We start from the raw sequence: 57671 nt of genomic DNA, 5'->3' as shown, positions 1-57671 counted from the left end.
CGTGGAGGGTGCCGACAGCACCTTCGGTGCGGCGGCCGCCCGCGCCGCACTCCTGGCATCACAAGTACACGTCCAGCCCGGCACCGTGCAGCGCACCTGGTGGCGGGTGCGGCAGGTCGCCCGCGGGCTGCTCGTCGATCTGCCCGCCCCCATCGGCAAAGCCGTCATGCGTCTGGTCGGCCGCATCCAGGGGATGTCCGCGGCGGACGCGGACATCGCCGCCCAGCCCTTCGGCCGGCAGCGCGCCTGGTGGCAGCTCGTGCTGGAATTGCGGCGCAGCGACGACTGGGTCGCACACCTCACCCGCATCGCAGAGATCGCGCCCCTGCAAGTACCGGTCACCGTGGTGGTGGCTACCGGCCGCACCCGGTGGGCGCGGATGCGCAACCGGCGGTGGATCCGCAACCACAAAGCCTTCGCCGAGGCCCTGCCCACCACCGCCCCCGACGGCAGTCTCCTGCCCCACCGCCACGTGGAACTCAACCACGCGGACCACATGGTCATGTTGAGCGCGCCCCGGGAGTTGCGGGACTTGCTGCGCACGGCGGCGACCCGCCCGAACAATACGGGCACGGGCCGGGCCGGCCGCCGCGGGCACCGCGGCCACCGGGGGCGCTAAGCAGGCTCGCGCGGGAGAACTGGGGGTGTCCTGCCCCGCGCCGTGGACGTGGGTGTTAATCCTCCACGAGGCGCAGGGCCCGCAGCGGCCCACCTAACTGGTAGGTGACATAAGCGTCGACGAGCTGGTGCATCGCCCCACCGAGTGCTGTGCCCTCCTCCCCCACGAGGAGCTCACCGGCGGCATCCTCCTGGCCGTGTGCCAACAACCACATCAGCCGCAGCACCGCCGTGGCGACATTTTTCGTCCCGGGCGGGCGGCAGCTGCCGCATACCGCCCCGCCGGCCGCCGGCACGAAGGCGTGGTGGGGGCCTGCCGCGCCACAATTGCCGCAGTCGAAGAGGCTGGGGGCCACCCCCTCGTGATTCATGATCTGCAGCAGGAACGTATCCAACACCACCTGGGGGTTGGCGGTGTCCTGCATGCGCCGCAGCGTGTGGCAGGACTGGTCAAACAGGTAGGGGTCCTGCTCATCGCTGACGCTGAAACGCCGGGCCGCCTGCAGTGCGGCGGCGGCCGCCGTGTAGCGGGCGTAGTCGTCGATGATGCCGTGGGCGAGGAACTCGACTGTGTCCGCACCGGTCAGACTGTGCAGGTTTTTTCCCTGGTAGAGCTGCACGTCGATGATGACGAAGGGCTGCAGGCGGGAACCAAACCTACTCGTGGAGCGCCGCACCCCCTTGGCGACGGTGCGCACCACCCCGTGGGTGCGGGTGAGCAGCACGACGATGCGGTCGGCTTCGCCGAAGTCGTGGGTGCCCACCACGAGGGCACGATCACGGAAACTGGGCCGGGCCATGAGGGCACCTCCTTCAAAGAAATCGGCGGGGCAGGCAGACGGGGTGCGTGCGAGGTACACGCGGGCAGGGTGCCTGTAGGGGGCGTGCTGCGCGCGGCAGGCGTCGCGCGTGCCGAACGCACCGCGGGCCGGGCGGCCCAGCAGCATCAGTGACCCCACCCATGGCTGCGCCGTGCCCACGGCTGGTGCGGGCACGGCGGGGTGCACGAGGTGCGGGGAGAGCTCCTGAGGCGGCCCGGTGCTGGGTCCGGGCCCGCGGGTGGGGCTAGAACCCGAGGCGGCCCAAGGCCTTCGGGTCGGACTGCCAGTTCTTCAACACCTTGATCCGCAGGTCCAGGTACACGTTCGTGCCCAGCAGCTCAATGATCTGCTTGCGGGATTCCTGCACAATGCGGGACAGGCGGCGGCCGCCCTTGCCGATGATGATGGCCTTCTGGCCGGGGCGCTCCACGTAGAGGACCGCGTGCACATCGGTCACGCCTTCGCGCTCCGGGTTGGGCAGCACCTCGTCGATCTCCACGGCGACGGAGTGCGGCAGCTCATCCTTCAGGCCCGACAGTGCGGACTCGCGGATGAGTTCCGCCATGCGGGTGTTGATGTCCTCGTCGGTAATGTGATCGTCCGGGTAGAACTTCGGGCCCTCCGGCAGGTGGGAGATGATGACGTCGACGAGGGTGTCGGTCTGCTCCCCCATGGTGGCGCTCACGGGCACGACGTCGCAGTCGCCGCCGAGGAACTCGTGGACGGCCACCAACTGTTCGGCCACCTGGTCGCGGGAGACTTTGTCGACCTTGGTGATGATGCCGACGATGGGGGTCTTGGGGCTGACCTTGCGGACCGCGTCGAGGATCCACCGGTCGCCGGGGCCGATCTTCTCGTCCGCCGGGATCGTCATCCCGATGACGTCGACGTCCGAGTAGGTGTCCTTGACAATGTCGTTGAGGCGCTCGCCGAGCAGGGTGCGCGGCCGGTGCAGGCCCGGGGTGTCGACGAGGATGATCTGTGCGTTGGGGCGGTGCACGATGCCGCGGATGGGGCGGCGGGTGGTTTCCGGCTGGTCGGCGGTGATCGCGATTTTCTGACCCACGAGGGCGTTGATCAGCGTCGACTTGCCCGTGTTCGGGCGGCCCACCAGGGATAAGAAGCCGGAGCGGAAGCCCTCGGGTGCGTTCATCATAGGCGTTGGACGTTCACTTTCTGTGGTTGATACCTGTGTCCCCTTCGCGGAAGCGCGAGCGCGCCGCGGAAGGTCTTTTTCTCCTGCTCACCAGTGTAGAACGCCAGCCCACCTGCTGGGTAACGAGGTAGGGTGCCACCTGGGTTTTTGGTGCGGCTGTTCGCGCACGGCGGACACCCGCGCCCACTGCGCGGGCGCGCAGCCCATGGGCACAGGTCCCCCGTCGGCCTGTGTGGTCCTCTCCCCTGTGCCCCTCTCCCTTCTGCCCTGTGCCCGGGGAGGTTAGTCCTCCACGTCTGTGGGCTGCGGTTCCGGCACGTCGACGATGACGCTGGTGACCCGCAGGCGGCCCCGGCGGTCGCGGCCGCCCTCGCTGGTGAAGTGCACGCCCTGGAAATCCACCGTGGAGCCCGGCAGCGGCACGCGCCCCAACTCCAGGGCCAACAGGCCGCCGACGGTGTCGACGTCGTCGGTGACTTCCTCCTCCAACTCCCAGTCCATCTCCAGCTGGTCGCGGAACAGCTCCTGCAGGTCCTCCAGGGACAGCCGGGCCACGACCCGGAAGGTGCGGGGCCCCAGCTCTTCGATGGGGGCGGTCTCCGCCTGGTCGTACTCGTCGGCGATCTCGCCGACGATTTCCTCCAGGATGTCCTCGATGGAGATCAGACCCGCAATGCCGCCGTACTCGTCGACGAGCATCGCGATGTGGTTGCGGTAGAGCTGCATTTCCTGCAGCAGCTCATCCAGCGGCTTGGAGTCCGGCACGAAGGTGGCCGGCCGCATGATGTCGTCCACGGTGCGGCTGCGCCCACCATCGGTGTCGTAGTAGGACTTCTGCACGAGGTCTTTGAGGTACACCACGCCGAGAATGTCGTCGACGTTGTCGCCGACGACGGGGATGCGGGAGTGCCCGCTGCGCACGCACAAGGCGGTGGCTTGGCCGGCGGTCTTGCCGGATTCGATCCAGATCATCTCCGGGCGGGGCACCATGACGCTGCGGGCCGTGGTGGAGGCCAGGTCGAAGACGTTTTGGATCATGCGGCGCTCTTCGACCTCCACGATGCCGTGCTCCTGGGCAATGTCGACCATTTCCCGCAGCTCCACTTCGGTGGCAAAGGGGCCTTCCTTGAAGCCGGGCCCGGGGGCGAGAATGTTGCCGATGCGGATGAGCACGGTCGACACCGGCCCCAGCACATAGCTGAGCCCGGAGAGCACCAGCGCGGTTTTCAGCGACACCGTGTACGGGTTCTGCTTGCCGACGGTGCGGGAAAACACGCCGACGACGACGTAGGTGACGAAGGTGAGCACAGCGATCGCGACCGCCATCGCCCAGGTCGTACTCCCCGCCAGGGAGAAGCACAGGGCGGCAACAAACACGGCGGCCGCCGAGTCAAGGAAGGTGCGCAGCAGCACCAGCAGGTTGATGTGCTCCGCGCGCTTGCCGAGCACCCGCAGCAGGGCGGGCGCGCCCGGCATTTCATCCTTGACGAACTCCTCCACCCGCGCCCGGGAGATGCTGCGCACCGCGGTTTCCACGGTGCCCAACCCGCCAGAGGCAACGAGGCTAGCAATCGCCCCGCAGCCCAGCCACACGTCCGACCACGGCACATCCGACCACGGTGCCACGTCCACTAGTGCGCGCCCCCGTCGGCCGGCTCAGCGATCGCCGGAATCGTAAACCCATCCGCCCCGGTGGTCTCCACCGTGGACACCTCCACGCCCTCATCAGTACGCGCCGCGGCCAGCACCTCGTCGTCGAGGCGGGCCCGGTCGGCAGCCGTGGGGAACGCCCCCGGGTTCGAGGGCTTCGGCTCAAAAGTGATACCGCGTTCGGCCAGGGAGTCGTACCAGTCCGCCAGGATCTCATTCTGGGTGGCGAACATTTCCTGCTCTTCAGCCGGGGTGAGGTGGTCGTAGCCCAACAGGTGCAGGCAGCCGTGCACGGTGAGCAACGCCAACTCGTGTGCCAGCGAGTGGCCGGCCGTCGCGGCTTGTTTCTCCGCGAACTCGGGGCACAGCACAATATCGCCCAGCATGCTCGGGCCCACGGGGTCCGCATCAGGACGACCCCCGCCGGGGGTGAGTTCATCCATGGGGAAACTCATGACATCCGTCGGCCCCGCCAGATCAAACCACCGCAGGTGCAGGTCGCTGGTGGTCTCCAGGTCGGCGAGCTGGATCGTCGCCTCCGCCTCGGGGCTGACGTCCATGCGGCTCAGCGCGAAGCTGAGCACATCAATGAGGGCTTCCTCGTTGACGTCGCCGTAGCCGGACTCGTTGAAGACTTCAATACTCACAGTGTCATCGTCCCATTGAGAGAGAAAAAAGAACTAACTCGACAGCAAAAACTCGCCCGCCCACCACGGCACCGAGCACAGCACCGCGCGGTGGCCTCGGTGTGGCGTAAAGCGGTGGGAGTGCGCGGCCTCGCGCTGAGCGGCTCAGCGCCACGCGCCGCAGGGTGGCGCCGGGGGTGCCGCAGCATGCGGCGGGAATGTTACTCCCCGGACTGCGCGGCCGCCTCCCGGGCTGCGCGGCGGGCGGCAGCCAGGGACTCCTGGCGGTCATCCCACTCGTCGTAGGCGTCAACAATCGCGCCGACGAGCTGGTGGCGGACCACGTCCTCGCTGGTGAGTTCCTGGAAGGAAATCCCCCGCACCCCGGCGAGGATTTCCCGCACGATCCGCAGGCCGGACTTCTGCCCGCCGGGCAAATCCACCTGGGTGATGTCGCCGGTGACGACCATCTTCGAACCAAAGCCTAAACGGGTGAGGAACATCTTCATCTGCGCCGGGGTGGTGTTCTGCGCCTCGTCGAGAATGACGAACGCATCGTTGAGGGTGCGGCCACGCATGTACGCCAAGGGGGCGACCTCCACGATGCCGGCCTCCATGAGCTTCGGAATCATCTCCGGCTCCACCATGTCCCGCAGCGCATCATGCAGGGGGCGCAGGTAGGGGTCGATCTTCTCGTTCAAGGTGCCGGGCAGGAACCCCAGCTTCTCCCCCGCCTCCACGGCGGGGCGGGTCAAAATGATACGGGACACGTCCTTGGCGTGCAGGGCCTGCACCGCCTTCGCCATCGCCAGATACGTCTTGCCGGAGCCCGCAGGACCCAACCCGAAGGTAATGGTGTTTTCGTCGATGGCGTCCACGTACTGCTTCTGCCCCAGCGTCTTCGGCCGCACCACCTTGCCCTTGCGGGAAATGATCTCCTGGCTGAGCATCCCCGCCACCGACTCGCGCTGCTTCTGCGCGACCATGTTCACGGTGTGCTTGACGGTGTCGCGGGTGATGACGTGGTCGCGCCGCGCCATCGACTCCAGCTCCTTCAAGGCACGCTGCACCTGGGCGACGGCGAAATCCTGGCCAATGAGCGTGACATCACTGCCCCGGGCAAACAGCTCCACCCCGGTGAGGTTGTGCAGCACCTTCACCGAATCATCATTGATCCCCAGCACCTGCTGGGCGTACTCGGGTGCCAGCTGCACGGTGTGCGTGACGCGCGCCCCGCCTGCGGCGGCAGTGCCCACAGTGTCGGTGGTCAGCGGCAGGGCAGAGTCCGCAGCTGCGGTATCCCCCATGGGATCCAGTGGTGTGGCGGTCGGGCGGGAACCAGAGGCAGGAATTGTGGGTCTCCTTCAACGAGGCAGGTGGGCGCGCGGCCCACACGCGGACCGCAGACGCCCCGCGTGTCTGTAAAAAAACAGGAAAAGGTACTGCCACTCTAGCAGCGACAACCCCGCCACCCGTGGGCGTGTTCGCCCACAGCGCACACGCGGGCCCGCTCGGTGCCACGGCTGCGGCCCGCGGCCTACCAGCGCGGCGTGGACGCCCCGATCGCCGCCAGGGCCGCAAAGCCCGCATTCGCGGCGCGCAGCACCTCCGGGCCAAGCAGCACCGCCTGCCCCCCGAGCTCACGGAACGCAGCGATCTCCTCATCGCTGATCCCACCCTCTGGACCGATGACGATGCCGATGCGTTCCTTCCCCGTGAAATCCAGCTGCCGGAAGGGGCTCGCCGCGTCCTCGTCCAATACCAGCAGCATGTCCAGGGGGCCGAAGAACGACGCTGCGCGGGCCACCGCCTCCGCGGGGCTGCCCGCGAGCTCCGCCACGGGCGGGATGCTGGCCCGGCGGGCCTGCTTCGCGGCCGCCTGGGCGGCCTGCAACCACTTCTGCCGGCCTTTCGCCGCTTTCGGGCCCACCCACTTGGCGATGCAGTGCTCCGCCGCCCACGGCACAATCGCATCCACCCCGCCCTGGGTTGCCAGGTCGATGGCGAGTTCGGAGCGCTCTGACTTCGGCAACGCCTGAATGAGCACCACCTGCGGGGTGGGCGGGGTGACCTCCTCGACGGCATCGATCGCCGCCTGTAGCGTGTCCTTGCCGCGGGTGGCCGTCACGGTCGCCGTGTAGCGCACACCGACGTCCGTGAGCAGCAGCAGCTGCTCGCCGACGGTGAGGCGTTTGACGGTGACGGCGTGGCGGCCTTCCGGGCCGCTGACGGTCACCACGTCGCCGACGGCGTAGTCGTCACGGGCGGAGTCAAGGATGAAGGCGGGCAAGCTCACGGCAGGGCAGGTTCTTTCTTCACGGGTGCGGCACCGCACCACTTCACGGTGACGGACACAACGACGGCAAACAGAACAAGAGGCGGCACCACACTCACACCCGTCGGGGCGTGGTGGCTACCGCTCACAGCATATGCGCCCCACGCACGCTGTGAGGGGTGTTTCCTCTCCGCCGGGGGCACCCCGAGGGCCGCCGTGGGGTCACTCTGGGGGTCAACCCCGTTGCCGCACCCCCGGGCTGCGGCGCGGTGTGCCCGGTGGCGCACACGCGCGCACCCCTGTGCCCGCGCCGAGGGGGACTCAGCGGGGCGCAGGGGTGCGTGCGCGGTGGGGCACGCCCAGGCGCGTGCCTATGGGTGGCAGGTTAGCGGCGGGCGCGGCGGCGCTTGCGGCCGAAGAAGCCGCGCTGCTCCTCGTGGGAGGCGACCTGCGGGTGCTCCTTGCGGTGATCGCGGACCTTCTCCAGCAGCTTGCGGGACTGGCGGTCGAGCTCCGTGGGGACCTCCACCTGGAAGTGGGCGACGAGGTCGCCGTGGCCCTGCCGCTTGAGCAGCGGCATACCGGCACCAGCCACCACATCCACGTCGTCGCTTTGCACACCGGCGGGGATGGTGATGGTGCGGGTCTGCCCGTCGAGGCCCTCAATGTCGATGGTGGAGCCCAGCGCGGCCTCCACCATCGGCACCCGCACCGTCACGTGCAGGTTGTCGCCGTCGCGCTCGAAGATCTTGTGCGGGGTGACGTGCACTTCCACGTACAGGTCGCCGGCGGGGCCGCCGCCGGGGCCGACTTCACCCTGGCCGGCCATGCGGATCCGCATGCCGTTTTCGATGCCGGCGGGGAAACGGACCTGCAGGTCGCGGCGGGCCTTCTTGCGGCCGTCGCCGTGGCAGCTGGGGCAGGGGTCGGTGATGATCTCGCCAACACCGTGGCAGCTGGGGCAGGTGCGGGTGGTCATCATGTTGCCCAGGAAGGAGCGCTGCACTTCCTGTACCTCACCCATGCCCTGACAGGTGGAACAGGTCACCGGCTTTGAGCCATCCTTCGACCCGGAGCCCTGGCAGGTGTCGCACAGCACCGCCGTGTCCACGGTGATGGTGTGCTCCGCGCCGGTGTACGCCTCCTCCAGGGTGATCTGCGCCCGCAGGAGCGCATCCGCGCCCGGCTGGACGCGGCTGCGGGGCCCGCGGGGCTGGCCGCCGCCGAAGAACGCCTCGAAGATGTCGCCGAGGCCGCCGCCGAACCCGCCGCCGCCCGGCATGCCGCCGGCCTGCTCCATCGGGTCGCCACCCATATCGACGATGCGGCGCTTCTCCGGGTCGGTGAGCACCTCATACGCCAGGGAGACTTCCCGGAACTTCTCCGCCGCTTCCTCGGTGTCGTTGACATCCGGGTGGTACTGGCGCGCGAGACGCCGGTACGCCTTCTTAATGTCGCTATCGCTGGCGCCGGAGTCGACGCCCAAGATGCCGAAGTAATCGCGTGCCACGGGGTTGGTTCATCCTCCTGACCTGCAGCAACCGGCAGCAAACCTGCAACCTGCGCGCCCAAAGAAAAAAGGGGGCGCGCCGAAGGTCACGGCCTACTGACGTGCGGCAGGGTGTGTGTCGTACACAAACATTGGGTTGGTGGGCTGGGTTCACACGCACGCAGGAGAAAAAGAAGAACAAGAAACAGCCTGCGTGCGGGTGGGGTGCGCGGGTGGCACCCGGTGCCTGAGAAGGAAAGACTTCTCGGGCAAAAGTCCGCAGGGAAGTGTAGTGGAGCAAGTCCTCCACCGCACCTTGCGGCCCACACGATCCCTCGAACGACCCCACCCCACACCAATCGGGACCCACAGGACCCGCAGGGTCCACAGGCATCACGACGGCGACCACGGCACCCGCGGGCGCGATGGAGATGGGGTGGGACGCCCCAAGAGCTCGTGTACCCCGCACAACGCCGCCCCGGGGGCAGGTGTTCCCCTGTTCGCCGCCAGCGAAACTCAGCCACCCCACGCGGCCTTACACGCGCGGAGTCACACCCGCCGGCGCTTAGCCGCCGGTGAGGACGCGGCTGACGTAGGTCGCCACGGCGTGCACCTTGCTCATCGTGCCGACATAATCCATGGCGGTCGGGCCCACCACCGCCATGCCACCGATGGCGGTCTCCTCCTCCGGGGCGCCATAAGAGGTGGCGATGACGGAGGCTTTTTTGAAGTGCTGGTCGGCGTTTTCCTGCCCGATGCTCACGTGCACCTCGCCGGGGGCGGTCGCCGCGCTCAGCAGCTTGAGCATGATGACCTGCTCCTCCAGGGCCTCGAGCACGGACTCGTCGATCTGCAGGGTGTTGGCCGCGCCGGCGACGATGAGCTTGTCGGCGGGGCGCTCCACCAGGGTGGTGCGCAGCACCGCCAGGCTGCGGGCCACACTATCGCGGTGGGCGGCATCCCACCCGGCGGTCGCCGCCACCACGGCATCGAGATTGTGGGCGGCGTTCGGCAGGGTGCGGCCCACGAGCGCCCGGTTGAGTTCGTCGCGGACCCGGGCGGCCGCGTCCGCCTCAATGGGGTGGACGAGTTCGACGTTGCGCTGCTCCACCCGGCCGGTATCCGTGATCACCACGAGCAGCAGCCGCGTCGGCGTGAGGTGGACGACTTCCACGTGGCGGACGTGGGAGGCCGCCAGGGTGGGCAGCTGCACCACCGCCGCCGTCCCCGTCAGCCCGCTGAGCAGCTGCACACTGCGCCGCAGCACGTCCTCCACGTCGACGCCGTCCTGCAGGAAGGTCAAAATGGCGCGTTTTTCCGCCCCGCTCAGCGGCTTGATGGCGTGCACTTGGTCGACGAAGGCCCGGTAGGCCTTCGTCGTGGGAATCCGCCCCGAGGAGGCGTGCTGCTGCTTAATGTAGCCCTCGGCCTCGAGGGCGGCCATGTCGTTGCGGATCGTCGCCGGGGAGACCCCCAGCTGGTGGCGTTGCACCAGCGCCTTGGAGCCGACCGGCTGGTTGGTGGCGATGTAGTCGGCCACGATGGCGCTCAGCACTGCGTGTCTGCGGCGTGAAGTCGCCGTTTCGGCCACGTCCGCCACCCCCTTTTGTGTCAGGTTCGTCAACTCGTACCTCACGCACACCCTACTGCGCCCACTTTTCAGGGCCCGGGTCGTGCGTGGTGTCGTGGAAGGTGCTTGCAGTGTAATACGAACCTCCCAGCGGCCACACCCCCGCACAGACACGCAAGCTTCCACCGGGTGCCACCGGTGCGGTGGCGCGCTTATTCGGCGGCGAGGATGTCGGTGACGATGCCGTCGGCGAGCAGGCGGCCCGCGTCGGTGAGCACCAGGTGCACCACGCCGCGCGTGTCGGTGCTGCGGCGCAGCAGCCCCCGCTGCAGGTGGCTGGCCACCACGCCGGCAGCGTCGTCAGCGATGAGGTGCTCGGGCAGGCCTTCCGCCAGCCGCAGGCGCAGCATGACGTCCTCCATGTGGCGGGCGTCCGCGTCGAGGGTTTCCTCGCCCGCGATGGGCAGCTCTCCTGCGCCCAGCATGTCGTTGTAGCGTCCCGGGTGCTTGACGTTGAAGAAGCGACGCCCATCCAGGTGGCTGTGGGCGCCGGGGCCGATGCCCCACCAGTTGCCGCCCCGCCAGTAGCCCAGGTTGTGCGCGCAGGCACCACCGGGGCGGGCCCAGTTGCTCACCTCGTACCAGTCCATGCCGGCGGCCCGCAGCGTGTCATCAATCATCCGGTAGCGCCGCGCCAGCACGTCCTCATCCGGGGCGGGCAGCTGCCCCTTGGCCACCTTGCGGGCCATGGCGGTGCCGTCCTCCACGATGAGTGAATAGGCGCTCACATGGTCGACGGGAGTATCCAAAATAGCCTCGAGGGTGGCCTGCAGGTCGCGGTCCTCCTCCCCCGGGGTGCCGTAGATGACGTCCAAGTTGAGGTGTTCAAAGCCCGCGGCGGCGGCCTCCCGGGCGGCGGCCACCGCCCGGCCCGGGGTGTGGCGGCGCTCCAGGACTTTGAGCACGTGCGGGGCCGCGGACTGCATGCCCAAGCTCACCCGCGTGTAGCCGGCCTGCAGCAGACCCGCGAAGAAGGCGGGGCTGGTGGACTCCGGGTTGGATTCGGTGGTGACCTCCGCGCCGGGGCGCAGGGTGAAATGCCCCCGCACCAGGTCCATCACGTGGCTTAGGCCCTCGTGCCCCAGCATCGAGGGCGTGCCGCCGCCGACAAAAATCGTATTCACCTCCGGCAGCTCCCCCAGGGCCGTGGCGGTGGCTTCCGCTGCGAGGGCGACCTCCACGGCGACGGCCTCCAGGTAACTATCCGGCCCCAGCCGGGACCCCAACTCGCCCGGAGTGTAGGTGTTGAAGTCGCAGTACCCGCAGCGGGAGGCACAAAACGGCACGTGCAGGTACAGGCCGAACGGTGCGGCGGCAGTACCGTCACCATCCGGCCCCGGCTGCGGGGCGGGCGTGCGCGGGGAGAGAGTCATTCGGCCATCGTGTCATATCAGCGGCCACGACACCCACCCGCAGGCACGCGGCTGGTTCCCGCGCCGATTAGCGGCCGCGCGGGGCAGGGGTGCTGGTGGCGCGCTCCGCGAGCTTCTTGCGCACCCGGGCCACCACCGCATCGGTTTGGGCCCGCTCGAACAGGAACCGCGGCGGGTTGTGGCCGCGCTGCGCGCGGGCGAAGCTGCGATCCCGGGCGTGGACCGCATGAATCCACGCGTGCGCCGCATCGGTGACGATGCGGTGAGCTTTGCTCAGGCACAGCGGCAGGTTCGCCGCATCCAGGTCGCGGGCCACCGCGCTCGCGGTGGCGACCACCCAATCGCAGGTGTCCTCCAGGCAGGCATGCACCCGCTCGGTGCGGGCCTCGAGGGTGTCCTGCAGCACCTCCACGGCGACGGTGCGGCCCAAGGGAAAATCGTTGACGAGGCTCACCGCGGTCACCGGTTCCGGGGGCGCGGGGATCTCCTCGACGTCGCCGGTATGCACCGACAGGTTGCCGGAGTGCAGGCCCGTCGTCAGGGCCTGCCGCAGGCCCGCCAACTCGCCCAGCACGCTGCGGGCGTCGCTGCGCCCCTCGTGGAGGATCTCCTCAAACTCGTCCAAGCAGTCCTCGACGAGTTCGACATCCCAGTCGGCGACCGCCTGGGCGATGTGCTCCACATATTCGGCGACCTCGTCGCCGATGTCGTAGACGGCCTGAGTGAGTTCCCGGTGGCGGGCTTTCGCCCCGCTGAGCTTCAACCCCCGGCGGGGTTGCGCCAGCGCCCCGCCCTGGCGGGGGCCGTGCGGTGGGGTACCGGCGAGCGGCGTGCCCGCAGCACGGGCCATGGCATCAGCACCACTAGGCACTCGCTTGTACTCCTTCCCCACATCCACGTCATCAACAACAACGATTGGCCCCACGTGGGGTCCAACCACACCAGCCGGGCAGCACATCTGCAGCAGCAATCGCGGACGCGCCCTGGCACGCCACAAACGCGCAGTGTCGCACGGGCTGATGGTGTCACTTTTTCGCCCGCAGGCCTGGGGTTTTCCCGCCTGCGCGCGGCACGGAGCACAGCTTAATTTACCCACCCACCCCCATCCGGTTGCCCCGCCCAAGGCGGCGAGAATTTCTCCGCCCGCCCGCCCCGACCGCCTCGCAGGCCCGGCCGGACTACCGCCACCCGCGCGCACACCCGCCGCCACCGGGGTGCGGGACCGGTGGGCGACAGGTGCGTGGCAGTGCGGGGCGACGCACCTCAAGGGGTGTGCCCTGTTAGCGCTTGTAGAGGAAGCGGATCTCGTCGGCGAAGCGGGCGACCACGACGTTGCGCTTGATCTTCATCGTCGGGGTGAGCTCGTTTTCCTCTTCCTTGAGGTCGCGGTCGAGGATGTAGAACTTCTTGATCGCTTCCGCGTGGCTGACGGTGGAGTTCGCATCGTTGATGGCGTCCTGGATTTCGGCCCGCAGCATCGGGTCGGTGGCCAGGTCGGAGATGGTCTTGTTCTCCGGGATGCCGCGGCCGGTCTTCCAGCGTTCGAAGGCGTCCTCATCGAGGGCGATGAGCACCCCGACGAAGGGCTTGCCGTCGCCGACGACGAGCGCCTGGGAGATCAGCGGGTGGCTGCGCAGGCGATCCTCCAGGGGGCCGGGGGAGACGTTCTTGCCGCCGGCGGTGACGATGAGGTCCTTCTTGCGGCCGGTGATGACGAGGTGCCCGCTGGGGAGGATCTCACCCAGGTCGCCGGTATTGAACCAGCCCTCGGCGTCGAAGGATTCGCTGTTGGCGTCGTCGTTGTTCCAGTAGCCCTCGAAGACGATCTCGCCCTTGAGCAGGATCTCACCGTCGTCGTTGATGCGGGCCGACACGCCGCCGACGGGGCGGCCGACAGTGCCGATGATGTTGTCGTCGAAGTTCACCGCCGCCGCGGCGGTGGTCTCCGTGAGGCCGTAGCCCTCGTAGACGGTGACCCCGATGCCGCGGAAGAAGTGCAGCAGATCCTGGCTCATCGCCGAACCACCACTGATGCAGTACTTCACCGCCCCGCCCATGGCGGCACGGATCTTGGAGTAGATGAGCTTGTCGAAGGTGGAGTGCTTGAGCCGCAGGGAACGGCTCGGGCCCGCCGGGGTATCCAGCGCCCGGGAGTACTCGCGGGCGACCTTCTCCGCAGTGTCGAACATCGCGCCCGCGACAGCGGACTTCTCGTGCGCGTTCGCCGCCGCGCCGTTGCGGACCTTTTCAAACACGCGCGGCACGCCGAGGATGAGGTCCGGCTTCGCACGCTGGAACTCCACCACCAGGGAGGAGAAATCCGACCAGTGGGACTGGGTGGCGCCACCGATGCACACCGCGAGGCTCACGGCGTGGGAGAACACGTGCGCCAGCGGCAGGAAGGTCAGCACCCGGGTGCCGGGGATCGCGATCGCACCAATCGGGTGCGTGAGCAGGGCGCGGACTTCCGCCACCCAGTTGTGGTGGGTGAGCCGGCAGCCCTTCGGCCGGCCCGTCGTGCCGGAGGTGTAAATGAGGGTGGCGAGATCCGCCGCCCGGGTGGCCTCAATACGGGCCTGCACCTCAGCGTCGTCGATCTCGCGGCCCTCGAACTTCAGCGTCGGAATCGCCGAGGCATTGAGCTCCAGGATGCGGCGCAGCTGCGAGGGGGAACCCGACAGCGCCGGCTTGTCGTCCGGGCCCCACTGCAGGTGCTTCATCAGGTCCGTGTGGTCGCGGGTCTCCGTCACGGCAAACACCGCACCAGAGTCCTCAATGATCCACTGCACCTGCGACAGGGAGGAGGACCCATAAATCGGCACCACCACAGCGCCGGCGGCCCAAATAGCGAAGTCCATGAGCGACCACTCGTAGCGCGTCTCCGAGAGCAACGCCACCCGGTCGCCCTGCTTGACCCCGTTGGCGATGAGCCCCTTGGCGACGTCGAAGACTTCGCGGACGAACTCCTTCGCCGTGACGTTGACCCACTCGAAGTTCTGCGGGCGGGTGAACATCACCCCATAGGGGCGGGCCTGCGCGAGCGCCAGCATGGCGGTCAGGCAGGTCTCCTTCTCCCCCACCTCGTAGGCGGCGGGAGTGGAGTACTCCGGAATCGTCTCGCCCGCAGCAAACTCTGCGGGCGTAGCAGTCGACGGGGACTTATCGGAACTCACGGTAGAAGCGTTCCCTTTCCCAGCGCACCACGCCCGGCAGCCGCCCGCACCGACACCCCACATGCAGGCAACATGTGGGAACACTCGGCGCGGCGGCAGCCAAAGCGCACACGGCGCGCTGACGCACGAAAAAAATCAAGTGGTGAAAAACGAGGAGTAGTCACACACGAGGCAGCAGCCGGCAGGCCCGCCGCGGACTCATGCCACTGGCCAACCCTGGGCTACTACGCTCACGCATCCACCTGACCGCGCACCCCTGGCCCGACTCGAGTACGAGGTGGGTCGCAGAGGGGCAACACGGCCGGATGCGGTAGGTGAACTACTCAAACTACTCGGCGAGGCGGCTCTTCTGGGCCTGCGACAGGCTCAGCGGTGCGTACAGCCCGGGCCACGCGCGGGCGAGACCCGCACAGAACCAGCGCAGCACATCAGGTGCCACCTCGTGGAGCACTGGCTAAAAACTCTACGGGCCGACCCCCATCGGCTGCCAGAAGAAAAGATGAGGGGAACGTCACGTTGTGCACGAAGGACTGCCCGACCCCGGTGGACAGCCCCGCACGTCCCATACCCCCCGGGTTCGCAGGCCCCCAGGTCCACAGGTCCACACGGGCGCAGGGAGGCCCCACAGGCCAGCGCTGACGCACGTAGACTGGGGCGCACATCGCACACACCGGAGCGGGCGTGCTCTCCGGAACGTACAGGAGCGCAACCCCGCGGCCCCACAGGCACTATGCGAAAGGCAGCATCATGGCTAAAAGCAGCGACCCCTGGTTCGACACGGCCCTCTCCAAGTGGCACCGCAGCTCCACTGATGTGGTGCTCGCAGGAGTCTGCGCGGGCGTGGCGGAGACGTACGGCGTGTCCGCGAAGGCGGTGCGGGTGACGTACTGCGCAGCGCTCATCTTCGGGCTGCCGATCATCGCCATCTACCTCTTCCAGTGGCTGACCTACCCGGTGCGGCCGGGTGGCGCCGGGGGCACCCAGCCGGGCTCGCAGTACACCCAGGGGTGACACTCGCCACACTGTTGGGTGACGCGTTTTCGAGCACACACCATTGGTGGCAAACTATGAACCCGTGAGCGAACGAAGCCAGCTGCATGCCCTTGCCGACGCCTATGGTGTGGCCACCTCCTACACCTCCGCGTCCAACGAACTGACCTACGTCAGCGACGACACGATCCGCGCCACCCTCGCCGCCCTCGGCGTCCAGGTCGGCGACTCGGAGGAGGCGGCAGCCCAGGCGCTCGCAGCGAAACACGACGCGGACTTCACCCGCCCCCTGCCGCCGTGCGTGGTCGCCACCCACGGCTTCCCTTATGTGGTGCACGTGCACGTCCACGACGGCGAACCCGCCGAGCTGCACATCGCACTCGAGGACGGCGGTGAGGTCACCCCGCCCCAGGTCGAGAACTGGACCCCTTCCCGCATGATCGCAGGCGAGACGTGGGGCGAGGCCTCCTTTGAAATCCCCGGCGACCTGCCGATGGGCTGGCACCGGCTGTCGCTGCGCTCCACGGGCATTGATGAGGTCTGCGACCTCATCATCACCCCGCGGGCGCTGGCCGCCCCCAGCGCCAAACTTTCCGGGGTCATGGCGCAGCTGTACTCGGTGCGCTCCAAGGAATCCTGGGGCATGGGCGACTTCCACGACTTGGCCCACCTGGGCAGCATGCTCGGCTCCCTGGGCCAGGACTTTGTGCTCATCAACCCGCTGCACGCCGCCCAGCCGGCCCCGCCGGTGGAGGACTCCCCCTACCTGCCGACGACGCGCCGCTTCATCAACCCGATCTACCTCCACATCGAATCCATCCCCGAGCTGCAGCAGCTCGACGCCGATGGGCGGGCACGCGTGGAAGAGTTGGCGGCCTCCTTCCGGAAGCTCAACGCCAGCGCGGAGGAAATCTCCCGCGACCCGATCTATGCCGCCAAGCTGGAGGTGCTGCGCACCCTCCACGCCCTGCCCCGCACCGACGCCCGGGAAGCCGCCTACCAGGCCTACCTCGTCGCCGAAGGCGAGGGGCTCGCCGAGTTCGCCGCCTGGTGCGCGCAGCGCACCCTGGAGACCTACGACGATCCTGAATCCGCCCCCGACATGGAGGAGCTCGTCGACTTCTACTGCTGGCTGCAGTTCCTCTGCGACGAGCAGCTGCGCACCGCGCAGGCCGCCGCGACCGAGGCCGGCATGCAGCTCGGCATCATGGCCGACCTCGCGGTCGGTGTGCACCCGGGCGGCGCGGACGCCTTCACCCTCGCCGAATACCTGGCCCCCGACGCCAGCGTTGGCGCCCCGCCGGACGGCTACAACCAATACGGCCAAGACTGGTCCCAGCCGCCGTGGCACCCCACCAAACTCGCCGAGGCCGGTTACCGGCCCTGGCGGGACCTGCTGCGCACCGTGCTGCGGCACGCCGGCGGCATCCGTGTCGACCACGTCCTCGGCCTGTTCCGCCTGTGGTGGATCCCCCGGGGTGGCAAGCCCACCGACGGCACCTACGTTTACTACGACCACACCGCCATGGTCGGCATCCTCTGCCTGGAAGCCGCCCGCGCCGGCGCCGTCGTCATCGGCGAAGACCTCGGCACCTTCGACCCCTGGATCCAGGACTACCTCGCCGACCGAGGACTGATGGGCACCTCCATCATCTGGTTCGAAGGCGACCCCGAGATCCACGGTCCCCGCCGCCAGCACATGTACCGCACCCTGGCGCTCACCTCCGTGACGACGCACGACCTGCCGCCCACCGCCGGCTACCTCGACGGGGAACACATCCGCCTCCGCGACCGTCTCGGGCTGTTCACCACCCGGGTGGAAGACGAAGACGAAGTCGATCTCGTGTGGCAAAACGAAGTCCTCGACCGCATCCGCGACACCGGCTACTTCCCCAACCACGACCCCTTCTACGGCACCGCCCGCGCAGAGCGCGGCACCGTCGAAGAACTTCTCGTGGGCCTCCACCGCTTCATGGCGGGCACAACGAGCTACCTCACGTGCACCGCACTCGTCGACTTGGTCGGCGACACCCGCGCCCAAAACCAGCCCGGCACCACCAAGGATCTCTACCCCAACTGGTGCATGCCCCTGGCCGACGGCGACCAGAACCCCATCCTCATCGAAGACATCCCCACCCTGCCGCTGGCGCAGGCGGTGCTGAAGGCGAGTGAGCGCTAGCCTCCGCGCACGCCCCTTGCCACCCATGTGAGGCGTGGTCTCACCTACACCCCGCAGAGCCGTGTTGCCTGCGGGGTGTACGCATACCCGCCGGACTGCTCGATGAGTTCGTCGATGTGGGCGTCGAAGTTTTCCAACTCCTACAGCCGGCTGCGTCGTACCTTCCAGACGCCGTCGATGGCGTGTGGTCCGACGCTGCACACCTCGGCGGTCGCGCCGTGTGGGAGGTCCGCCGCGACGACCTCGTCGGCTACCTGCGCACCCCGCACAGAGGCGTTACCCCCAGAAGATCGGGTTGTCACCCGAATCCAGGTACTCCACCAACCGGCCAATGTCGCTGCTGAAGTTCACCGTGGTGCAGGGGTGCAGGTTGCTGTCCTGATCGAACCAGAACAACGCCCACTTGCCGCCCAGCCAGTCGAAATGGAACTGGGCGACCCCCTGACGGATCCACGGCCCCGTGTCCGATTCGGTGGGGTGCCACGGCGGCCGGCACTCAAAGACCGTGATGGTGTCGTCGTCGTGGTCGACCTCGATACGGAGCTGGTCCTGAATGCGCTTCGGGACCAAGTTGCGCGCCCACTTCTCGACGGTGGTGAGGTCCTTCTTCGGGTAACGCAGTTCGCCAGGGATATGCATACCGTTCACACTAGCGGCACTCTGCGCCCGTGGCACCGTGAGGGCGAGGATCCGGTGTCACGAACGGGCAGCCCACAAGCCGCCCCGTGAGTCGCTCAGTTCTCTAGGGGGTGCCTCAGGTGGTGCGCTGCGCGAGGGGTATCTCGCCTGCGTCGGGCGCGGCGAGGGCGTCACCGGTGGGCGCGTCACCGGGTGCTGGGCTTCCGCCCGGCGCGCTGACGGCGACTGCGGCCGCGCCGCCGGTGCCGATGCGGGCGTAGACCTCCGGCTGGGTGCGGCGCAGGACTTCCCCGCGGAGGAACCCAGCCACGCCGCTGAGGAAGATGACTGCCGGCATACCAACGACGAGGGCGTTGATGCCGTCGGCGCCGACCATGACGTCGAAGTGGAGGAGGATTTCGGCGAAGACGAAGCCCAGGCCCACGACCGCGATGATGGGGGCCAGCACCCGGGTGAAGGCGCTGTAGCTGCCCGGGTGTCGGGGTGATGCGGCGTGTGAGCCGCCCGGGCCGGCGGTATCCGCGTCCGTGATGGCTGCGTTGGTGTCGGCCGCATCGGTGGTGCCGACGGCGGTGTCTGTGGTGCCTGTTGTATCTGTACTGCCCGCGAGGAAGGCGGCGCGTGCGCGACGGAAGTACATCCCCACCGCGACAGAGGTCACCAGCAGCAGGAAGACGATGCCGAAGGCCCCGCCGTTGGTCATCCAGGAGAACATGGTGAGCACCGGGAACTCCGGGCCCTGGTGCGTGACCTCACCGACGGTGGCGAAGCCGAGGATGAACAGCACCGCCACCAGCGATTGGCTCAGCGAGCCCGTCATCGGCGCGTGGGTCGTCGGGTGGGTGCGGGAGAACCACTCGGGTAGCACCCCTTCCCGGCCCAGCACCAGCGTGTAGCGCGCCACCGCATTGTGGAAAGCAAACAGGGCGGCGAACAGGCTCGTGACGAACACGAACTGGCCCACGAGTGCCAGCGTCGGGTGCCCCACCTGCGCGAGGTAGTGGAACACCAACTCCGGCCCCAACGTCGTGGCCTCCTCCACGATGCGGCTATCCCCCACTCCCTGCTGCAGGGCCCACACGCTGAACGCGTAGAACCCGGCGATGAGTGCGAGGGCCCAGTAGGTAGCCCGCGGCACCGTGCGGGTGGGGTCGGTGGCTTCCTCCGCGTAGATGGTCGCCGACTCGATTCCCATGAACGCCGCCATCCCGAACGCCAGTGCCGCGCCCACCCCGGGGTGGGCGACAAAGGCGCTCAAGTCAACACCGGCAGCCGAGTAGCCTTCCGCAGGGTTGAGCAGCGCGACCGCGTCGAGGAGCGCCACGATCGCGAACTCGGCGACGACAAGCACACCAATGATCTTCACGCTCGCATCGATATTCATCGCCCCCAGTACCGCAGTGAGCAGCCATCCGCCCAGGGCACACCACCACCAGGACACCTGCCACCCGGCAATCGCCGCCAGGGCCATCGACAGGGAGAACCCGAAGATTCCGTACAGTCCGATCTGCATCATGTTGTAGCTGACCAGCGCCAGCCAGGCGGTCGCCAGTCCCTGCCGCTGGCCCAAGCCGCGGGCCGCATAGGCGTACAAGGCGCCCGCGTTGCTCACATGCCGGCCCATCGCCACGTAGCCGGCGGCGAAAAACAGCAGCACGATGCCCAGCACCAGGTAGCCCAGCGGCACCCCCAGCATCTGGGTGACGGCGAAGCTCGTCGGCGCGCCACCGGCCACCACCGTCAGCGGTGCGGAGGCCGCGATGATGAGAAACACGATGCTGCCCACCCCGAGGTGCCCGGAGAGGTGATGCCGCGGGTCGACCACACCGTCGCCCGCGGCGGGCGGGGTTCCGCGAGCGCCTGTGCGCTGCGCCGGGACGGGTGAGGATGCGCGGGCGGCATGCCGGGACCTCTGGCGCGACGACTGTGACACGTGCGACGGGGTTGGCGAGGGGTGGGTACTCATGGGGACTCCCAAAGGTGTCATGTGGACAGGGACGTGGGGCGGGGTGGGCGTGCAGGTGGTCGTGCGGGCGGGGCGCCACGCACCGAATGCTGGCCACGCTATTGCGGGGTGCACACCCCCAGCCACACCCCGGGTGGGATGGTGCACACGCACACAAATCGTGTGCGCTGCCGCACAACACTGCTGTGTCTGCGCAGGCTTAGCTAGACGCCAGGCGGCCGGCGTTCCTCCCGTCGGCCGTCACAACCCCCACGAGCAGGCCCCGCCGCCGCAGGATCGGCGATTCTTCTCGTCCCCCTTTCGACCCCGTCGCACCACAACACGTTGATTCAAGGAGTGATCTGCCCATGACTTCCCACCCCACCCCCACTGCTGGCACCCCGCGCGGCACGGTCGGCGTCATCGGCGCCGGGTTCGCCGGCCTCATCGCCGCCCGCGAACTGGAACGCCACGGCTTTGCCGTCACCGTCCTCGAGGCCCGGGATCGGGTGGGCGGCCGCACCTGGACGGAGGAGGCCATGGGCTACCCCCTGGAGATCGGCGGCACCTGGGTGCACTGGATGCAGCCTTTCGTCTGGGCGGAGATTGTGCGCTACGGGGCGGAGATCACCGCCTCCCCCGTCTGTGAGGAGGCGTACTGGATCGCGGGGGATACCGTCCACACCGGCTGCGAGGCCGACGTCGACCGGCTCCTCGCCGACGTGCAGGCGCACATCTTCGCAGGCTCTCGTGACCTGTTCCCCCTGCCGCACCAGCCCTGGGCGCGCGCCGAGGAGGTCGCCGCCGCGGACGTGGGCGTGGTCCTCGACTCAGTGCGCGGCGAGGATCCCTCCTTCACGGAGGAAGAAATCGCGCTCGCGGACGCCTACTGGTCGGCCGGCTACAACGGGCCCACGCCGACAGCGTCGCCGCTCATGGCGAAGCACTGGGCGGCCCTGTCCGACCACCGGCTGGCACTCCTCGACGACCAGACGCTGCGCTACAAACTCGTCGGCGGCACCAAAGGCATCTACGAGGCCATTGCGGCCGACATTCGTGGGGACATTCGCCTGGCCACCGCCGTCGCCGCCGTCGACGACCGGGGCGCGGACGGGGTGACGGTTACCCTCGCCAGCGGGGAGGAACTCCCCTTCGACTTCGTCGTCACCACCGTGCCCGTCGGCGCACTCGGGCAGGTGGAGTTCCCTGCCGGGCTGCCCGCCCACGTCGCCCGCGTGGTGGAGGAAGGCTGGAACTGCCTCGGAATGAAGATCTGGGTGAAGGTCCGCGGGCACCGCAACATTCTCTGCTACGCGCCGACGGGATATCCCCTGGCGCTGCTGCGCACCGAATACTTCCTCGACGACGGCACCATGATCATGGTGGGCTTCGGGCCCCGCCACGACGCCCTCGACATGAATGACACCGCCGCCGTGCAGCGCGCCGTCGACGTGTGGGATGCGGGCCTGGAGGTCGTCGACTCCTACGGGCACGACTGGAACGCCGACCCACTGACCGGGCAGACGTGGACGACCCCGCGCACCGGCCAGTTCCTCGACGCCCACCCCCAGCAGCTGCTGCACGGGCGGGTGGCGTTCGCCGGCTCCGACTGGGCGGCCGGCTGGAACTCCTTCATCGACGGGGCCATCGAAACCGGCTTCCGCGCCGCCCGCGAAATCGCCGCCGCACACACCACGTAGCGGGGAAGCCCGCCGGGGAGGAAAAAATTCTTGCCTAAAACGCTGCGCGCACAGTGCACCCTATGGCAGAGTTGCTCACAACACACGGGCACCACCACGCCCCGCGGCCACCCGCCACCGACCCCTGCACAGGCCACCGGCGGGTACCGCCGCACCCACGCCGGCGGCTCGGGACCACCAGGGGGAGGGACTGCACACCCCACCTCCTGGTGCGCCCCACGACGGCGCCGCACAGTCATTGTGGGGACCGCACACCCCCACACCGACGCCGCAGTAGTGGTGGAGCCGCGTCACGCACCAGGTATCGGCTGGGAACCCATCCTCGGGGAGGGTCCAGCCCCACCTCAACCACGGCATCAGCGGATCGTACGACCGCAGCGAGGCTGACCACGAGGGACGCCGCGTGGTGCGGACACACCGGCACCCACGCGCACCCAGCAGCGAAGGGCGTCGACACGGGCCACAGCCGCGCTCCTGGAGGCGGGTGGTTCCCACATCGACTCCCACCCTGCTGCCGCGCACCGCCGGCGGGCCCGCGCGCACTCGCGTGACAACCGTGTGGCACCCACCTTGCTCACCACGAAGACAGGGAACTCGGAGGGACCCACTCGTGACCACGCCCCGGCGCCACCACCGCGCCCACCCCACACTGCGCCCCGCACTCGGTGCCGCGCTCCTGAGCAGCACCCTGCTGAGCGGCTGTGCGGCCTCACCTGCGGACCACGCCGCCACAGCGGACGACGTCCCTGCAGCCACGGCCGCCGCACCCCGCACGACGGCCACGCCGCGCCCCGACATCCCCTTCCACGAACAGGTCGACTACGAGCGCCTGCCGCAGGGCTTTGTCTGGAACGACACGACGATGGACCTCTTCAATCCCTGTACCGACGATCTTGTCGCCCACTATGAGGAACTCGGACTCGAGATCTTCACGTATGCCCCCGTTGACGTGGACTTCATCAGCGACGTGTCCTGGAGTTGTATCGCCGTCGATTTTGATCGGGACATCGGAGAAAACACCCAAGTCCTCGGCGAACCCATCAGCCGCGAACGCATCCTGGAGCGCCTGCCCGAGAACTTTCTCGGGGACGCCACGGATTCCTGGGTGCCGGGGGCCTACTACCTCGACTACGACTGGACCCGCACCCAGCACGACAATTGCCAGATCGCAGTCGATACCCCACGGGGACGCGTCGGCGTCACTCACTACGGGATACCCGACGCGAGCCGCAGGAGCGAACACTGCCAGCTGGCGAAGACCACCTTCGAGATGCTCTTCCAGGACGAGGTCTTCCTGCGGGCGTTGTATGGGGACAACATCCCGTTAAAGCACCGTTGAGAACAGCATGAGCAACCACCATTTCCCCACGCGACGCCTGCGTAGCTCGGTGGTGTTCGCTACGGTCTGCACTGCGGTTCTCGCAGGCTGTGCGAATTCCCCGGCCCAGACACACCACCCGGAGACCACCAGTTCTCAGCCGGCAACGACCATCTCCAGCGCGTTGGCCCCGGGCATCCCTTCTGCGACTCGCGGCGAAGCGGAGCCCGTGAGCACTTTCCATGAGCAGGTCGATTACGAACAGCTACCCCAAGGTTTCGACCGTTCCGCCGTCGATCTTGACCTTGTCAACCCTTGCACGGACAAACTTCGCGCGCATTACGAGCAGCACCTCGACTTCAGGCTGTCGGTCTTGGTACCGATACGCACAGATGACATGCACGCGACCTCCTGGAGCTGCATCGGATACGAGCGCGGCACACGCATCGGCGAACGAGTCGAGCTCATGGCAGAACCCTTCGATCGGGAGTGGGTCCACACGTACCTACCGGCTAATTTTCTCGGCGACGCCCATGATTCCTGGATCCCTGGGGCGTACTACCTGGACTACGACCCGGGGCGAAACCGCGCAAACAATTGCCAGATAAGCGTCGATACTCCCCGGGGGCGGGTCGCCGTCACGCACTATGGCCAGTTCCGTGAAGGGCGCGTACAAGAACACTGCCAGCTAGCCCGGGAGCGGCTCGAAATGCTGTACCAGGACGAGACATTCCTACGGGAGATCTATGGGGACGGCATTCCCCTCAAGAGGGAGCCCCGGGGGTACCGAAGCACCACCACGATTACCTCCTTGACAAGGAAAAACGTCCGGCGTTGAACTGCTCGGGGGTAGTCGCAGAAGAAGCGGGCGCACCATTTTCCGTCCCAGTCGCATCTAGAGGAACTGAGGAGTTCTTCCCCTGCTACACAGCCGGTGCAGTGAGGCGAAGGGCACCTGGGCCACCGCCCTCATGGTGGCTCCCAGTAGACCAGTTTCTTTGACTCTCGAAGGAGTTAATCATGGACGGATTCGAGATCGACCTCGACCGACTCCAGACCGCAGAGGACAACGCCGGCGACGCTCTGAGGTCTGCGCTTTCCCTGGCGAGGACCATTCCCCGCGGAGGGTGGATCACCACCACCGCTACCTCAGTTCCCGGGCTCGATGAACTCACCCGTTCCCACGCGTCGGTGCTTGCCGGCGACGCCGGCAGCGCGATCGCCGTTTTGACCACCTACGCCAACCAGGTCGAGTGGATGTACCGGAACCTCGGTGTGACCCGCCAGAACTTCGCGCTCGCCGATGCCGGTTTCGCCACCGGGCTGGACGACATCCTCAACGGCACCATCAGCAAGATCGCCGACCTCATCGAGTTCCCGACCCGGCCCGACCCGATCTTCGACGACTTCTCGTTCCCGACCCCGTCTGCCGGTGGCAGCTCCCTCGAAGGACTCTCGACTGCTTTCGCAGCCACGAACACCGGAGAGTTTTACACCATGGCCGAGACCTGGCGGGACATGGAGTCTCAGGCGCGTTCTTTGGCGGATGACCTGCACTCGATCAAGAACTACATCGCCGACGACTACGGCGGCGACGTCATCACTGCCGCCACCAACGCCATCCGGGAACTCGCCGACGCCAGCGACGCCTTCGCTGATAACGCCAAAGTCATGGCCTACTACGCGGAGAATCTCATCAGCATCCACGCCGCGGGACAGCGTGAAGTCGATGCCTATCTTGCCGAGTTCGCCGCTGTTGAAGACCCCATCGAAGCCCGCGCCCTCGAAAAGGCACTGCTGAGTGATTTCCTGTCCTACTTCGACGGGGAACTCACCAACGGAGTGCCCAACATCAACAACCTCATGGGCGTCGGCAAAGTCAGCCCCGGCGGTGCCTCCGGTAAAGATCGCGGTAGGGCGTTGGAAAACCGCATCACCGGCAACGGGCGCACCCCGAACTGGGACACCCCGAAGATCAACGGCTCCGGCAACCTCACCAGCGGTGGCGGTGGCCTGCCGAGTATGCAAGGTCTCAGTGGTGGTGCGGGTGCCGCGGGTGCTGCGGGTGCCAGCTTCGCCAACGTCGACGCCTACCTCAATGACCTCAAGAGCATCGGTGCCGGGCAGTCCGCCACCGGCTTTGGCGGCCTGGGTGGCGGCGCTACCCCTGGTGGGGTGGGATCTCTCGGCGGGGCGGGAACGCCCGGAGCATCCGGCGGTACCGGCACTGGCACTAGTGTCGGCGGTGTGGGCGGTATCGGGACCTTGGGTTCCTTAGGTGGGGCAAGCCCGCGTGTGGGCGCGTCCCCGCACGTGACGAGGCCTGTGACACCTTCCGGTCCGCGTCATGACCAGGGAGCTGGTGGCGGTACGGGTGCGCCTGGTGTGGGTGCTGGCGCGGGTGTTGTCGGTGGTGTTGGTGCCGCTGGCCCCAGGGCTGGTGGGGTTCCTGGTGTGGGTGGTGTGCCGCGCCACCGGCAGGGCGGCTCCGATGGGCTGAACCCCGGGCGACGTGCCGGTACCCCTGGTGGCGGTGCGCCGGGTTCCGGTGGTCACGGTGGCCAGGGTGGTCTTGGCCGTGGTGGTGTTCCGGGTGGCGTGGGGGCCGGTCGTGGTTCTCGCGGCCTCGGCAGCGGCGGCCTGGGCAATGGTGGCAATGGTGGTGTGGGGAATGGCCTGGAGCGTCCCGGTGGTTCCCGGGGCGGTCATCTGGGGCAGCCGACGCCGTCCCCGGCACCGGGTGGTGGTGAGCCGCATGCCGCGGGGCAGGGTTCGCAGGCGAAGCATCCGCCGATGATGGGTGCACCCGTGGGAGCGGGTGCCCGTGGCGGGGCTAAGGAGAATGAGAAGAAGGGGCCGCAGACCTTCAACGATTTGGAGCGTGAAGACAACCTGCGGGCGTTGTTGGGGGAGCCGATCCCGTGGACGAACCAGCACCTGGACTTCGGTAACCGGCCGGATACGGGCAGCCCCTACAAGTAGCAGCAGCGGTTCCTGCCGCGCATCGTGGTGTCCGCCACGACTGTTTTCGCCTGCCTGCTGTTCCGCAACAGGTGTGCTCGCGCATTCGGGCAGTCGGGGCGGTCGGGTCTGGGCACGTGCTTTTTGCCTGGGGCGGGATACGTTCGGTGCCGAGGGCTGCGGCGCACGCACGCCTGTTGTGCCCGAGGCTACACCTCGCTGTGATGCAAGTCATGTGCGCGCAGACACAACATCACCGCACTGCCGTCCACTTAACTAGGGGACACACCACGCCGGCAGTGCCCACCGGCTGGCTTTCCACCCCGCCACCTGTGTGGCGGCCACCATCGCACTCTATGCATCACCACATCCGTGATGCTTAAGCGCTGGGCGGCCGCAGGCGGGGCACCACCAGCCCATCTTCTTCTTGAAGCTCTTGGAAAGGAGCTTGACTCATGTCCCCTGTTTCTTCTTCCACCCCTGCTGCCGGCGCAGCATCCGCACCCCGCGCTCCCCGCGGCACGGTGAGCGTGCTGGGGGCCGGCTTCGCCGGCCTCATCGCCGCCCGCGAACTCGAGCGCCTCGGCTTCGAGGTGCAGGTCTTCGAGGCCCGCGACCGCATCGGCGGCCGCACCTGGACCGACGAGCGAATGGGCCAGTCCCTGGAAATGGGCGGCACCTGGGTGCACTGGATGCAGCCCTACGTGTGGGGCGAGTGCGTCCGCTACGGGGCGGAGATCTACCCCTCCCCCATCTGCGAGGAGGCGTACTGGATCGCCGGCGACACCGTCTACTCCGGCTGCGAGGCCGACGTCGACCGCCTCATCGAGCCGATCCAGGACCACATCTTTGCCGGTTCCCGGGAGCTGTTCCCCTACCCGCACGCCCCCTGGACCAAGGCGGGCGACCTGGCCCCGCTCGACGTCGGCGTCGTCATGGACTCCGTCACCGGCCCCGATAGCCCCTTCACCGCTGAGCAGATCGCCCTGGCGGACTCCTACTGGTCCGCCGGCTACAACGGGCCCACGCCGACGGCCTCGCCGCTCATGGCGAAGCACTGGGCGTCCCTGTCCGACCACAAGCTCAGCCTCATGGACGACCAGACGCTGCGCTACAAGCTCGTCGACGGCATGAAGGGCATCTACGACCAGATTGCCGCCGACATTCGCGGCCCGATCTACCTCAACAGCCCCGCCACCACCGTCACGGAAGACGCCCAGGGCGTGACCGTTACCCTCGAGGACGGCACCAAGGTCACCAGCGACTACCTGGTGACCACCATCCCCGTTGGCGCGCTCAAGCACGTGGAGTTCACCCACGGCCTGCCCGCCCACATCGACCGCGTCGTCGCGGAAGGCTGGAACTGCCGGGGCTTGAAGATCTGGGTGCAGGCCAAGGGGCACCGCAACGTCATCGCCTACGCACCCACCGGCCACCCCATCACCCTCATGCGGACCGAGAAGTTCCTCGACGACGGCACCATGATGCTCGTCGGCTTCGGCCCCAACCACGACGCCATCGACATGGACAACGTGGAGGAAGTGCAAAAGGCCCTCGACGCCTGGGGTGCCGACCTGGAGGTCGTGGCCTCCTGCGGGCACGACTGGACCGCCGACCGCTACTCCGGGCAGACGTGGACCTCCCCGAAGACCGGACAGTTCCTCGACGCTCACCCCGAGCACCTCCTCAACGGCCGCATCGCGTTCGCCGGCTCCGACTGGGCGGCCGGCTGGAACTCCTTCGTGGACGGTGCCATCGAAACGGGCTTCCGCTCCGCACGGGAAATCGCCACCGCAGCAGGCTAAGCCCGCCACCCACCCCGCAGCAGGCGCAGCCCCGTGACCGCTGCGCCTGCACTCTCAGCCCGCCAACGGCCCCACAGCCCTGGCGGGCTACGTCTGTGTCTGCAACCAACTGCCGCGAGCTACGTCACGCCTCCGCCCGCGGTGATGAAGCTGTAGGCCCACCCCCGACCACCAGCCCAACCCGGGCACCCCGCACAGCAGGTGTGCTGCTGTGCGGTGGGCCGGGGGCGGTGGACGAGGAAGGTTGTGCGGGTGGATGGGTGTGCTCACCCCTACTCTGCCACCCGCGCAGTGCACACGGGTGGGGGTACCCAGATGTTTGACCGGATATGCGGACCACCTGAACGATGGGGTGATGGCTTCCCGGTACCGCTCCTCGTCACGCCCCTACCACGGGCGCAACGACTCCTCCCGCAAAGGCCCCACGATCCCCGCGGAGATGGATCGGCTGCTGCAGTTCTGGCGGGCGTTGGAACTGTTCACCCCGCACCTGGCGCCGGCAGAAAACGACGATGAGGACCTTCGCGCGGCGTGGGCGCAGGCACCGGGCACGACTGCGCGCGGGAAGCTCACCGTGGAGTACCCATCCGGGCGGCGCCGGCAGGCATCCGCGCAGTCCCTGCCGTGGGAGTGGGCGCGGGACGCGCCTGCGCCTGCGGAAACAGCGAACCGCAAGCTGAAAAAGCCGAAGTACACGGTGTTTTTCGGGGTGCATCGGCAGCAGTTCGCTGTCGACTCGCTGCTGGCCTGCTTCCCCACCGCAGACGAGGATCAGGAGGCCCGGGCGGCGAACGCCCAGGGTGGGTTCACTGTGGTAGCCGCTGTCGTCGTCGACGGGCGGGGCCGCATCGTGGAGAAATCGGCGTCACTGTCCTCGGGGGCGTGGTGTGTGGGCCACGCGCACACCACCCGGGCGCGTTCCACGCAGGCCCCAGCACTGTCGTTTGGCACCTGGCCGGACCACGTCGCACGCGCGACGGCGGAATTCACCCAGGCCATCGCCGAGGACTACGGCGCGAGCAACAACGCACCCGAACTAGAGATGGACGACCTGTGGGCGTTGCAGGAGGCGGCGTTGCAGGCCGCGCAGCTCGACGGGCTGGCAGCAGAAGCACCCCAGGAGTTCAGCATCCGCATCACCTGTGAGGATGTCGCCCAGGACACGGACCTAGGAAGGCCGGCACTGCTGTCGAGTTTCTACCTGGGGTCCCTGTCGCAGGCCCGGCAGGCGACCTTCTGGTACGCCTGTGGTGCCTGCGCGCCGCAGGCGCGGTTCCTCAGCACGGCGCTGCCCGAGGTTGCGGCAGCCAATCCACACCGCGTCGATGTGCTGGCCCCGGAGGGTGCGGCCGCACTGCGGGCGGCGATTGCGCCCAAGCATCTACCGCCGGGCCGCTGGCCGGCGAACCCGCAGCACAGCTTGTCGTCCAGCCAAACCTTCGCCCTTGTGCAAGCCCTGCAGCTGGCCCGCGTGCCTGAGAAGGGCCCCTACGATCAGCTGCCGATCTTCGGTGTCAATGGCCCACCCGGCACCGGGAAGACGACCGTCCTCAAGGACGTGGTGGCCAACATCATCGTGCAGCGGGCGGAGATCCTCGCCCACCTGGAGCGCCCGATGGACGCCCTCGTGGTCGACCCGGCGGGTTCCACCCCGGTACACCTGCGTGAGGACTTGGAAGGCTGGGGCATCCTCATCGCCTCAGCGAACAACGGCGCCGTCGACAACGTCGTCACCGACGCCACAAAATATGGCGCCCTGGACGAGGAGTTCTGGGACGATGTCGACTACTACGCCGAGCTCGCCCGCCCGCGGCGCAGCACCACAACCACCGCAGACTCCACAGGCACAGCCACCCGTGCGGGGCGCACCCGGGAGACGGCGTGGGGGATCCTCGGCGGCCGGCTGGGCAACAGCAGCAACCGCAGGGCCTTCGCCGCGCGCTTCTTCCCCGACAGTGGGTCGCGCACGGCCGCCGACTTCGGCTTCCTCGCCGCTGCCGACGTGCCCTCGTGGGCTGAGGCGAAGTCAGAGTTCCTCGCCGCCCGGCGCGCCGTGGACGAGCTGCTCAGCCACGCGCAGCAGGCGGCCGACGAGATGGCTACCCATGCGAAGGCGTTGCAGCAGCACGAACATGCCTCTCAGCAGGCGCGGGCGGCGTTGGCGGACTACCAGGCCACAGTCAGCGGGTGTCTCACTGCGGGTGCTGCGGGCTCTGCGGGCGCTGCGGGCACTGTACCCCCTGCAGGTGCCGCCGGCGCTACCGGCACTGCGAGCACCGACCGCACCCCGCTCAGCGCGGAGGAGCTGCTCGCCCGCGTCCGTCAGTGCGAGCAGCAGGCCGCAGCGGCACTCGCCGCCGAGGAGGCGCGGCCGCGGGGGTTCCTGCAGCGGATCCTCGCACTGTTCCGGGGCAGCGCCCGCAATGATGCGGCCCGCCAGCAGCTCTCCACCCAGCGAGACGCCTGGCGCGCCACGGCGGCGCAGCTCGAGGGGCTGGCGCAGGCGCACGTGCAGGCCTGGGCGGCGCTGCAGCAGGCACGTAGCGAGTGTGCTTCTGTGGAGGCGCGTCTGCGGGGCGAGTTCGGCGCACACGCCGACAACCCCACGGATATCTCCCCGGAGGCGACTGCCCGGCGGGAGAAGTTCCTCCCCTGGGCCACGCCCGCCCTGGAGCGGGCCCGCACCCGGGTGTTCCTGGCGGCGCTGCGCCTGCACCAGGCGTGGCTGAAGGATGAGGCGGTGCGGACCGCCATCGCCGGCGAACTCGCCCACGCCACCCAGCTCATGATCGACTCCTCCACCTCCGATCGGGCGCGCAGCAACCACGCCCTGCAGTTGTTGTTCATGCTGGTGCCCATGGTGTCGAGCACCTTTGCCTCCATCGGGTCGTGCTTCTCCTTCGTCAACGATCGGCAGATCGGCTGGCTCATCATCGACGAGGCCGGGCAGGCCAGCCCCCAGCAGGCCATCGGCGCGTTCCGGGTGGCGCGCCGCGCCCTCGTTGTCGGCGACCCGCTGCAGCTGCCGCCGGTGGTGGTGACCCCGCAGGCCGTGGTGCGCGAGATGATGGCGGAGTTGGACATCCCGGAGCGTTTCGACCCACGAGTGGCGTCCGTGCAGTCGCTGGTCGATCTCCTCAGCCGCTACGGCACCACCCTCGGCGGGGCGACGTGGGTGAGCGCCCCGCTGCGGGCGCACCGCCGCTGCCAGGAGCCGATGTTCAGCCTGTGTAACGACATGGCCTACGAGGGCATGATGATTCACGCGACCCCGCCGATGGACACTGATTCCTCCGCCCCGGAGGCAGCCGGTGAGGAGGCGTTGCCCCGCTCTTGCTGGGTGGATGTGCCTGCGGAGGCCACCACCGGCCACGTGCAGCCGAAGGAGTTGGCGGTGCTGGAGCAGATCCTCAACGACATCGGCACCCGTGCACTCAGCGCGCACGACGGCGCGGCTGCCGCCGGGCGGGCAGAGCAGCGCCGGGTGCTTGCCCGCACCTTCGGCAGCGTGTTTGCGCTCAGCCCCTTCCGGGCCGTCGCCGACCGGCTGGAGGAACTCGCGGAGACCTACCCGATGCTGAAGTCGGGTTCGGTGCACACCGCCCAGGGCCGGGAGGCCGACACCGTGATCCTGGTGCTCGGGGGCGCGGCGGGTGCGGATGGTGCCCGCGCCTGGGCGTCCGACCCGGTCAACCTCGTCAACGTCGCGGTGAGCCGCGCCCGCCGGCGGCTCATCATCATCGGTGACTATGCCGCCTGGCACAAGCCCCAGTTCGCCCCGTTTTTCACGCTCGGCAACGCACTCCCCCACATCGACGCACGCACACTGCCCCAGGTTGACCTGCCGGAGGCGCTGCGCGACGACAACGACGCAGCCACCGAGTCCCCCGCGCCCGCGGCATCCGCGCAGGCCTAGGAGACTGTCGCCTCCCGCCCGGTGATGCCCATCCTCCTGGGGTGCGGCCGGGCGGGCAGGCCGCATGGCAGGCGCCCCCGACGTTGACCCACCCCGCCTGCGGGCGGGGGCACGGGGTGCCGGGACTTAGACGTCTGTGGGCAATGTGACCGTGTACATCATGCACTCCAAGGTCGCCTCGGGGCGCGGGCCGGTCGAATCCTTCTTCTTCGGGCCGGGGAAGGTGATGGTGCGGGTGCCGGTGCGGCTAAAGCCCATGGCGTCGTAGAAGCCGTAGTTGCAGCCATCATCGGTGTAGAGGAACAGGTGCTTGCCCGGCGCGAGGCGCGCCAGCTCCCCCAGGAGGTAGCGGCCCACGCCCTTGATGCCGGTGCCGGGGATGGCGACAAGGAAGCTGATCTCCCCATCGACGGGGCTGTGGGTGAGGTAGTCGCTGAGCATGGCGGCATTCGCCTGGGCGTAGGCCCGCCCCATGCGGCTGAGGTGATCCAGGGCGCCAATGCCGCGCACGAACGCCGACCGCCACCAGGAGCGGGTCGCCGGCGGCTGGCTGTTGAGCCGCACCAGCATCACGCCCGCCAGGGTGTCGCCCTCATAGGCGGCCAGCACGTGCGTGGCGCGCAGCAGGTGGTCGTAGAAGAAATACCGCCCATAGGCCTGCAGCAGCACCCCCTCGGAGAGGTAGTCGTCCGGGAGCATGCCGGCGATGGCGGCGTCGATGACCGCCTGGTGGTCGGCAATTTTCAAAGGTTTCAGTTCCAGCGCCATAGTCGTACCTTCTGCTCTTTCACACACGTCGGCGGGTGGCTCGGCCACCCCGATTGAACCACACCGGGCGCATCCCAGCGCCCCACCCGGCCGGGCGGGGCCACCTCCACGTGAGGCACACGGCACTTCTCCACGGATGTGAGCATCGACTAACTTCGAGGGTGTCAGTGACACCACGCACGCGCGCCACCTGCGGCGCGATCCTTATGGCGCGTGGTGTGTCCTCCACCCAAGGAGAGTGTTTTCCCCATGACTGCGACACAGTCTGCCCGCCGCGGCGGGCGGGCGTTTAAAACCATGCAGAAACTCGGCAAGGCGTTCATGCTGCCGATCGCGATCCTCCCCGCCGCGGGCCTGCTATTGGGTATTGGTGGGGCGTTGTCGAACCCGACAACAGTCGCCGCCTACCCGGCCCTCGGCAACCACGTCGCCCAGGGCGTGTTCACAGTGATGACCCAGGCCGGGTCTGTCATCTTCAGCAACCTGGCGTTGCTGCTCACCGTGGGCCTGTGTATCGGGTTGGCGACCCGCGATAAGGGCACGGCGGCGCTGGCGGGTGTGGTCGGCTACTTCGTCATGACGGCCACCACCTCCTCCCTGTTGGAGGTGTTCAACCCCGACGGGGAGGCCATCGACACCGGCATCATCGGCGCCCTGGTGATGGGCTCCATCGCGGTGTGGTTGCACAACCGCTACCACGATATTCAGCTGCCGCAGATCCTCGGCTTCTTCGGCGGCTCCCGCTTCGTGCCCATCGTCACCGCGGCCGCCGCGATCGGCGTCGGCACCGTGTTCTTCCTGCTGTGGCCCCCGTTCCAGCGGGGCCTGGTCACCGCCGGGGAGGGCATTGCCTCCCTGGGTGCGGCGGGCACGTTCCTCTACGGGTTCATCCTGCGGCTGGCGGGCGCGGTGGGCCTGCACCACACCATCTATCCGATGTTCTGGTACACGGAGCTCGGTGGCGTGGAAACGGTCGCCGGGGAGCAGATCGTCGGCGCGCAGAAGATCTTCTTCGCGCAGCTCGCCGACGCCAACCACACCGGCATGTTCACGGACGGCACCCGCTTCTTCGCGGGCCGTTTCGACACCATGATGTTCGGCCTGCCCGGCGCGGCCCTGGCGATGTACCACTGCGTGCCGAAAGCCAAGCGCGCCAAGTACGCGGGCCTGTTCCTGTCGGTGGCGCTCACCAGCTTCATGACCGGCATTACGGAGCCGCTGGAGTTCATGTTCCTCTTCGCCGCCCCGGCGCTCTACGTCATCCACGCCGTCTTCGATGGCTTGAGCTTCCTCGTCGCGGACCTGCTGCAGATCCGCATCGGCAACACCTTCTCCGGCGGGCTCATCGACTTCCTGCTCTTTGGTGTCTTCCAGGGGGAGGCGAAGACGCACTGGATGTACGTCATCGTCGTCGGCGTGTTCTGGTTCGCCCTGTACTACGTCACCTTCCGCCTGTTCATCACCCGCTTCAATGTGGCCACCCCTGGCCGTTTCGACGACCCGGCCGACGACGCCACCAGTGGCACAGACGCCGGGGCGGGGAACACCACGGGAGGGGACGATGCGGTGGAGGTGGACCTCATGGACGCCGACGGCGACACCGACACCATCACCCGGGAAGCCACCCAGGTGCTGGCAGCGCTCGGCGGGGCCGACAACATTGAAGACATCGACGCCTGCATCACCCGCCTGCGGGTGAGCGTCGCCGACAGCAGCCTCATCGACCGCCCGGCGCTCACTGCCCTGGGCGCGGCCGGTATTTTTGACGTCTCCGGCGGCGTACAGGTCGTCTACGGGGCGAAGGCCGACCTGTACAAGACAGCGATCGCCACGATGCTGGGCCGCGACGACTAAGCACCCCACGCGCTCCCCCAGGGCGACTGTGTGCGTCCTGCCGCGTGCCCAGGCAACACGCACAAGGAGGAGAAAACACACCACGCCCGCACCAGTGCGCGTGCCACGGGACTGATACATCCGTAAGTCCCCGGCACACCCGGTGCGGGCGTGGTGGGTGTGTGGGCGCCTGCGGCCCCTGCTGGGCCTTGCCGCTGCGGGGTGGGTGCCCCGCGTCGGCGGCACGATCACCCCGGGGCCCAGGTGCCCTACGTGCCCGCCCCTAGCGGGTCTCCACGATGCGCTTGCCGAAGGGGAAGCAGGTCACCGGGATCATCTTCACGTTCGCGATCGCCAACGGCAGACCAACGATGGTCACCGCCTGGGCGACGGCCGTGGTGACGTGGCCCATGGCCAGCCACAGGCCGGCGACGAGGAACCAGATGAGGTTCGCCAGGCCACTCATCGCACCCGCGCCGGGGATCTCCTGCACCTCCCGGCCGAAAGGCCACAGGGCATAGGACGCCATCCGGAAGGAGGCCACACCGGCGGGAATCGTCACGATGAACACGCAGGCAATGACACCGGCGAGCATGTAGCCCGCAGCCAGCCACAGGCCGCCGAAGAGCAGCCAAATGATGTTGAGCAGAAGTTTCATAGCCCCCACACTAAGCGGTGAACTGGCTGACCGCCCACATCACGATGACGAGCGCCAGGAGGAAAAACAGGGCGAGCTTGACTCGCGACTGCGGGTACTTGTTCGGCTTCTTGCTCACGGGGCGCGGTGCTCCTTCGGGGAGGGACGATAACTGTCGGTGGGGGTGGACGCGCACTGCGCACCCCACCGACGCAGGTGATAGCCCACCTACTCTAACGCAGAGCGGGCCCCGCGACCGGCCGCGGGGTCCTCCTGGGTGGGCTTAGCCGTCAAGGGTCCCCGGGGTCATCCCCGGTCTCCTCGGCCAGCGCCCGGGGCGGGGTGTCGACGACAACGCGGGTGCCGGGGGTCGTGTGCCCGCGGCGGGCGGGGATGATCCGCAGCTTCGCCGTCGGCGCGTCCGCATGGTTGAACAGCTTGTAGGTGGCCGCGCCCGCCACATCAATGGCGCGCAGCAGCAGCACCGCCAGCACCCCGCAGGCGGGGATAGCGACGGCGGCGACGACGAGCGTCTGCCACACCAGCGGCAGGCCGGTCAGCCACTGGGCGATCGCGTCGAGGACCGGTGTAATCCCCCGCGTCATGCCCGGGACATCACGCACATGGATGCTGTCCACGGCTTAGACTGCGCCGCCCAGCCCGCGCCGCGCGAGCAGCGGGGCGACATCCTTCGGCCGGCCCCGCAGGGTCGTGAAGGCCTCGTCGAAGTCCCGGGAACCGCCCGCAGAGAGCACCAGCTCGCGGAAGCGGGCACCAGCAGCCCGGGCGCGGGCCGCATCGGCATCGACACCGGCGGCGCCTTCCTGGGTGAACCAGTCGAAGCCGTCGGCGTCGAGTGCCTCGGCCCACAGGTAGGAGTAGTAGCCGGCGGCGTAGCCGCCGCCGAAGATGTGGTTGAAAAACCGCGTCTTGTAGCGGGGGTGGATGTGGTCCACGCTCAGCCCGGCGGCGGCGAGCGCCTGGCGTTCAAACTCCTCAATGACATCACCAGCCGCGGCATCCTGCGCGCGGGCGCGCAGCGCCTCCGCCGCGGCCGGGTCGAGGCTGTGCCACGCCATGTCGATGATGGCAGCCGCCAAGTACTCAGAGGTCGCAAAGCCCTGGCCGAACGTGCCTGCGGCTGCAATCGCGTCGCGCAGGCGCTGCGGGAGCACCTCCCCGGTGGTGATGTGGCGGGCGTAGTTGTCGAGCACCGCCGGGTCGAGCGCCCAGTTCTCGTTGATCTGGGAGGGGAACTCCACGTAGTCGCGGGGCACGTTCGTGCCGCTGAACGTCGGGTAGCGCACCTGGCTGAGCAGCCCGTGGAGGCCGTGGCCGAACTCATGGAAGACGGTGCGCACCTCGTCGAGGGTGAGCAGCGCCTCCGAGTCATCGGCCGGCTTGGTGATGTTCATGACGTTGACGACGACCGGCTTCGTGCCGAGCAGCTCCGACTGGTCGACGAAGCTACTCATCCACGCCCCGCCCCGCTTACTGGGGCGCGCGTAGTAGTCGGTGAGGAACAAGCCGATGGCCTCGCCGTCCGCGTCGTGCACCTCGTAGACGTCGACGTCCTCGTGGTAGCCGCGCAGGTCCTCCCGGCGGGTCAGCCGGATGCCGTAGAGGCGCTCCGCGGCGAAAAACGCGCCGTCCTCCACCACCTGCCGCAGCGGGAAAAACGGCTTGAGTGCCGCGTCGTCGAGCGCGAAGTCGCGCTGTTTGACCTTCGCCTCCCAATACGCCCAGTCGGCGGCGGTGACCTCCCCGTCTGCTTCCTCGGCGAGGAGCTTGTACTCGCCGGCAGCGTTCGCCGCGGCGGCCGGGGCCAAGTCCCGCAGCAGCGTCATCACCGCCGCAGGAGTACCTGCGGTTTCCTCCGCGATGACGTAGTCGGCGTGGGTGTCGAACCCCAGCAGCTGGGCGCGGCGCGCCCGCAGCGCCACGATCTCCAGTACAACGTCCCGGTTGTTCGCCCCGCGGGCCAGGGAGGCTTCCATGAGCTGCGCGCGCGCCGCAGGATCCTCGAGCTCCACCTGATCGGGCTGCACCGCCGGTAGGCCCAAGGGCACAAGGAAACCGCTGCGCCCATAGTCGGCGGCAGCCTGCGCGGCCGCCGCCCGGCGCGCCTCATCCCAGCCGGCGGTGGCCGCCTCGTCGAGGCTCACCGCCAGTTCCTTGGTGGACTCCCGCAGGTTCTTGCCGAACTCCTCCGCCAGGGTGGCCAGGCGGGCGTTGATGCGGGACAGTTCCTGCTTGGCGTGCGGCTCCAGGTCCGCGCCCTGGCGGGCGAAGGCCCGCAGCAGTTTCTCCTTGAGCCGGGGTGCTTCCCCGTCCCCCTCCGGCAGGGGTGCTGCCTGAATCCGCTCGTAGAGGGCGGTGTTTTGGTACAGCGCGTCCTCGTGGGCGGCGAGCTTCGGCAGCACCTCGGCGGCGATGCGGTCGAACTCCTCGGTGGAGTCGGTGCCGTGCAGGTTGAAAAACACCGCCTCGACGCGCTGCAGTGCCCGGCCGGAGCGCTCCAGGGCCTCCACCGTGTTCTCCCAGGTGGGCTGCTCGGGGTTGGCGACGATGGCGGCGATTTCGGCGTCGTGGTCGTCGAGGGCGACGAGGAAGGCGGGCAGGTAGTGCTCGGGGCGGATCTCGTCGAACGGGGGTAGCTCGTAGGGCAGGGGGCTGGGTGCAATCAAGGGGTTCACGCAACTATCATAACCACCTATGATGCAGGTCACTGTAGCTGCGGGGCGGATCCGCGGCGTCACCAACGAACCCAGCGCCATGGCGATCGGGGTTGCCGGCGCGAGCGACGAGGCAGACGCGGCCCCCACCGCCGCCGCAGACGGCGTACTCCGGGACGCCACCGGCACGCCCGCGGCCCCCGATGACCTGCGGGAGCTGCACTCCACCGATCACACGGCCCTCGGGGAAGAAATCGCCGCCGAGCTCTCCCGCAGCAGCCGCGCAGGCGGACTTGCTGCGGCCGATGCCGCGGCGGCGGGCGCGGCACCCGGCTTCGCGCGCGGGGTGCCCGGCGACGGGCTCAACCCCGGGGAGGCGGCGTACGCGGCGACCGCCACGTTCTACTCCATCCCCCACCTGGAGGCCGACGCCTTCGGCCACAGCCGGCTGGTCACCCGCTTCGGCGAGGATCCCGTCGACTGCACCACCCCGAAGGCCCGCGAGTTGGGGCTCACCGTCACCTGCCCGGTCGCCACCCTCCCGGCACCCCACGTCCCGCCCGCCGACCTGCCGGTGGTGGTGTTCATCCACGGCGGCCGCTACGAGCACGGCCACCACGACGGCGCCTGGTACCAGGGCACCCGCTTCGCGGAATCCGGCTGCGTGTTCGTCTCCCTCGGCTACCGGCTGGGGCTGGAAGGCTTCGCCCGCTTCCACGACGACGCGCCCGGCTACTACCGCGGTGTGGAGGACTGCCAGCTGGGGTTGGAGTGGGTGCAGAAAAACATCGAGGCCTTCGGCGGGGACCCCACCAACGTGACCCTGGTGGGCCAATCCGCCGGGGCGGGCATTGCCCTGTGGTTGGCGCGCCGCGACCACTTTCGGGGCAGTTTCCGTCGCGTTGTCGCCGCCTCCCCGGGGTTCCCCCGCGCCAGCTTCGACTCGCGCCGCCCGTGGCTGCGGTTCTTCCTCGGCTCCCCCATCACCCGCCGGCATCTCACCGCGCTCGCGGCGAGCCGCCCTGAGAAGATGGCGCGCGGCTACCGCCGCTTCCGCACCCGCTTCCTCCACGACGCGGCCCTGGGGCCGCACCCCTGGGACAACGCGGAACTCGCCGAGATACCGATCCTGCTCACGCACACCCGCGACGAGTTCTACCTCGAGCCCGTCGCCCGCTGGTGCGACGCCCACGGCCTGGGGCCGCTTGTCGCCCGGCTCATGGCCCGTCGCTTAGGCGTGCGCTCCCGGGAGTACCTCTCCCAGGCGGCCACCATCGACCCCGGCCACGTCGGTGGCCGCCTCGTCGGCGATTCCACCATCCGCCGCTGGGTGGCGGACATCGCCGAAGGCGCACCGGGGCCGGTGTGGCTCGCGGAGCTCACCGGCACGCCGGAGCGCCCGGCGGTGCACTGCGCCGACCTGCCGCTCGTCTTCGGCTGCTTCGACCGCCACCCCCAGCGGGTGGCCACCTTCCTCCAAGGGGAGCCGAACGCCCACACCTACCAAGTGGCGGCGCCCCTTCACCGGGCGGTCGTCGACTTCGCCCGCGGCCGCACGCCCTCGTGGCCGCAGTACCGGCCCGGCCGGGTTGAGGTGGAGTTCAACATCGTCACCGGCACCGCCTCTCGCAGCCGCGACCCCCTGGCGGCGGTGCGGGCCGCCTGGTCCCCTACAATCGGCACCGACGACAACGAGCAGGAAGGGCCCCGGTGACACCCCAGGCGGACAGCAACGCAGCGAAAGCCACGGCGGCAGAACCCACCACGGACACACCGGCGGCAGGTGCCGTGGCGCGTGCCGATGCCGCGGATGTGGCCGCCGCCGCACAGCAGGCCGGCAGCGGCATTAGCCGCTTCTGGCTGGCACACCGCCGCCGCATCCTCGGGGTCTCCAGCGCGCTGTTCATTGCCTGCTTCGCCCTCGACGCGGGCCTGGCCACCACGCCACTGTGGGTGCGGGCGAGCCTGCGCAGCCTCGTCATCATCACCTGGATCCTCTTCGCCTTCGACTTCCTCATCGACGTCGCCCACGCGAAACACAAACTCCACTACATCGCCCACCACCCGGTGCGCCTGTTGGCCGCGGTGCTGCCCGCCTTCCACGTGCTGCAACTGTTCGCCGTCGTCCCCGTCGCCGCCACGAGCGCCCTGCAGTTCCGCAAGCGGCTGAGCTACGTCACCACCGTCGGCGCAGGCATCGTCATCGCGGCGGTGTTCTCCGCGATCATGGTGCGCATCGCGGAACGCAACGCCCCCGGGGCGACCATCACCACCTTCGCCGACGCCCTGTGGTGGGCGGTGTCCACCATCACCACCGTCGGCTACGGCGACGTCACCCCCGTCACCGCCGCCGGCCGCATCATCGCCACCATCCTCATGGCCGCCAGTTTCGTGCTGCTGGCCGCGGGTGCCGGTATTGCCTCCAACTGGTTGGCGCACCGCCTCGGCGCGCCCGCCAGCAGCGCCCCGCCCCACCCCACGACGGGACACAGCCCCAGCGCCCAGGCCCCGCAGGCAGAAGCGCAGGCACACACGGGCGAGCACGCAGGTGAACACGAGGCGGAACTCGCCCGCCTGCGGGCCGAAAATGCGCTGCTCAAAGAGCTCGTCACCCGCGGCATGGGGGCAGACGCGCTCGACACGATCCGGGGTACGACCCACCACGACACCACGAGCTAACGGCGCGCAGCACGAGGCGGGGTGCCTGGTTGGGTGCCAGGCTGGGTGCCGGGCGGGGGTGTGTGTTTTTTAGGCGCCGATGGCGCGGCGCAGTTCCTCGTGCGCGAGCTGGGAGACCATCCAGGGGCTAAACGCGAAAGGGGTGCCCGACACGCTGGCCACCAGCTCGGCGGGGGCCACCCACTCGTAGCTGTCGACCTCCTCCGGGCGGGGATGCACCTCCCCGTGAAGGCGGGCGGTAAACACCGGGCAGATTTCCCACTCCACAATCCCGGAGGAATCCACCGCCCGGTAGGAGAAATCGGGCAGCACGCAGCGGATCTCGTCCACGTCGGCCGGGTCAATGCCCAGTTCCTGGGTGCCGCGGCGCACCAGGGCCTCTGCTTCTTTCTCCCCGGGGCCGGGGTGCCCGCACATGGCGTTCGTCCACACCCCGGGCCAGGTTTTCTTGCTCAGTGCGCGGCGGGTGACGAGGACCTCGCCGGCGTCGTTGAGCAGGTAGCAGGAAAACGCGAAGTGCAAGGGGGTGTCCGTGGTGTGCACGGTCGCCTTGTCGGCGGTGCCGCAGGGTGCGCCCTGCTCGTCGGCGAGAACCACCAGTTCTGTGGTGTGTGAATCTGCGGTCATGCACCACAGGGTACAAGACACCCAGCAATCCAATAGCACGTATGCATATGATAATTATTCCGGGTGCGTTATTCCTGGGCCGCTGGGTTGGTGTGCCAAAATAGTGGGCATGCACTTAGCTTCCTCGCCCTTCACCCAACGCGTGGAAGAATCCGTCGAATTCCTCTCCCGCACGCTCACCGCCGCGGAAGAGCGCCTCGGGGCACTCTCCGCCGGCGCGGTCGCCTGCGCGCAGCACACCCGCCACCTGGCACTGGGCGGCAAGCACGTGCGGGCACTGCTCGTCCACGTCAGCGCCGACCGGCCGGCAGGCACGCCCACCCCGGAGGCCGACATTGCGGTCGCCGCTGCCTTCGATCTGCTGCACTGCGCGTTCCTCATCATCGACGACATCATCGACAACGACGATGTGCGCCGCGGGAACACCACCCTGCACGCCATGGCGCGCGACAAGGCTGTGAGCCTCCACGGGGTGGTGCCCGCCCGCGATGCCGAAGACTACGGCCGCAGCGTGGCCACCCTGGCGGGGATGGCGGCACAAAACTACGCCTTCCGGCTCGTCCTTGAATCGGGCGCCGACCCGGCGACGACGGCACATCTGCTGCGGCTGTTCAGTATCGCCACGGGCGCGTCCGTGGCGGGCGAATTCATGGACGTCCACCACTCCCTGCCGAACGTGCACCCCGACGCCCACGACATCGCCATCACCAACCGGCTGAAAACCTCCTCCTACTCCTTCGAAGCCCCACTGATCGCCGGGCAGCGGCTCGCCGGCCGCAGCGACCACCACCTGGAGCTCGCCACCGCCCTGGGGAGGGACCTCGGGGCCGCCTACCAACTCGCCGACGACCTGCGGGACGTCTACGCCCCCGGCGCGGTCACCGGCAAAACCCAAGGCAGCGACCTGTACCAAAAGCGCGCCACCGCGCTCATCAGCTTCGCGACCACCACCGACGCCTGGCCGGAGATCGAACGCGCCCTCGACGCCACGGAGGTCGACACCCAGCGCATCGCCCAGATGCTCGCCGACTGCGGGGCCTTGGCCGACGCCCAGGCCTCCATCAGCGCCCATCTCGACCACGCCCACCGCACCATCGACGATCTTGCACTCTCAGCCGACGCCACGGACGTGCTCCACGAGGTCGCGGACACCATCGTCGGCAGCTACAGCACCTTCCTGCCCTAGCCCGCAGGCCCCACTCACCCCACCGCAGTATTCGATTCGCGCCCACGACCCACCCCGCACCCCGCGGGCGTGTCAAAGGAAGAAGACCCCTTTACAAGCCGCCATGGATCACAGCCCCGCGACCAGCCACCCCGAAGAACCCCTCGTCACCTACACCCGCATGGCGGTGAAATCCGCCCACCCCATCATCGGCGAATACTCCACCAGCTTCTCGCTCGCCACCCGGCTGCTCGACCGGAGCACCCGCAGCGATATCGCCAATCTGTACGCGATGGTGCGCATCGCCGACGAAATCGTCGACGGCACCGCCCACGCCGCAGGCCTGGACAACACCCGCGTCGCCGAGATCCTCGACACCTTCGAACGCGACACCTTCACCGCCATCGAGGAAGGCTTCTCCCCCAACCCGGTCCTCCACGCCTTCGCGGACACCGCCCGCCGCACCCACATCGACGGCGAGCACATCCGGGCCTTCTTCCGTTCCATGCGGCGCGACGTCGTCGACACCGACTACGACGCCGCGGCCCTCGACGACTACATCTACGGCTCCGCGGAAGTCATCGGGCTCATGTGCCTGTCCATCTTCACCGCCGCCGCCCCACTGGACGCCCACGCCCACGAGCGCGCCACCTACGGCGCCCGGCAGCTCGGGGCAGCCTTCCAGAAAATCAACTTCCTCCGCGACCTCGCCGAAGACGCCCACGACCTGGGGCGGGCCTACGTTCCCGGCGCGCGCGGCAGCTTCCACGAAGCCGACAAGCAGGACTTCGTCGCCCAGATCGATGCCAACCTCGCCGAGGCCTACGCCACGATCGGCTACCTGCCCTACCCCTGCCGGGTGGGGGTGCTCACCGCCTTCAACCTCTTTGAGGCACTCACCCGCGCCATCGAAGCCACGCCGGCCGCCACGTTGAAGACGACGAGGATTAGTGTGGGTCCCGTGACCAAAGCACGACTCGCCGCCACCAGCGCGATCGCCGCGCGCACCCTCGCGCCAGAGGCCCAGCTGCGGCGCTAGCACGCTCAGGCTGTGCTTCTCCCAGGTGTTCTTCCACCCCGTCGCGTGCGTAGCGAGTGCTGCGGGGCAGGCACCCGAGGCCAGGCGCCCGGGGTACCCGGGTCGCGCACCGGGACACATGCGGTGCCGTGCGGTGTGATCGCGCGGCCAGTGTGAAAGCGTCCCCCGGGTGTCCCGTGTGCTCGTTTTTTCGTCTTCCCTTCTTTATTTCTTTCTTTTTCTCGCTTTTCTCTCCCCTCTTCTTCGCCTCGCCCGCTTGGGTGTATGCCCCGAGAGCATCTGCCTTTTCGGGTGTCGCCCCATCCCCTCCCCTGTTGTTGAACAAGGTGGTTTCTTTTTATGTCTTACGACGTCTCCTCCCGTGTTGTCGTCATCGGCGGCGGTATCGCCGGCCTGGCCACGGCAGGACTGCTGGCCCGCCAGGGGCACGCAGTCACCCTTGTGGAAAAGAACGACACCGTCGGTGGCCGTGCCGGCTCGGTCGAGGCCGACGGCTACCGCTGGGATGCCGGCCCCTCCTGGTACCTCATGCCGGAAGCCTTCGACCACTTCTTTGAGGCCATGGGCACCTCGACGGCGGCGGAGCTCAACCTCGTCCGCCTCGACCCCGCCTACCGGGTGTTCTCCGGGGAGCACGAGCCGATCGATGTGCGCACCGGCGTCGACCAGGTCGCCGAACTCTTCGAGTCCATCGAACCCGGCGCCGGGGAGAAAGTCCGCGACTATCTCGCGACCGCCACCCACACCTACACCGTGGCGGTGGAGTACTTCCTCTACACCACCTTCCAATCGCTGCTGCCGTGGCTCAACGGCGAGGTGCTGCGCAACCTCACCCTGCTCGTCAGTCTGCTGTCGACCTCGCTGGAAACGTGGGTGTCGCGGAACTTCACCGATGAGCGGCTGCGGCAGATTCTCGAATACCCGGCGGTGTTTTTGTCCTCGGAGCCGGCGCACACCCCGGCGATGTACCACCTGCTCAGCCACACCGACCTCGTGGAGGGCGTGTGCTACCCGCAGGGCGGGTTCATTGAAATCACCCGCGCCCTGGAGCGCCTGGCGCGCGCCCACGGGGTCGACATCCGCAGCAGCGTGGAAGTCACCGACATCCTCACCCAGCGCAGCGGGCACTCCCGAGTGCCGCTGCAGGGGCTGGTTAATCAGGCTGCGGCGAAGCTGGGGGCCCGGGAGCCGCTGGTCGGCCAGGGTGCCCACGAGGTCACCGGGGTGCGGGTGAAAAACGCCCGCGGCGTGTTTGAAACTCTCGACGCCGACATCGTCGTCGCCGCCGGCGACATGCACCACACCCAAACCCGGCTGCTGCCCCGAGAGCTGCAAACCATCCCGGAGTCCTCCTGGCGGCGCAAAGACCCCGGCATTGGGGCGGTGCTCGCATTCCTCGGCGTCGACGGCGAGCTGCCGCAGCTGCTGCACCACCAGCTGCTGCTCTCGGCGGACTGGGACCCCGACTTTGAGGCCATCTTCCACGCTGAGGGCGACCCCGCCGCCCGGGGCGCGGGCGCGCGCTCCCACTCGATTTACGTGTGCAAGCCCTCGGCCACCGACCCCACGGTCGCGCCCGCCGGCAAGGAGAACCTCTTCGTGCTCATCCCGGTGCCCGCGGCCCCCAGCATCGGTGGCGGCTCCGCCTACGGGGAGGAATCCCCCACCGTGGCCGCCATCGTCGACTCCGCCATCAGCCAAATCGCCGAGCAGTGCCGCATCCCCGACCTGGCCGGGCGCATTGAGGCCCGCTACACCGCAGGCCCCGCCGACTTCGCCAGCCGCTACTACTCCTGGAAGGGCAACGCCATTGGGCTGGCGCACACGCTGACCCAGTCGGCGTTCCTGCGCGGCACGAACGCCTCGTCGAAGGTGCGCAACCTGCTGTTCGCCGGCGGCACCACCGTCCCCGGCGTCGGCGTGCCCATGTGCTTGATCTCCGCGGAAAACGTCCTCAAGCGCCTGCAGGGCGACACCAGCGTCACCCCGTCCTAAACACCTCCCCGCAGCCCCGCCGGGCAGCCCCGAGAAGTATCCCTTCCGGGTGCCGTCGGCGGGGCTGCGCCGTGCGCTGGGGCGGCGCACCAGGGCAGCGGGCGGCGAGTTAGTCCTCGCGGCGCTGGCTGTTCACCCAGCCCCGGGCCACCGCCACCGGCGCCCACTGCTGGGAGTGGGTGCGCGACACGGCCGCCGCGGGCGCGGCCTTCTGCCGCATGCCCTCCACCACGCGGCCCAGCGCGGTGCGGGGCTCGGTGCTGCCTTGCTCCTGGCGGGGGCTCAGCGGGGCGAGGCTCGCGTGCTGCTCGTGGCCCCGGTACTCCTCCGCCTCGCCCGCACGCGGGCGAACCGCACCCCGGGGCGCGTGCCCCCGCAGTACCGGCCCTGGGGCCACACCGGGGGCTTGAGGGCCCGGGCGATCCTGCACCCTAGGTGCACCGGAAACCCGGTGGCCACGGGCGGTTGCCCGGCCGCCATCGCCCGAGCCGGACAGCACACGGGTACGCCCCACGCGGGACGCTGTGCCCGCGCGCGTGGCTGCCGGGGCCACCGGCCCGAGCGGCCCACCGGGAGCCCCAACCGCAGCACCCGGGGCGGGGGTGCCGCCGGCGGGGGCTGGAGCGAGGGGTGCCACCGACTGGGCCAGGGTGCGCGCACCACCCTGCAGGCCACCCACCCCGGAGGCAAGCCCCACGCCCAGAGTGGTTGCCGCGCTCGCGGGTTCTGCCGCCACCAGCAGACAGGTCACCCGCGGGGTGGCGGCGTCGATGGCATCCTGCCAGGGGCCCACCAGCCAACTATCGACCAGTTCGGTTTCCTTCGCGGCGCGCTCCGCGGGGTCGGTGTACTGCCGCACCTCGCCCGCGATCTGCTGCACCTCCTGCGCGCCCTGCTTCCGCACCGCCGGCAACACCCCCACATCAGCAGCGATGATGCGGGCGTTGGCGGCCACGGTGTCACAGTCGGCGGCGGTGGACTCCATCCGGCGGCGGGCCTGCTCAAACACCGCGCCCTCGCAGCCGGGCAGCACCACGGCCGCACGGATGCGCTCCGCGGCGCGCTCCAGGAGCTGAGCAACCCGCCGCCACACGTCCGCCGCGGCCACCGGCTGCGCACTGTCGGTCGTGGCGAAGCCCAAGGACAAGCCCAGCAGGCTCTCCCCGGGCAGCACCTGCGGGCGGCTCATGGGAACCTCCCGGGCCTCGCTGTCGGGTCGGGCGGGAAACACCACCGCATCCGGGGCCACAGCCACACCACAAGCTTCGTCGGCGTACTCCAGGCCGCGGGCCGAGTGCAGCTCCTGGCCACACAGGGCCTCACCCGTGGCGCGCAACGCATCCCGCAGCCACGTCACCCGGGCCGCCAGCTGGCGGCACACATCCTCGGCGGAGCCGGGCCCGCCGACGAGCAACTCCTGGTGGGCGACGGCCAGCTCCGCGAGGCCCGGCACCGAAGAATAGCTGCCGTTGATGGGGGCGGACGCCGCAGCAACGGTGGCCTCCGCGCAGCAGGCGGCGGCCTCCTCGACGGTGGCCAGGCTCTGGCGCACCGCAAAGGGATCGATCGAGAAATTCATGTCTCCTCCACAGGGGACAACTCATGCTCCGCACCCACCCCACCGGGCACCGCGCCACGCGCAGCATCACGCCTGCGGGATGGGGACGAAGACGAAGAAACAGGACATACCTGCCCGGGGCGTGCCCCCGACACCGTGACGCTCATGGCGTGAAGCATTTTTCGCTTGCCCCGGTGCGGGGCGCACAACCCCTGGCACACGTCCCTGACACGCCCGGGGCGCTTCGTGGTGCGTCTGCTCGCACCTCCCCGACGCCAACTACCCCCGTAACTAACGCTGAGCTGGATTGATACGCTACCCCCGCCCGCTCATGAGCCACCCCCGCTCCACGATGTGCGGGGGTGCCTCCCCCAGGAATGCCCACACCGCCCGGGCACAGGTGTCAGCCGGGCGGCGTGGAGGTCGCGGCCGCGTGGCGCGGCCGACTGGGCAAGCGTCTTAGACGTTGAGGTTGCCCTTGAAGATGACGTTGCCGGCGTGCAGCTCCGCCTGATAGAGGTTGCCGATGGTGGTGGAGAACGCGTAATCCACCGTCGTGGTCGCGCCCGCACCCAGCGGAAGATCCAGCCCAGAGAACACCCCGGAGGCGTCCTCCCCAAGCGGCTCGATCTCCATCATGTTGCCCGAATTATTCGCGCTGAGCAGCACCGCCGGGGGCAACGCGCCCGGCGGCAGGGGCATATCGTTCAAGTTCTTCAGGTTGAGGTGCAGCACCACCCCGCCCAGGGGTGCGGCTTCCGCACCCATGAGCTCCCACTCGGTGTTGAGGCCCGGGTCGAAGGTGGGGTCGAGGAAGGTCTCCGCCACGACCGGCTCCACCGGGGTCGGCGTGAACACAGGCGCCGCGGTTTCTGTCGGGGTGATATCACTCGCCCCCTGGGGTGCGGGAGGGGCTTCCTCAAACAGCGAACGCACCTGGCTGCAACCAGTCGTCGCAAGGGCTGTGGCGCACAGCGCGGACACGAACACGACGCGAGCCTTCATGGGGGCTTTGTTCTCCCTTTTCAACGTCGACGCAGTGCGCGGGGCACTGCACGGATACCTCCCCCAAGTGTAGCGGTAGCAGACCTCGTGACCGACCTCGCACCTATAGTGGTGCCATGCTCATCCCCGATCGACACACTCTTGCCCGCCGCGCCACCGAAAAATGGTCGCTGTCCGACCCCGAGATGCTGCCGATGTTTGTGGCCGAATCGGACTTCGCCACCCACCCGGAGGTGGCGGCGGCGATTGCGGATGCGGTGGCCCGGGAACAGTTCGGCTACCCGGTGTCGGGCGACCCGCGGCTGGGTGAGGCGTATGCCGACTTTGCGGCCACCCGCTACGGCTGGGAGGTCAACCCCGAGTGGGTGTTCCCCATTGCGGATGTGGTGCGGGGCCTGTGGATGGCGGTGGAGACGTTCACCGCCCCCGGCACGGCAGTCGCCTTCGCGACCCCGGCGTACCCGCCGTTTTTCACCATGGGTGAGCTCACCGGCAGGGAGACGGTGACGGTGCCGATGGCTGGCACCCGCTGGGATCTCGCCGCCCTGGAGGAGGCGTTCACACAGGCCCGCGATCGGGGCACGCCGGTCGGCGCGCTGTTGTTGTGCCACCCGCACAATCCCCTCGGCACGGCCGCCGATACGAAGACGCTGCGGGCGATAGCGGAGCTGGCCGCGCGCTTCGGGGTGCGGGTGATCTCCGACGAGATTCACGCCCCGCTGGTCTACGGGCGGCCCCACATCCCCGCCGCGAGTGTGAGTGACACGGCCGCCCGGGTGACGGTGACGCTCACCGCCGCCTCCAAGGCGTGGAATGTGGCGGGGCTGAAGTGCGCGCAGTTGATTCTCAGCAACCCGGAGGATGCCCGGGTGTGGGCGGGCCGCCCGGCCGCCTACTGGGAGGGCTACTCCATCCTCGGCTACGAGGCCTCCGTCGCCGCCTACCGTGCAGACCAGAGCTTCCTCGCGGAGCAGCTGGAGTACTTGGAGGGCAACTTCGACGAGCTGGAGCGCCGCCTGCCGCAGGTCGCCCCCGGGGTGCGCTTCCACCGCCCCGAGGCCACCTATGTCGCCTGGCTCGACTTCCGCGACACCGCACTGGGGGTCGATGCGGCCCGCCTGCTGGAGGAGGAGGCGAAGGTGAAGTGCTCTGATGGGCGGATGTTCACCGGCTCCGAGGAGGGGGCGGGGTTCGTGCGGATGAACCTCGCCTGCGCCCGCGACACCCTCGCGCTCGCGCTGGACCGCATCGCCCGCCTCGTGGAGCAGCACACCACCTCCTAAATCCCCGCGCGGGGGCTCGCTTCCGCGCGGGGGGCTCGCTTCACGGGGGTTAGTAGCCGCGCTCGGGGTCGACCTCGGTGTCCATGCGCTCACCGGCGATGAGCTGGGTGTAGTTCCGCGCCACCACCGGGGCCAGCAGACGATCCATGGAGGCCAGCGTGTTCGCCGTGTGCGGGGTGATGATGACGTTGTCCCGCCCCCACAGGGGATGCCCGTCGGGCAGCGGCTCCGGGTCGGTGACATCCAGGCCCGCGCCCGCGATCTGCCCCTCGTCGAGTGCCCACAGCAACGCCTCCGTGTCGACGACCTCCCCGCGGGCAACGTTGATGAGCAGCGCGTCCGAACGCATCGCGGCAAACTGCTTGCGGCCCATGAGCTTCACCGTCTCGGGCGTGAGCGGGCAGGCCAACACGACCACATCCGCCGCCGCCAACGCCTCCTCGAAGGACTCGTAGCCACCATCAATCCCCTGGGAGCGCATCCGGATCAGCTCCACGTGGAAGGGCGCGAGGTAGTTCTCCAGGGCGCGGCCAATACCCCCGTAGCCGACGATGAACACCCTCCGCCCCCGCAGCCACCGCGTCGAGGCATCCACCGCCGGCCGCACCGACCAGGATTCCGCCCTTCCTACCAGCGGGTGGAGGTGATACAAGCCCAGGATCATCGCCAGCGCCGCCTCCGCCACCTGCTCCCCGTAGACGCCGGCCGCATTCGAGTAGCGTCGCCCCGGGGTGACGATGCCGCGCTCAATGTAGGCGTTGATCCCCGCCATGGGGAACTGCACCCAGGAAATCCCCTCGTGCAACTCCGGGAACTCCCCACCCGGGGTTTGGGTAAACAGGAAGCCTTCCGCCGCGGCGAGAGTGTCGACAATCTCCGCGCCGGCCGCCACGAGGGCGGCCTCGCACTCGGGGTAGGAACCAGGACCAATGTGAATACGCATGCCGCCCAGTATGCCGAAAACGCGGCGAGCAACGTCACAGCACATCTGATGTAACTTCCCCACCCCGGACGGCGATGGCATACACGTCGCACGAACACACCGCACGACCATCCTCCGCTGACCTCCACGCCCACCGCGTGGGGTGAGCCACCGGGTCGACAGCCGGTATGCTCGTCTGCTGGTTCGAAGTCACTGTTGTTGTCCCCAACGCGCCGCGTGGAAGGTGTGCCGCTGATGTTTTCCTCCCCCCGCCGGGCCACCTGGGCCCTGTGTTTGCTCGCCGCCCCGGCCCTTGTCGTGCCGAGCGTCGCGCACGCCGCCGACGCGCCGCTCATCCCCCCGGAGACGACCGTCGTCAACGACAATTCCACGGAGACCGTCGTCGAGAGCATCGACGACGAGGAACAGTACTTGGGCGAGCAGAGCGACGGGGCTATCTTCGCCCAGAAATCCTCCTTCTCCTCCGGGCTGTCTTCTGGGTTCGGGTCCTCGGGGCTGTCCTCGGAGTTCGGGTCCTCCGGCTCGTCTGATTCGGTGGACTCCACCTGCTGGGCACCGGACAAGCCGGTGCAACAGACCATGCTGCCGCCGTGGCTGCTGTGCGGGGTGCACGTGCTGTACCGGCTGGGGATGCCCAGCATCGTCATCTACCAGATGCTGGCCGTCTTGGCCCCGCAGCTCAACCTGCAGCCGCTGAAGTAATCTTCTCCCCTGCAGCCGGCCCGCCCACGCACCCGGCGCAGGGGATGCCCCAGAGGTACACGGGCGGGGATGCCGGGGTACCGGCACAGACCTGAGGACGAGAAAGAACAACAAGACCAAGACAGTGGGGCCGACGCCATAGCGTCGGCCCCACTGTCTTGGTGTATGTGATGTGCGCGTGTCATCTCCGCGCGGCGCCCGCACCGGGGGCGGGGCGGTGGTGTCCTTCAACGGCACTGCCGCCACAGGTGGTGCGCGCGGACGGGCAGGCTACTTCGGGTCCTGCTCGGTGACGATGACGACGTTTGCCTCGACCTCGCCGTCGAGGGTGGCCTCATCGTCCACCTCACCGGTGACCCCCAGGTCGCCGTCGACGATGACGTTGCCCGGGATGATAATGTTGCCGTCCTCATCGTGGTCGATCGCCAGCACCGGCAGCACGTTGCCCTCCTCGTCGAAACCGGGGGCGGGGCGCGCCTCGTGCTCCTCGAGCTTCTCCGCCGAGTCGGTCTTATCCCACTGGCGGGTCTGGATGGCGGGCGCGGCCGCCGCATCATCATGCATGCCCTTGAGCAGGGAGTACATCATGACGAACTGCACGAGGAAGAAGGGGAACGCCACAATGATGACGACCTGCTGCAAGGTGGCGATACCGGTGTCGGGGCTGATGATGAGCAGCGCGGCGGACACCGCGCCGATCATGCAGGCCCACAGGATGCGGTAGCTGGTCGGCGACTGGTTCTCCTCACCGGTGGCAATCATGTCGTTGATCATCGCCGCCGAGTCAATGGAGGTCACGAAGAAGAACACCACGATGAGCAGCGCAATGAAGCTGACGACACCGGTGGCGGGGTAGGCCTCCAGGAACTTAAACAGTGCGGCGGACACGTCGCCCTGCTCCACGACGGGGACGGTGAGGTAGCCGGGGTCGTTGAACTCCAGGTCGATGCCGGCGTGGCCGAACACCGCGAACCAGATGACGGAGAAACCCGCCGGCAGTGCCAGCACGCCGCCAATGAACTCGCGCACCGTGCGGCCGCGGCTAATGCGGGCGACGAACATGCCCACGAACGGGGACCAACAGATCGTCCACGCCCAGTAGAACACCGTCCACTTGCCCTGCCAGCCCGGGTTGTTGGAGAAACTATCCGACCAGAACGACAGCTTCGGCAGCCACTCGGCGTAAATGCCGAAGGCCTCCACGGTGCCGCGCAGCAGCGTGAGCGTCGGGCCCGTGATCAGCACGAAGATCATGAGCACCACGGCGGCACCAATGTTGATATTCGACAGGATCTTGATGCCCTTGTCCAGGCCACTGGCCACAGAGAAGCACGCCACCACGGTGATGACCATGAGGATGAGCAGCTGCACCCAGCCGATCTCCGGCACACCGTAGAGCTTGTGCAGGCCCGAGTTGATCTGCAGGGCACCCAGGCCGACAGAGACCGCGATACCGAAGACGGTGCCGACGATCGCCAGCGCGTCGATGATCTTGCCGGGCAGCTGGTAGATCTTCGCCCCCAGCAGCGGGGCAAACACACTCGACAGGCGCGGAGGCAGCTTGCGCTTGTAAATGAAGTAGCCCAGCGCCAGGCCCGGCAGGGCCATAATGACCCACATGTGGACGCCGAAGTGGTAGAAGGTGAACGCCAACGCCTCCACCGCAGCCTCCTGCGAGAGGGGCTCCTTGTCGGCCATCGGCACGTTGTAGATGTGGTTGATCGGCTCCGCCACACCCCAGAACATGAGCACCGCGCCGACACCGCCGGCGAACAGCATCGCAAACCAGGCGGGCAGGGAATGCTCCGGCTCGCCATCGTCGTCGCCGAGCTTGACGCGCCCGTAGCGGGAGGCGAAGACGCCGATGAGGAACACCAGGGTGAAGCTCACGCCGCCGATGTACATCCAGCCCAGGTTCTTCAGCAGCCAATTGGCGACCGTGGCGAACGTCGTCTGGGCCTTCTCACCGAAGATGATGGTGAGCACCACGAACGCGAGGATAAACCCCGCGCCGGAGAGGAAAATAAACGGGTCCGTCTTGAGCCCAAACAGCGGCTTCGTGGAGCCGCCCGGGGTGACGGGCGCGTCCTGACCACCGTCGGTGGCCGGCGCGGAATTCGAACTGTGCATAGTCATCGTGGGGTTACACGTCAGCACACCACGACAATTGGTGGTGGCGTGCTGCATACTCCTAACAATCGCCATCGCCCACCCGACTGTGTGGGGTGCGCGGCACACGGGGCGCCACGCACCCCACACAGTCGGGCAGGACAGGGAATCTTTTGTCTCAGAAGAAGGAGAAGAAAAAGAAAAACTCGGCCCGTCGGCACGTGCTCAGGGCGCGTGCGCGGGCAGAAAACCAAGGCCCGGGGAGCGTCTCGCCCGCCAGGGCCGCGGGGAGGTGCCACACAGGGGAACCTCTGCGCAGGTGTGCGCCAGGCGGCGGGATCGGGGTGATTCCGCGCGGGCGGCCGCACGTGGGGCCACAGGTGGTTGTTTCACCAGGGAACACGGCGCACATCCGGTGGACTACCCTAGCGAATCGCCCTCACAGCTTCAAGGCCACAGCCTCCCCCATCGGGCACAGAATTCGGACATTCGATGCCCGGTTCAGGGTGGGAAGTACCCCACCCCCGAACGCCTAGCGCGCCGCCTGGCGCGCGGAAAATGCACCGTCACACACGACGGATCGATGGCACGCAAGAGCGTGCATCACCTGCATGAAGTACACGCTGTGCCGCCCGCGACTCACCCCGCGATTGCCCCCGACGCACAAGCCCGGCGGCACCTCTCGCCAGCCACCCCCATGTCAGGGCTTGGCCACCGCCCCAGCGCGCCCACATCCGTTCCCGAGCGTTTTCAACAAGGCGCAAAAGAAAAACACCTGCAGCAGACGCGCTGCCCACGCCACGCGAAAACAATGCGCCTCCATGAATGACACACAGCCTACCCATATGGTTGCTCAGCCATGGGAGCGGACCCACGAAAGAACGACACCGAGACCCGATTCGCGGCGCTCACCTGCAGCAGGAGCGCTACCCCACAGCGCTGGCGCACCTGTGACGCATCACCGGCAAACAATCCGACATGATGCGGGAATCATCCACTCCCGCCCGCGCGCCGCGGGCCGGAACCGGCTTAACAAACACTTAAGATTCCAAGCCGTGACGTACCCCCAGGCGAACTCCCCCACAGCCCCAGGCACACCTGTGCCCACCGGGGCCCCGCAGGCGAGCGCCGACGCTACCGCGGGCACCGCAACGCAGCCTGCGACCGGCACCCTGGACTCGGGTACCTTCCGCGCCGCCTACGGCGCCGAGTACGTGGCACTGACCGGGGAAACCACCGCCACCGGCACGTGGCGGGCACACACCGCCCCCTGGCGGGCGACGCCCGCCGAGGACGCCGCGCAGCGCACCGCCCACGCACTCACGGGCAGCTGGGGAGCACTCCCCGGGGTGGCCACCCCTGCAGCACCCACCGCGAGCGCCACGGGTGCCACAAGCACCACGGGCACCACAAGCACCACGAACACAGTGCAGGCTGCGGGCGCTGCCACCGCCGCCACCGCAAGCGCCGCACCCGCCGCCGCGAGGAACAACGGCGCAGCGGACGGGGTGGCACCGCGCCGCCGGCGTCGGCACGCACTCGACGATTCCGCCCCGATCCCCGTGGCCACCACGGGTAGCCCGCGGCGCGGCCGGCACGCCTTGCCCGACGACGAGCACGAGACGCCGGGAACGAGTGCTTCTGCTGCTGGTGGCGCTGTGTCTTCTCCTGCACCCCGAGCGGTGTCGCAGGAAGCGGCACTCGCGGCTGACTTTGCGCCGGCACACCCGGCAGAGATCACCCGGGACATTCCCCCCGTGGAGGAGCACCTCCTCACCGCGCCTGTCACCCCCGACATGCTGCGTGCACCCCGAGGTGCTGGCGAAGCGGCGGTCGCGTCTACGGCCGCACCCGTGACGCGAGCCGCCGCCCCGTCGGCCAAGCCTAGCCGGGTTGCCACCCAGGGCGCATCCCGCCTGAGCAGCGCACACCACGACAGCCCTGCGAGCAGCACATCAGCTACTTCCCCGACTCCCCCGCCGGCTACCCCCGGAGCGGCGGCGGGCGTCGGCGGCCGCGACCCGCAGGCCGATAGTGCCGCCTTCGCGGCGGTCACCGGCCAGCAGCCGATTCCCCGCGCCGCCACGGCCCAGCGGGCCCGCCACGCCCTCGAGCACACGAACCCGGGCGCCACCCAGGCCGTCGACGACACCGTGTACACGAGCATCAGCGCTGAGGCTGTCGCCGCCGCGCCACCGCGGCGCACGCCCCCGCCGCAGGCCGCCAGCCACGCGGTCCCGCACGCCGCTCCTGCGGCGGATTCCCGCGGCCCGGAGCACCGGGAGGCCACCCGGGCGGCACATTCCGCACACCCGCATGTGCGCGCGACCACCCGCCCGTCCGCGGAGCGCACCCCCGGTGCGGCGGCGACGCGGGGCGCGTCGCCGGTGACGACACCCGGCTGGAACGCCCTGCGGGAGGAGGCCCGCGCCGCCCGCGCGGAGGCCGACGCACGCCGGGCGCGCGCCCAAGCATCCGAAGCGACTGCAGCTGACGCGGCCGCGCACCCCTCCCCCGCGGAGACACACGCTGCGGCAGGTCCTGCGGGTGCTGCGCGCACCCGCACCTCTGCTGCGGCTGGGGCTGTGGCTGGGGACTCCGCAGCCGCGCCGGCCGGCCCGCCGCGCTTTGTCGGTGGGACGACCCAGCCACGGAGTAGTGCTCCTGCGGGCGCGGATGCGCCGCCAACGATTGCGCCGGCAGGTCGGCGCAGCACGCCGCGCATCCACACCGCACCCACACCAACGCGCATGCAAACCCGGGCGCAGGCCCGCCGGCACCCGCACCCCGGGCACATGGACAGCTGGTTCGCCCTCTGGGCGGTGCCCACCGGTGAGGAGAACTCGTTGCTGCGGCCCAGCCGGCAGCGCATGATGCGACGCTGGCTGGCGGCGCTGATCCTCGCCGCCCTGCTTGCGACGGCGGGCGTGCTGCTCCTGGTGTTCGCCCTCATGGAGGGCCAGGACGACTACACCCCGATTGGCGCTGCCCTCACTGTCGGCGCGGCGGTCGTGGCACTGCTCGCCGAAGCGCTGCTGCGTCCCAGCAAGGGAGCCTGCTAATGCTGTACATCGTCATTGCCCTGTTCGTGTGGGCCGCGATCCTGGGCCGCACCATGCAGGTGTGGGGCGCGTGGCGGGTGGCTCGCGACCGGGCCCGCGCCCTGGAGGACAGCCTCGGGGTGCCGCTCACGGACCGCGGCGACGTCGAACTCGTCACCCAGTTGGGCTCCCTGCCGCTGGAATCCTCCCGCCCCCTGGCGCTGTACGTGGCGGGCCGCAAAGCCCACGACATTCCCATGGACGAACTCCACGTCATCCGCCACGATCTGCGCCGCCGGCACACCGCCTGGCGGATCGCGACGACGACCTGCTGGGTCGCCACCGCGGTCGCGTGCGTGGTGAACCTCGTGCACCCGGGACTTCTCCTTGCGGGAGTGGCCGGCGGCAGCCTCGTGCTGGCCGTGGCCGCCACCGTGGCGGCCCGCACCCTGCAGGACATGCACGACACCATCGTCGTCGCGAGCATCACCGCGGACGACCCGGAAGACTCCGCGGAGAACGCAGCGGCCGCCGCCCGGTGACGCAGTGGATGTCCCAGCCAACGGGCGGTTGCGGGCCTAGAGTAGGCAGCAGGGCTATGGGTGCCCCGCGCAGGCCGCGCCCGCGGTGCTCGCGGTGCTCGCGGTGCATCTGTGCGCCACCCCTGCCCCGACGTCTGTTGTCTTCTCATCCCCTTCCCAAGGAGCCCTGCCATGGCTAATCCCCTCCGCCGCATCCGCAGCCACCACTGGTTGGCGGCACTGTTCGGCTTCGCCGGTGTCCGGCACTTCACCAACCCGGAGCCTTTTGACACGCTCGTGCCGAAGGCCCTGCCGGGCGGCGCCCGCGACTGGACGTACGGCTCCGGCGCCGCAGAGATCGCCACCGCCGCGGCACTGACGGTGCCGGCCACGCGCCGGCTGGGCGGGTGGATGACTGTCGTGCTCATGCTGGGGGTGTGGCCCGGGAACTTCCAGATGGTGGCGAACTGGAAGGACAAGACCTGGCCGTGGAAGCTGGTGGCGTGGCTGCGGCTGCCGCTGCAGATCCCGCTCATCCGCGCCGGCTGGCGCATCGCCCACACGCCCCGCGAGAAGTAATACTCCGCCGCCGCACGCCCCATGCCGCGTGCGGCGGCGGTTGCTTGTGTGCGCGGTGAGGTGGTGCGTGCGGGTGTTTTCGGGTTCAACGACAAAATGTGTGTCTGGGCGGCGTGCCAGGCACTGCGGAGGGGAAACCCGCCTAGGCCGTGTTAGGAAAGTCGCTTCAGTGCCTGGCGGATGCCTGCGATGATCACCGTGGACTCAAAATGCACCGCGAGCTTGTCGACACGTAACGCCACAGCCCG

The 57671-nt window shown here is 68.7% G+C and carries 42 protein-coding genes (1 of these 42 running past the window's edge); 20 read left to right on the top strand and 22 right to left on the bottom strand.

The window, feature by feature from the left end; all coding sequences use genetic code 11:
* Positions 1-619, top strand: partial view of an alpha/beta fold hydrolase gene (locus tag C1Y63_RS09155; protein WP_158256136.1) — the end only. The gene continues 635 nt to the left of window position 1, outside the view; 619 of the gene's 1254 nt are visible here — the last part of the coding sequence; its start codon lies off the left edge, out of view; the stop codon is at positions 617-619.
* A 55-nt stretch (positions 620-674) separates the two neighbouring features.
* Here C1Y63_RS09155 and recO read toward each other — a convergent pair whose 3' ends face one another.
* The 11 genes from recO to C1Y63_RS09100 all read right to left on the bottom strand — a co-directional run bounded on the left by recO (position 675) and on the right by C1Y63_RS09100 (position 14688).
* Entirely contained in the window at positions 675-1418 is a 744-nt protein-coding gene (gene recO / locus C1Y63_RS09150) for a DNA repair protein RecO (RefSeq protein ID WP_106016167.1), read from the bottom strand.
* Between the two features lie 265 nt (positions 1419-1683).
* On the bottom strand, positions 1684-2595 hold the full coding sequence (gene era, locus C1Y63_RS09145) for a GTPase Era (protein ID WP_106016149.1): 912 nt from the start codon (positions 2593-2595) through the stop codon (positions 1684-1686).
* Between the two features lie 282 nt (positions 2596-2877).
* Positions 2878-4203 carry a hemolysin family protein gene (locus C1Y63_RS09140; protein WP_106016166.1) on the bottom strand — a complete coding sequence of 442 codons (1326 nt, stop codon included), beginning with the start codon at positions 4201-4203 and terminating at the stop codon, positions 2878-2880.
* Between the two features lie 23 nt (positions 4204-4226).
* Complete coding sequence (gene ybeY, locus C1Y63_RS09135; protein WP_106016148.1) at positions 4227-4892, bottom strand: rRNA maturation RNase YbeY; 666 nt, start codon at positions 4890-4892, stop codon at positions 4227-4229.
* A gap of 200 nt (positions 4893-5092) precedes the next feature.
* Entirely contained in the window at positions 5093-6178 is a 1086-nt protein-coding gene (locus tag C1Y63_RS09130) for a PhoH family protein (protein ID WP_106016147.1), read from the bottom strand.
* A gap of 230 nt (positions 6179-6408) precedes the next feature.
* Positions 6409-7167: a 16S rRNA (uracil(1498)-N(3))-methyltransferase gene (locus C1Y63_RS09125; protein ID WP_106016146.1), complete on the bottom strand. Its 759-nt coding sequence runs from the start codon at positions 7165-7167 to the stop codon at positions 6409-6411.
* A 364-nt stretch (positions 7168-7531) separates the two neighbouring features.
* Positions 7532-8656: a molecular chaperone DnaJ gene (gene dnaJ, locus C1Y63_RS09120; RefSeq protein ID WP_106016145.1), complete on the bottom strand. Its 1125-nt coding sequence runs from the start codon at positions 8654-8656 to the stop codon at positions 7532-7534.
* 544 nt (positions 8657-9200) lie between these two features.
* Positions 9201-10226 (bottom strand): heat-inducible transcriptional repressor HrcA, encoded by a 1026-nt coding sequence (gene hrcA, locus C1Y63_RS09115; RefSeq protein WP_106016165.1) that lies wholly within the window; start codon positions 10224-10226, stop codon positions 9201-9203.
* A 191-nt stretch (positions 10227-10417) separates the two neighbouring features.
* The gene (gene hemW / locus C1Y63_RS09110) at positions 10418-11638 is read right to left on the bottom strand and encodes a radical SAM family heme chaperone HemW (protein WP_106016144.1); all 1221 of its coding nucleotides are present in this window, start codon (positions 11636-11638) and stop codon (positions 10418-10420) included.
* A gap of 67 nt (positions 11639-11705) precedes the next feature.
* Complete coding sequence (locus C1Y63_RS09105; RefSeq protein ID WP_233195663.1) at positions 11706-12563, bottom strand: hypothetical protein; 858 nt, start codon at positions 12561-12563, stop codon at positions 11706-11708.
* Positions 12564-12918: 355 nt separating this feature from the next.
* Positions 12919-14688, bottom strand: a complete 1770-nt coding sequence (locus C1Y63_RS09100) for a long-chain fatty acid--CoA ligase (RefSeq protein ID WP_233195664.1) — start codon at positions 14686-14688, stop codon at positions 12919-12921.
* 870 nt (positions 14689-15558) lie between these two features.
* On the opposite strand from C1Y63_RS09100, the gene C1Y63_RS09095 reads away from it, so the two are divergent.
* Positions 15559-15822, top strand: a complete 264-nt coding sequence (locus C1Y63_RS09095) for a PspC domain-containing protein (protein WP_106016142.1) — start codon at positions 15559-15561, stop codon at positions 15820-15822.
* Positions 15823-15886: 64 nt separating this feature from the next.
* On the top strand, positions 15887-17980 hold the full coding sequence (malQ, locus tag C1Y63_RS09090) for a 4-alpha-glucanotransferase (RefSeq protein WP_106016141.1): 2094 nt from the start codon (positions 15887-15889) through the stop codon (positions 17978-17980).
* A gap of 276 nt (positions 17981-18256) precedes the next feature.
* Here the strand turns inward: malQ and C1Y63_RS09085 are convergent, their stop codons facing one another.
* Together C1Y63_RS09085 and C1Y63_RS09080 are read right to left on the bottom strand one after the other, a co-directional pair.
* Positions 18257-18619: a DUF3024 domain-containing protein gene (locus C1Y63_RS09085; RefSeq protein ID WP_106016140.1), complete on the bottom strand. Its 363-nt coding sequence runs from the start codon at positions 18617-18619 to the stop codon at positions 18257-18259.
* Positions 18620-18734: 115 nt separating this feature from the next.
* The gene (locus C1Y63_RS09080; protein ID WP_158256135.1) at positions 18735-20393 is read right to left on the bottom strand and encodes an APC family permease; all 1659 of its coding nucleotides are present in this window, start codon (positions 20391-20393) and stop codon (positions 18735-18737) included.
* Between the two features lie 539 nt (positions 20394-20932).
* On the opposite strand from C1Y63_RS09080, the gene C1Y63_RS09075 reads away from it, so the two are divergent.
* From C1Y63_RS09075 to C1Y63_RS09050, 6 genes are all read left to right on the top strand, one after another.
* Positions 20933-22264: an NAD(P)/FAD-dependent oxidoreductase gene (locus C1Y63_RS09075; protein ID WP_106016138.1), complete on the top strand. Its 1332-nt coding sequence runs from the start codon at positions 20933-20935 to the stop codon at positions 22262-22264.
* A gap of 610 nt (positions 22265-22874) precedes the next feature.
* On the top strand, positions 22875-23603 hold the full coding sequence (locus C1Y63_RS09070; RefSeq protein WP_106016137.1) for a hypothetical protein: 729 nt from the start codon (positions 22875-22877) through the stop codon (positions 23601-23603).
* A 208-nt stretch (positions 23604-23811) separates the two neighbouring features.
* Positions 23812-24420, top strand: a complete 609-nt coding sequence (locus tag C1Y63_RS09065; protein ID WP_146128921.1) for a hypothetical protein — start codon at positions 23812-23814, stop codon at positions 24418-24420.
* A 182-nt stretch (positions 24421-24602) separates the two neighbouring features.
* Positions 24603-26564, top strand: coding sequence for a hypothetical protein (locus tag C1Y63_RS09060; RefSeq protein ID WP_106016135.1), 1962 nt, complete (start codon positions 24603-24605; stop codon positions 26562-26564).
* Between the two features lie 434 nt (positions 26565-26998).
* Positions 26999-28348, top strand: coding sequence for an NAD(P)/FAD-dependent oxidoreductase (locus tag C1Y63_RS09055; protein WP_106016134.1), 1350 nt, complete (start codon positions 26999-27001; stop codon positions 28346-28348).
* Positions 28349-28703: 355 nt separating this feature from the next.
* Positions 28704-32264, top strand: coding sequence for a DEAD/DEAH box helicase (locus C1Y63_RS09050; RefSeq protein WP_106016133.1), 3561 nt, complete (start codon positions 28704-28706; stop codon positions 32262-32264).
* A 126-nt stretch (positions 32265-32390) separates the two neighbouring features.
* Here C1Y63_RS09050 and C1Y63_RS09045 read toward each other — a convergent pair whose 3' ends face one another.
* Positions 32391-33032: a GNAT family N-acetyltransferase gene (locus C1Y63_RS09045; protein ID WP_106016132.1), complete on the bottom strand. Its 642-nt coding sequence runs from the start codon at positions 33030-33032 to the stop codon at positions 32391-32393.
* Positions 33033-33281: 249 nt separating this feature from the next.
* On the opposite strand from C1Y63_RS09045, the gene C1Y63_RS09040 reads away from it, so the two are divergent.
* Entirely contained in the window at positions 33282-34886 is a 1605-nt protein-coding gene (locus C1Y63_RS09040) for a PTS transporter subunit EIIC (RefSeq protein WP_106016131.1), read from the top strand.
* Positions 34887-35148: 262 nt separating this feature from the next.
* On the opposite strand, the gene C1Y63_RS09035 is transcribed toward C1Y63_RS09040, so the two are convergent.
* From C1Y63_RS09035 to C1Y63_RS09025, 3 genes are all read right to left on the bottom strand, one after another.
* Complete coding sequence (locus C1Y63_RS09035; RefSeq protein ID WP_106016130.1) at positions 35149-35523, bottom strand: YccF domain-containing protein; 375 nt, start codon at positions 35521-35523, stop codon at positions 35149-35151.
* 269 nt (positions 35524-35792) lie between these two features.
* The gene (locus tag C1Y63_RS09030) at positions 35793-36125 is read right to left on the bottom strand and encodes a hypothetical protein (RefSeq protein WP_158256134.1); all 333 of its coding nucleotides are present in this window, start codon (positions 36123-36125) and stop codon (positions 35793-35795) included.
* Positions 36126-36143: 18 nt separating this feature from the next.
* Complete coding sequence (locus C1Y63_RS09025) at positions 36144-38198, bottom strand: M3 family metallopeptidase (protein WP_233195662.1); 2055 nt, start codon at positions 38196-38198, stop codon at positions 36144-36146.
* Positions 38199-38217: 19 nt separating this feature from the next.
* Here C1Y63_RS09025 and C1Y63_RS12550 point away from each other — a divergent pair, with 19 nt between their 5' ends.
* Both C1Y63_RS12550 and C1Y63_RS09015 read left to right on the top strand, forming a co-directional pair.
* On the top strand, positions 38218-39891 hold the full coding sequence (locus C1Y63_RS12550) for a carboxylesterase family protein (RefSeq protein WP_233195661.1): 1674 nt from the start codon (positions 38218-38220) through the stop codon (positions 39889-39891).
* A complete protein-coding gene (locus C1Y63_RS09015; protein WP_158256133.1) occupies positions 39888-40856 on the top strand; it encodes a potassium channel family protein in 969 nt (322 codons plus the stop codon). The genes C1Y63_RS12550 and C1Y63_RS09015 overlap by 4 nt, the downstream gene beginning before the upstream one ends.
* A gap of 69 nt (positions 40857-40925) precedes the next feature.
* Here C1Y63_RS09015 and idi read toward each other — a convergent pair whose 3' ends face one another.
* Entirely contained in the window at positions 40926-41483 is a 558-nt protein-coding gene (idi, locus tag C1Y63_RS09010; protein ID WP_106016126.1) for an isopentenyl-diphosphate Delta-isomerase, read from the bottom strand.
* A gap of 109 nt (positions 41484-41592) precedes the next feature.
* Here idi and C1Y63_RS09005 point away from each other — a divergent pair, with 109 nt between their 5' ends.
* From C1Y63_RS09005 to crtI, 3 genes are all read left to right on the top strand, one after another.
* Positions 41593-42669 (top strand): polyprenyl synthetase family protein, encoded by a 1077-nt coding sequence (locus C1Y63_RS09005; protein WP_158256132.1) that lies wholly within the window; start codon positions 41593-41595, stop codon positions 42667-42669.
* Positions 42670-42772: 103 nt separating this feature from the next.
* Positions 42773-43687: a phytoene/squalene synthase family protein gene (locus C1Y63_RS09000; protein WP_106016124.1), complete on the top strand. Its 915-nt coding sequence runs from the start codon at positions 42773-42775 to the stop codon at positions 43685-43687.
* A gap of 339 nt (positions 43688-44026) precedes the next feature.
* Positions 44027-45682 (top strand): phytoene desaturase family protein, encoded by a 1656-nt coding sequence (crtI, locus tag C1Y63_RS08995; RefSeq protein ID WP_106016123.1) that lies wholly within the window; start codon positions 44027-44029, stop codon positions 45680-45682.
* Positions 45683-45791: 109 nt separating this feature from the next.
* Here the strand turns inward: crtI and C1Y63_RS08990 are convergent, their stop codons facing one another.
* Positions 45792-47261 carry a hypothetical protein gene (locus C1Y63_RS08990; protein ID WP_106016122.1) on the bottom strand — a complete coding sequence of 490 codons (1470 nt, stop codon included), beginning with the start codon at positions 47259-47261 and terminating at the stop codon, positions 45792-45794.
* A gap of 438 nt (positions 47262-47699) precedes the next feature.
* On the bottom strand, positions 47700-48245 hold the full coding sequence (locus C1Y63_RS08985) for a hypothetical protein (RefSeq protein ID WP_106016121.1): 546 nt from the start codon (positions 48243-48245) through the stop codon (positions 47700-47702).
* Positions 48246-48361: 116 nt separating this feature from the next.
* Here C1Y63_RS08985 and C1Y63_RS08980 point away from each other — a divergent pair, with 116 nt between their 5' ends.
* Positions 48362-49528: a MalY/PatB family protein gene (locus tag C1Y63_RS08980; protein WP_106016120.1), complete on the top strand. Its 1167-nt coding sequence runs from the start codon at positions 48362-48364 to the stop codon at positions 49526-49528.
* A 49-nt stretch (positions 49529-49577) separates the two neighbouring features.
* Here the strand turns inward: C1Y63_RS08980 and C1Y63_RS08975 are convergent, their stop codons facing one another.
* Positions 49578-50471: a D-isomer specific 2-hydroxyacid dehydrogenase family protein gene (locus C1Y63_RS08975; RefSeq protein ID WP_106016163.1), complete on the bottom strand. Its 894-nt coding sequence runs from the start codon at positions 50469-50471 to the stop codon at positions 49578-49580.
* Between the two features lie 234 nt (positions 50472-50705).
* Here C1Y63_RS08975 and C1Y63_RS08970 point away from each other — a divergent pair, with 234 nt between their 5' ends.
* Positions 50706-51173, top strand: a complete 468-nt coding sequence (locus C1Y63_RS08970) for a hypothetical protein (RefSeq protein ID WP_106016119.1) — start codon at positions 50706-50708, stop codon at positions 51171-51173.
* Between the two features lie 270 nt (positions 51174-51443).
* On the opposite strand, the gene C1Y63_RS08965 is transcribed toward C1Y63_RS08970, so the two are convergent.
* Positions 51444-53309, bottom strand: a complete 1866-nt coding sequence (locus C1Y63_RS08965; protein WP_233195660.1) for a BCCT family transporter — start codon at positions 53307-53309, stop codon at positions 51444-51446.
* Between the two features lie 1028 nt (positions 53310-54337).
* On the opposite strand from C1Y63_RS08965, the gene C1Y63_RS08960 reads away from it, so the two are divergent.
* The 3 genes from C1Y63_RS08960 (at position 54338) to C1Y63_RS08950 (ending at position 57423) form a co-directional block, all read left to right on the top strand.
* On the top strand, positions 54338-56344 hold the full coding sequence (locus tag C1Y63_RS08960) for a hypothetical protein (protein WP_146128919.1): 2007 nt from the start codon (positions 54338-54340) through the stop codon (positions 56342-56344).
* Positions 56344-56865, top strand: coding sequence for a hypothetical protein (locus C1Y63_RS08955; RefSeq protein WP_106016116.1), 522 nt, complete (start codon positions 56344-56346; stop codon positions 56863-56865). Before C1Y63_RS08960 ends, C1Y63_RS08955 begins: the two co-directional genes overlap by 1 nt.
* Positions 56866-57036: 171 nt before the next feature.
* On the top strand, positions 57037-57423 hold the full coding sequence (locus tag C1Y63_RS08950; protein WP_199189096.1) for a hypothetical protein: 387 nt from the start codon (positions 57037-57039) through the stop codon (positions 57421-57423).
* The last annotated feature ends 248 nt before the right edge of the window (positions 57424-57671 follow it).

Source organism: Corynebacterium sp. 13CS0277 (assembly GCF_002994655.1).
Taxonomy (GTDB): domain Bacteria; phylum Actinomycetota; class Actinomycetes; order Mycobacteriales; family Mycobacteriaceae; genus Corynebacterium.
Note: the sequence above shows the minus strand (reverse complement) of the source record. Positions and strands in the feature narration are given on the sequence as shown.

Excerpts from the sequence above, each read along its gene's own strand:
- recO (WP_106016167.1), bottom strand. The coding sequence starts at position 1,418 with ATGGCCCGGCCCAGTTTCCGTGATCGTGCCCTCGTGGTGGGCACCCAC.
- era (WP_106016149.1), bottom strand. The coding sequence starts at position 2,595 with ATGATGAACGCACCCGAGGGCTTCCGCTCCGGCTTCTTATCCCTGGTG.
- C1Y63_RS09130 (WP_106016147.1), bottom strand. The coding sequence starts at position 6,178 with ATGGGGGATACCGCAGCTGCGGACTCTGCCCTGCCGCTGACCACCGAC.
- hemW (WP_106016144.1), bottom strand. The coding sequence starts at position 11,638 with ATGACTCTCTCCCCGCGCACGCCCGCCCCGCAGCCGGGGCCGGATGGT.
- C1Y63_RS09100 (WP_233195664.1), bottom strand. The coding sequence starts at position 14,688 with ATGCTGGCGCTCGCGCAGGCCCGCCCCTATGGGGTGATGTTCACCCGC.
- C1Y63_RS09095 (WP_106016142.1), top strand. The coding sequence starts at position 15,559 with ATGGCTAAAAGCAGCGACCCCTGGTTCGACACGGCCCTCTCCAAGTGG.
- C1Y63_RS09085 (WP_106016140.1), bottom strand. The coding sequence starts at position 18,619 with ATGCATATCCCTGGCGAACTGCGTTACCCGAAGAAGGACCTCACCACC.
- C1Y63_RS09075 (WP_106016138.1), top strand. The coding sequence starts at position 20,933 with ATGACTTCCCACCCCACCCCCACTGCTGGCACCCCGCGCGGCACGGTC.
- C1Y63_RS09060 (WP_106016135.1), top strand. The coding sequence starts at position 24,603 with ATGGACGGATTCGAGATCGACCTCGACCGACTCCAGACCGCAGAGGAC.
- C1Y63_RS09055 (WP_106016134.1), top strand. The coding sequence starts at position 26,999 with ATGTCCCCTGTTTCTTCTTCCACCCCTGCTGCCGGCGCAGCATCCGCA.
- C1Y63_RS09050 (WP_106016133.1), top strand. The coding sequence starts at position 28,704 with ATGGCTTCCCGGTACCGCTCCTCGTCACGCCCCTACCACGGGCGCAAC.
- C1Y63_RS09045 (WP_106016132.1), bottom strand. The coding sequence starts at position 33,032 with ATGGCGCTGGAACTGAAACCTTTGAAAATTGCCGACCACCAGGCGGTC.
- C1Y63_RS09040 (WP_106016131.1), top strand. The coding sequence starts at position 33,282 with ATGACTGCGACACAGTCTGCCCGCCGCGGCGGGCGGGCGTTTAAAACC.
- C1Y63_RS09035 (WP_106016130.1), bottom strand. The coding sequence starts at position 35,523 with ATGAAACTTCTGCTCAACATCATTTGGCTGCTCTTCGGCGGCCTGTGG.
- C1Y63_RS12550 (WP_233195661.1), top strand. The coding sequence starts at position 38,218 with ATGATGCAGGTCACTGTAGCTGCGGGGCGGATCCGCGGCGTCACCAAC.
- idi (WP_106016126.1), bottom strand. The coding sequence starts at position 41,483 with ATGACCGCAGATTCACACACCACAGAACTGGTGGTTCTCGCCGACGAG.
- C1Y63_RS09005 (WP_158256132.1), top strand. The coding sequence starts at position 41,593 with ATGCACTTAGCTTCCTCGCCCTTCACCCAACGCGTGGAAGAATCCGTC.
- C1Y63_RS09000 (WP_106016124.1), top strand. The coding sequence starts at position 42,773 with ATGGATCACAGCCCCGCGACCAGCCACCCCGAAGAACCCCTCGTCACC.
- crtI (WP_106016123.1), top strand. The coding sequence starts at position 44,027 with ATGTCTTACGACGTCTCCTCCCGTGTTGTCGTCATCGGCGGCGGTATC.
- C1Y63_RS08990 (WP_106016122.1), bottom strand. The coding sequence starts at position 47,261 with ATGAATTTCTCGATCGATCCCTTTGCGGTGCGCCAGAGCCTGGCCACC.
- C1Y63_RS08985 (WP_106016121.1), bottom strand. The coding sequence starts at position 48,245 with ATGAAGGCTCGCGTCGTGTTCGTGTCCGCGCTGTGCGCCACAGCCCTT.
- C1Y63_RS08980 (WP_106016120.1), top strand. The coding sequence starts at position 48,362 with ATGCTCATCCCCGATCGACACACTCTTGCCCGCCGCGCCACCGAAAAA.
- C1Y63_RS08975 (WP_106016163.1), bottom strand. The coding sequence starts at position 50,471 with ATGCGTATTCACATTGGTCCTGGTTCCTACCCCGAGTGCGAGGCCGCC.
- C1Y63_RS08970 (WP_106016119.1), top strand. The coding sequence starts at position 50,706 with ATGTTTTCCTCCCCCCGCCGGGCCACCTGGGCCCTGTGTTTGCTCGCC.
- C1Y63_RS08965 (WP_233195660.1), bottom strand. The coding sequence starts at position 53,309 with ATGACTATGCACAGTTCGAATTCCGCGCCGGCCACCGACGGTGGTCAG.
- C1Y63_RS08955 (WP_106016116.1), top strand. The coding sequence starts at position 56,344 with ATGCTGTACATCGTCATTGCCCTGTTCGTGTGGGCCGCGATCCTGGGC.
- C1Y63_RS08950 (WP_199189096.1), top strand. The coding sequence starts at position 57,037 with ATGGCTAATCCCCTCCGCCGCATCCGCAGCCACCACTGGTTGGCGGCA.